The organism is Anaerolineae bacterium, from assembly GCA_013178015.1.
Taxonomy (GTDB): domain Bacteria; phylum Chloroflexota; class Anaerolineae; order DRVO01; family DRVO01; genus Ch71.
Map to the genome: position 1 here is coordinate 1 of JABLXR010000046.1, position 48,221 is coordinate 48,221.

The following is a 48,221-nucleotide window of genomic DNA, read 5'->3' on the forward strand; positions in this document are numbered from 1 at the left end:
ACTGCGTTCCTGAGGCAGCAGCCGGAGGAAGCCACTCCTTACAACGAGACGCTGTCCCGCCTCCGCTCCATCTTCGAGGACTGAGATGCCACCCTTTCGCTTCCGCCTGCAGCGGGTATTGGACTATAGGAGCAGACTGGTCGAGGCTCAAAGGATAGAGGTTTCGCGATGCGCTGCCCTGGTGGCCAGGGCCCGCCAAAGGCTGCGGGTGGTACGGCAACGTCGGCACCACGCTTTGGCATCCATCGAGCCCGGTTGCGGCTTGCGAGTGGACGTGGCGGGGCAGGAGGCCCTGTGGACCTACCTCGGCCAGCTGCGAGAGGAAGAACGACAGTGTCAGGAGGAGCTGACACAGGCATCCTCAGCCCTCTCGGGCGCTCGGGCCAGGCTGGCCCAGCTCAAGGTCGAGGAGCAGGTGATACAGAAGCTCAAGAAGCGCCAGCGGGAGCGCGCCGACGCCGAAGCCCGCCGCCATGAGGTGAAGCAGATGGACGATGTGACTACCAGCCGGCTTCCGCTGGACCGCTAGAGGGGAGGTGCAGGTGATCGTCCCCACTGCCATGACCGTGCTGCTCCGGGTGCAGCTACAGTTGCTCCGCGGGGCCCTGGCAGAGCTGATCCCCGGCTCGCAGGCGCTCGCCTTGCGCTCTACGCCGACCGACTTCGAGACCGTGATCGAACAAGCCTGCCAACGCTATGGAGTAGACCCTAGCCTGGTGAAGGGCCTGATCAAAGCCGAATCGGATTTCGACCCCCAAGCCGTAAGCCCCAAGGGGGCCAAGGGGCTGATGCAGCTTATGGATGCCACTGCTGCCGCCCTGGGTGTCGCCGACCCATTCGACCCGGTGCAGAACGTGGAGGCCGGCGTCCGGCTCCTCTCATCTCTGCTCGACCGCTACCACGACGAACGTCTGGCGCTGGCAGCCTACAACGCCGGGCCGAGAGCTGTAGACCAGTTCGGCGGCGTGCCGCCCTACCAGGAGACGCTCGAGTACGTCCCCCGGGTCCTTGCCTACCGCGACGCTTTCGCCAGCTCTAGCACCTGGGAGGCCTGAGCCAATGCCTGAGATAACCAACGACCCAGCCATCCGGGCGCTGCGCTACGCCCTGGACGGACTGTCCCTGCGGCAGCAAGCCGTGGCTCAGAACATTGCCAACCTCAATACCCCGGGCTACAAGGCCGCGCGCGTCTCTTTCGAGGAGGAGCTGCAGAGACGGCTCCGTGGCAGCGGGGATGCTGTAGACGTGAGCCTCACGCATCCCGCCCACGTGTTGCCCTCGGAGCGTCCGGGCGTCTCCATCACCCGAGACGCTAGCACCTCCATACGGCTCGACGGCAACAATGTGGACATAGACTGGGAGATGGCCCGCTTGGCCGAGACAGTGATCAACTACAACACCGTCACCGAGCTGATCTCCATGAAGCTGGCCATCCTCAAGACGGCTATCAAGGGTGGGTAGGGACCAGTGGCAATCGCTTGCCTGTGGCGAGCCCTGCGCTCGTACCCACAGCTGCTCCCGGCCTGCCGCCTATTCACGCGTGGCTTATGGCAAACTCACGGCTCCTTTACGGTCGGGCGCCAGCTCACGTGCTAGGTTCGCGCCAGAGCACACGGGCTCGGCGGCCTGTGACGTTCGCGATACGATCTGCTCGCTTCAGAGAGAGGAGGTGATGTGTCTGTGATCCTTTGTCCGCCCTCACCCGGGGCAGACCCGATACCAGACGGGTTCTGTTCCCTCGCGCGGATGGCCCGGGAGGGGCAAGACGACGCCTTCGACGCCCTACTGGTACTGCTCCTGGGAACGACCATCGGGCGAGGCGTGCCCGGAGGATCGGCGCCCGACATGGGCTCTGCGCCGGTCGACACTGGCCCCGCGCGGCGAGAGCCGGCGAGAAGCTACGCGGTCACGGAGGTTGCTCCCTGGCTGCCGTGCCAGCCGGCCGCGCAGGCGCCCGATCCCGGCGTGTGGCCGCAGCCACCGATCGAGTCCCACGATCCAGCCACCGCCGCGGCCACGACGGCACCGACAGCGGCGCTGGTGGCCGAAGCCGGCCGCGCCGCCGAATGCCTGTCGGTGTCACTCGGCCCCGGGAGAGCTTCGCCTAGCCCGCCATCCCTGCCGCCGGAACTCCAGAATCGCCTAGAGCCCAACGGCACTAGGGGAGCCGCCGTCGCCGTGCCCGAGCTCACAGCCTCGGATGCCCGGGCTCCTCTGGTAACCGAGCTGGTCGCACCCGCATCGAGCGTGTCCGCTGATGCCGCCCGGGGGGATGGCCCCGCCGATGTGGACTGGGCGGCACCCAGCCTGATGACTGATGGGCGATCCGGACCGGCTCCGAGCGCGCCGAACGGAGCCAGAGCAATCCTCGCGCCCCCGAATCCGCCCTCTCCGCCGGCAGACGGGGCTCTGCCCGTGCCGCGCCCAGTGGCTGTCGGCCAACCGGACGTAGTCGAGGAGGGCCGACAACCCGCCGCCGGACGACCCGCAGGGGCACTTCCGGACGCTGGCGCCAGCATAGACGTGGCGCCGGAGCCACCCGACCTAAGCGTCCCAATTCGTGTGGACCTGGCCACGGTATCGGCGAGCGCACCTGCCGGCGCGTCGGAAGCGGCGAGCGTGCCCCCGGACGCCCGCGTAGCCATACCGGTCGAGCGGATTCCTCGCCAGATCGTGGCCCACGTCCGACTGGCGCTCGAGGACGGGACCAGGCAGGTGGAGATGCAGCTCCATCCCCCACATCTAGGGCGGGTCGGCGTTACCGTCTCCGTGCAGGGGCACGACGTCAGCCTCAACTTGACTGCCGACAACCTGGCCGCCCAGCAACTGCTGACCGGGAGGCTGCCGGAGCTGGCCCTGGCGTTGTCGGAGGCCGGGATGTCGCTCCTACAGGCCAAAGTCTCGGTCAACGATCAGGGCAGGGGTCGACAGGGTGCGCCGCACGGCAGCAGCCGCATACCGATCGAGCGGGCAGAGGCGGCCCCCGTGGAGAGCTCTATGGCCCGCTGGCAGAGCTCGTCCCTGCACGCTCTGGACGTCTCAGCATAGGGGGCAAGTATGTACGTAGCAGCACTGGGCCCGACCACGCATCAGCAATTAGCTGAGACGGCGGCCGAGCGGCGCTTGGACCTGGGGCAGGATGCCTTCCTCAAGCTCCTGCTCACACAGCTCAAGTACCAGGACCCCATGGAAGCCATGGATGATCGTGAGTTCATGGCTCAACTGGCGCAGTTCACTTCGCTCTCGGAACTGCAGAAGCTGAACCAGGCCGTCAGCGAGCTGGCCTCGGTGCAGTCGCTGAACGGTGCCAGCGCCCTGATCGGCAAGCGCGTGTCGGCGCTCGACTCCTCGGGGCAGCCACTCTCCGGCACCGTGGAGGCCGCGCTCCTCCGAGAGGGCGAGGTCTACCTCCGCGTAGCCGGAACCGAAGTGGCCCTTAAGACTGTCAGAGAGGTGAACCTCGGTGGATCCTAAGACTCTGCCGATTGACCCTCTAACGGCCCGTCCGATCGCCGCGCCGAGCGGAGGTGCCCCGGCGCCGCATCCGGCCCGCCCGGAAGCGACGGGAGCCACGAGCTTCGAGCGCGTCCTACAGCGGGCGTCCGCCGAGACGGCGCCGCTACGCTTCTCGAAGCATGCCCAGGCTCGACTGGAACAGCGCGGTCTGACCCTGGACGCCCACGGCCTGGAGCGGCTCCAAGGAGCCGTCGAGCAGGCCGCAGCGAAAGGAGCGCGCGACTCCCTGGTTCTCATGGATGACCTGGCGCTTATCGTCAGCATCAAGAATCGCACCGTGGTGACGGCGGTGGACGCTGCCAGCCGCAGAGGCAACGTCTTCACCAACATAGACAGCGTCGTCCTAGCAGAATGAACATGGCAGGCTGGACCCCCTGGGGGAAGCCTGCGCCCATGGGCGCGGCCCGCATGCCGCTGCCCTGTGACTCTCAGGAGGTGTGTACCGATGATGCGTTCGCTTTCTTCCGCCATCGCAGCTCTGAAGAACCACCAGCTCTATCTGGACGTGATCGCAGCCAACATCTCTAACGTCAACACCACCGCCTACAAGAGCAGCAAGATATCCTTCCAGGAGCTCCTCAGTCAGACCATTCGCCCTGCTAGCGCGCCTCAGGGCGGCCTCGGCGGGCGCAACTCGGTGCAGGTCGGGCTGGGCATGGCGCTCGGGAGCGTAAGTACCGACTTCACCCAGGGCAGCCCCCAGGCCACCGGCAAGATGACCGACCTCGCCATTCAAGGGGACGGCTTCTTCGTAGTGCAGGGGCCCCTCGGGAACATGTACACCCGCGATGGCACGGTGGACATCGGGCTCGACGGCAGCCTGGTGAGCCTGGCGACTGGTATGCACTTGCTCGGCTGGCCTGCCGATGCGACCGGTGCGGTGAACACTACTGACGGGCTGGGGCCCATCGCCATCCCGTTTGGCCAGAGCATGGCCCGAGCCACCAGCGAGGTCCGCTTCAAGGGGAACCTGGCTGCCGAGGCCGAGGCGGGCGACACCGTCACTACCCAGTTCGGCGTCTACGACTCCCTCGGGGTCATCCACACCCTGGAGGTTGTGTTCACCCGCAACGCCGGAACTCCGGCTACGTGGACCCTGACGGCCAGCGAGCTCACCGTCGCGGCGGACGGAAGCGTTGTCCGTACCCCGGTGTCCTCCATATCCGACAACACAATCGAGTTCGACGAGTTCGGCCAGATCGTGGACGAGAACGCGGGCTCAGAGGGCACCGAGTCACCCACCCTCCAACTGGAGCTGGCCTACGACACCGGTGCCGTGACGCCCGCCCTCCTCACCGTCAATCTGGCCACAGTTACCGGTCTGTCGGGGAAGTCCGAGGTCAACCCCGTCAGCCAGGACGGGTTGGAGAGCGGATCGCTCGTGTCCTTCAGCGTGGACGTCTACGGACAGGTGGTGGGAGTCTTCAGCAACGGCCTCAACCGCACCCTGGGGCAGCTGGCCCTGGCCAAGTTCATCAACCCGGGCGGCCTCCTTCGCCAGGGCGAGAACCTCTACTCCGTGTCCACCAACTCAGGCACCCCCCAGCATGGCGAGCCCGGTCAGGACGGCCGCGGCCTGATCAGCGCCGGGTACCTGGAGGCATCGAACGTGGATCTGGCCCAGCAGTTCACCAACATGATCGTGGCTCAGAGAGGTTTCCAGGCCAATTCGCGCATCATCAGCACGTCCGATGAAATGCTGAACGAGTTGGTCAACCTCAAACGCTAGGTCCGGAATTCCGTCAGCTGCTCGCGGGCGGGCGTCTTCCGATGGGACGCCCGCCCGGTTGAGACGAGGCCACAGGATGTACTCCGAAGGTCTGCCGGTCGTAACTGAACTGGGACACCGGTGGGGAGCCACCCCTTCCCTGGTGCTGTTGCCTGGCCGGCTGTACTACGTGGCCGTCCTGGGACGGGAGGGAGATCGGGCCCTGGTCTCGCTGGGAGGTCATCGCTTCACCGCCCAGGTGGTAGGGGAGATCCCCGAGCAGGGGCGCATAGCCGTGACCGTGCTGGAAGCCAGCAGGGAGCGCGTGGTATTGGAGCGCGCCCCAGAGCCGCCGTCGCTGCCGGCCCGGGCCGGCAGCGACGACCCGGTAGTGGGCCTCCTGTCGCGCATGGGACTACCGCCCCGGCCGGAGTACCAGGAGATCCTGCCCCATCTGATCCGCCTGGGTCAGCCCTTGACGCCGGAGAACCTCCTGAGCTTGCACGAGGCATGGGGCCGCCTGGCCTCGCGCAACCCCGAGGCCCTGCCCCTCCTGGCCCGGATTCAGGCCGAGGGATTACCCCTGGTACCCGAGGCCCTGGAAGCCGCAAGCAAGCTGGCACCGACCCAGTCCCTCCTAACCGCCAGCACCCTCCTGCGGCTGACGCAGTCGCTAGTAGCGCTCGCCCGTGCACTGGAGAGCCAGCCGGCTCCACGCGGGCTCGACTCCCTTCCCGCCTTCGCCCGCGCCCTTGCCCGCTCCCTGGCGTCCCTCCCCCTCGCCAGCGCCGGGCACCCGGCGGTGGCGAGGCAGGTGTCATCCCTTCTGAACCGCCTGGCCACGCCCATCGAGGCCATGCTGGCCCGACTCGGCCCAGCCCCGTCGCCCTCACCCGGCCTACAGGCGGCACAGGACCCCATCTCCACTTCAGATCAATGGGAGGGCCTCCCGCAGCTGTCACCCGGCAACTCGGACCTCTCCCCCGAAGTCCTGATCCGAAACCCGGGCTCGGATCGCCCCCGCTTGCCGGCACTGGAGGACAGCATTCAGGTCCAGATTCGCAGACTGGACGCCGCCCTCGACCGTTTGATGGAGCAGCCGGACCGCTTCTCGGCCGAGAGCCGTCAGGCCCTCTTGCATTGTAAGGAGGCTGTGCAGAGCGTAATCGCTGACTTGGAGGCAGAGCAGATAGGCAACCTAAGACTCTCGCCCGACCATGGTGTCTCCCACTGCCTCTCCTTCAGCCTGCCCATCGCCTGGTCCGGCACCCAGGACCGGGCCTCCCTTCGGGTGTACTACCGTCCCAAGGGCGCCCGGGCTCTGGACCCGACCAACGCTCATCTGGCCTTCCTTCTCAGCGTCGAGCCTCTGGGAACGGTCGAGGTGGACCTGCGGCTGCTCAGAAGAAACGTCTCCTGCGACGTGCGTACCGAGGACCAAGAGACGAAGCGGCTGGCCGAGGAAGCCGCTCCCTACCTGCGCCAGGGCCTCCAGGGCCTGGGTTACCTGGTGAGCAGCATCCGCTGCTCCGCTGCCCCGAAGTGCAGCCCGGAAGCCCGGGAGCCGATGGAGCCCCTCTCGCTGGCGAGAGTCAACCTAGTGGACCTAGTAGGCTGAAGGCCGTGAGAAGCCCCGCAAAGCGGCGCGCTGTCGCCCTGCGCTACCAGCCCCGGGCCCACCATGCCCCCCAGATCGTGGCCGGGGGAGCCGGCCACCTCGCCGACCGCATCCTCCAGCTGGCCGACCTGTATGGGGTTCCGGTGCACCGTGATGGCGAGCTGGTGGCCCTGCTGGCACAGCTCGACGTGGGTAGCATCATCCCGCCCGAGCTCTACGCTGCCGTGGCGGAGGTGCTGGCTTTCGTCTATCGCATGAAGCTACTGGCAGAAGGCAAAGACGATCTTACCCATGGAACGTAGGCTCGCCCTGCTCATCCTGGCCGTCATCGTGCCCCTCGTGGTCGGGCCCCGGGTAGTCGGCGCCGACGGCGCTATGCCCCTGTCCGCCTACCCGCGCCCTCGGGGCGACAATGGGTGGGGCATTCACTGGTCCCCCACCCTCTTCGCTCAGCCAACCGACATGGTGGACCGGTTCGTAGCTGAGACCGAACGGATGGGCTGCACCTGGGTCAAATTGCTACAGGGAGACGCGCCCAAGCTCGAACACGAGCATCTCATCAAGCGCCTCACGGAGCGCGGGATCATGCCAGTGCTGCGCGTGTACCGGCCCTGGAACACACCCTACCTTCACCTGGGAGAACTGGTGCGCCTGGGCGTGCCGTTAGGCGTGCACTACTACGAGCTGTACAACGAGCCCAACCTGGCCGGGGAGGCTGGCGGCTGGCGTCCAGGCGAGTCCATCTCGGTGGAACACCTGGCGGACGTGTGGATCGAAGCGGCGGAGGAAGTCCTTGCCGCCGGTGGCTTGCCCAGCCTGCCGCCCCTTGCCCCCGGTGGAGACTACGACGACGTCCGATTCCTGCGCGATTTCCTCTCCGAGCTTCGGCAGCGCGGACGACTTGACTTGCTCCACCGGGCCTGGCTTCCTCTGCACAACTACTTCCTCAACCACCCCCTGGATTACCCCTACGACGCAGTGAACCGGGAGAGCACGCCGCTGTCCCAGGACGAAGCGGCGAGGCGGGGCCTGTCCCCGGAGGAAGCCTCGCGTATCAACCACTTCCGTGCCATCTCCCACCTGCCCCGGGACCAGGGCGGCTACTACGTCGGCGACACCGTCTACCAGGACTCCAACGGGTTCCTGAAGTTCCAGGCCTACGCCCGCATCATGCAGGAAGAGGCCGGCTTCGTGGTTCCCATCATCACCACCGAAGGAGGAGCTATCATCGGATCGGCCGAGGATCCGCGCTACCCTCCCGTCACTGAGGCCGATCTGGTAGAGCTCACCCTGGCTGCCCGCGATTACATGGCGCAGCAGGCCCCAGAGTACTACTTCGCCTTCATGCCCTGGCTGCTGGCAAACCGGGCGGGCAACAGCCTGTCGGCCAACTGGGAAAGCGCAGCCTGGCTCAAGGACGATGGCTCGTCACTGGCGGTGGTGGCGGCGCTGCAGGACCGCAGCTTCGGTGCCAGCCCCACCTCCGGCCCGGCAGCGGGCGTGGAGGCAGCGGGGCGACCTGAAGGGGGGCCTCGGACGGAAGGTCCCTCGCGCAGGGTGGAGCTCCTTCAGCGCCGGTTCCAGGTGCCAGACGTGAACGCAGTGGCCGAGGCCTCCTCGCCTGCCCACCCCAGGTACCCTCTCCCAGTGGTACCTGAAGGCGTGCAACCGCCCGAAGTGGAGAGGACCCTAGATGTGGTGGTGTTAAGGAACGCAGGGGCCGAGGCCTGGCTGCTCCCGGAGCTGGGCGCCCGGCTGGTGCGGCTGGCGCCAGCATCCGGGCCCGAGCTATTGCCCCTGGTGGAGCGATTCTCTTTCCACCGGCACGACAGCGTCGCCCATCATCTGGAAGGCGGCGTGCGCTGGCTCTACCCCTCTCCCCCCCTCTCCATAGCCGAAGGAATGCCCTGGAGCGTGGAGGCCACCGGCTCCGACCCTGAGCCCCACGTGACCCTCTCCTGCACCGAGCCCCGCTCCCGCACCGAGCTCACCCTCAGGCTGACCCTGGCGTCGGATGGCTCCCTTGCTGCCGACCTCGCCGCCCACAACGTCAGCGCCCAGACTAGAGTTGTCTCGCTGGGTGCATCTTCCTCAGCCCCTTCGCTAGCGGTAACAGTGACCGGCCCGGCGGAGGTTAGCCTATCGCCCGGATCCGTCCACCGGTGGCGCATCCTGATCGCGGCCGCCTCCGATGCTTTGCAGGGGGTCGCCGCTCCCGAGTCCTCGCCGACAGCCTCGGCGGCGCAGCCAGCCTCGCCCGCGGCAGCCCGCCGTCCGGTGGCTCTGGTTACGCCTGTGCCGGCCGTCGTTCCCCCTCTGCCTTCCCTCTCTCACGAGGCGCCGCGGGCCCCTGCCACGCCTTCAGTTCCCGACCCTGCTACTCCGGCGCCGCCGTCGGCGGCTCGTGCTCGCTCGTGGGACCCTCGCCTGGACGCGCTGGGCGTCAGTCTAGAGCGAGCGGCCACAGGGCGCTGGGAGTTGGTGGAGGCCAGCTTCGAGGACGAGCGCGAGTCGGGGGGAAACCATCACATCTACATTCGCCTGCTGGGGGCCGACTCCCTTGCAGCCAACGACGCACCCTGGGTGGCCTGGCCTGACGGGCGCGAGACCCTCGAACCTCGACGCGAAGGGTCGGAATGGGTCGCCGACTTCCCCATGTACGGCCCCCTGGGGGCCTACTCCGTCGGCGTAGGGCCTTCAGGCGATAGAGTCACCGGCCTTGGCCTGCCGGCCAGGCACCACGTAAACTTCAGGCTGACATTCCGGCGCCGAGACTGAGAGGAACAGATCAGGCATGCAACGGTTGGCCCTGGTCACGATCTTCGCCTTGCTTCTCTTTCCTCTGTTGGCCTGCTCGGTGGTCTTCAGCAGCCAGCCACCCACTAGCGACACCGACGTTCACGATGCTTCTGTAGCCCCCGAGCCAACGGATTACGCTACTTCGCTACCCACCTACACCGCTACCATCTCCCCGCCGCCGCCGAAGACTCCCGCGCCTAGGCCATCGGCGACGCCTTCGCCCACTGCCACAGCGGAACCGCCCCCGCCAGTTCCCACGCCCACCGAGGAGTCTTGGCCCAGATACGTCGTGGTCAGAGGGGATACCCTATCCGAGATCGCGGCCCGCTTCGGCACCTCAGTGGATGCCATCGCCCGTGCCAACGGACTGGCGGATCCGGACCGGCTCTCGATAGGCCAAGAGCTCATCATACCCGATAGCGCCCTGGCAGCGGTGCCGACACACCCTACGATCGCGGAGCCCAGCCCGCTTCCGGCATCTACTGATGCCGTGGAGCAGGCGTCAACGCCTGCCCCTGAGCCCACCGCTGTGCCGACCGCGCAGCCCGCCTCCATCCGTGAGAGTACGGTTACCCTCAACCTCGCCGACTACCAGGGCGCTCTGGTCCCCCTCCAGCCGGAGCAGGTAGGCTACCCCTACGACGGCCTCGATCACAGCCGCACTGGCCCACCCGCCGCGAGGCAATTCCGCGCCTTGGTCCTCGAGAACGCCTTCCTGGAAGTAACTATCGTGCCGGATCTCGGAGGCCGCATCTATCAGATCACGGACAAGGTGCATGGGCTCCCTCTCCTCTACAACAACCCCGCTACCATCGCCTCCACCTGGGGCATGCGCGGCTGGTGGCTGGCTGTTGGAGGCATCGAGTGGGCCTTGCCCACCGAGGAACACGGCCTGGCCGAGTACCTCCCCTGGCAGGCCACGGTGGAACAGGCGGGAAGCACCGCCAGCGTTGTCCTCTCTTTCGAGGAACGGCTGACCGGCGTGACCTGCCGCGTCCGAGTCAGTCTGGACGAGCACGCTTATGTCAAGATCGAGCCCACACTGGCTAATGACACCGGCGCCGAGCAGCGGCTCCAGTTCTGGATCAACGCCGCTTATTCGCCCGGTGGCCGCCAGGTCCCGGCGGACACTCGGGTATTGCTTCCAGCGCGGCAGGTGCGCGTCCACGATACCAGCGACCCCGGCCTTCCCGGTCCGGGGCAGGTCATGCCCTGGCCCTACTACGGGCCCAGAGACATGTCGCTCCTGAGTCAGTGGCAGGGCTACCTGGGCGCCTTCGCCCATCCGGGAGCTGTCGCCGGCTGGATGGGCGCTCAGAGCCCCGGGCTAGGCGGGCTCATACGAGTGTTCCCGCCCGAATCTGTTCCAGGCGCCAAGTTCTTCGGCTTGGGCGACATCCCCTATTCCCGCTACAGCCTGGAGCCAAGCGCCTACCTGGAGCTCTGGGGAGGTTGGAGCCCCACCTTCTGGGACTACCGTGCTCTGGGTTCTGGCGAGAGCGTGACCTGGGAAGAGTACTGGTATCCCCTGCCGGAAATGGGGCCGGTGGCGGCAGCCACCCGCGACCTGGCACTGTCGGTGGGCGACACAGTGGTGGAGTTGGCCGCGACCGCTCCTGCTCAGCTCGAGGTGGAGGCTTACGACTCGGCGGGCGTTGCCCTGGGGAGGTGGCGCGCCGAGATCCAGCCAGGCCTAACCTGGCGCTCCCCCAGCCTAACGGCTCGGCCTGGTGCGGTTCAGGTGCGGGATCCAGCAGCGGCAGAGGTGATACTGGCCTGGCGGGGATAGCATGGGTGGCCCCGCCCCGCTGCGTGTCGCCGAGGATTGGCGACCGGTGGAAGTACAAAGGGGTCGACCTCTGGCCGACCCCTGTCGGTGCCAGTCGCAGTGGCCGAGAGGGCCACGGCCAACCGAGGGGGATCTCAGCTCGCTGAATGGCTCTCTAGATACGTCACAGCCTCGCCCACCGTGCGGATCTTCTCCGCCTCTTCGTCCGAGATCTCCCCTCCGAATTCCTCCTCGAACGCCATGATGAGCTCGACCAGGTCCAGCGAATCGGCCTCAAGATCGTCCCGGAAGCTGGCCTCCATGGTCACCCGCTCGGGCTCCACTCCCAGCTGATCCACGATTATCTTGCGGACCCTTTCGAACGTGTCCATGAAGAACCCTCCTGCCGTGTCTCGGTCCCTGCAGCGATGCGAGCCCGCATTCTAGTAGTTCCTGCCGTCCAAGTCAACGCTTGCCAACGGCCGCCTTCGGGCCTATGATCGCTCCGTTCTACCGGTCAGAAACACTCCCACGAGGTCCGGGTTGCGGCATACAGGGATATCCGAACGGAAGACCGACCACATCCGAATCTGTCGCCAGGAACCGGTGCAGAGCCGCATCACCACCGGGCTGGAGGCCTGGCGCCTGGTTCACCAGGCCCTTCCCGAGCTCGACTCCGACGACCTGACCACCGAGGTCACCGTCCTGGGCAAGACCTTACGCGCCCCCTTCTTCATCTCGGCCATGACCGGCGGAACCACCGAGGCCGCCGACATCAACCGCAACCTGGCCCTGGCGGCGCAGAAGCTGGGCCTGGCCATGGTCTTGGGCTCCCAGAGGCCGGCCATCGAGGATCCAGCCCTGGCCCACACCTATTGCGTTCGAGAATGGGCCCCCGACGTACTCCTATTCGCCAACCTGGGGGCGGTTCAACTCAACCAGGGGTACGGCCTTCAGGAGTGCCTGCAGGCAGTGGAGATGGTCGGTGCCGACGGCCTCGCCTTGCACCTGAACCCCCTTCAGGAGATGCTTCAGCCTGAAGGCGACAGGAGCTTCCGGGGCTTGGCCGCCAAGATCGCCTATGTCGTCAAGAACCTAGGGTTGCCGGTGCTGGTGAAGGAAGTGGGCTGGGGCCTATCGGAGCGGGTGGCGCGCGCCCTGTGGGAGGCAGGCGTCCGCCTTCTGGATGTAGCCGGCGCCGGTGGCACCTCCTGGAGCGAGGTCGAGAGCCTCAGGGCCAACGATGAGAGCACGCGCCGCGTGGCTTCAGCCTTCGCCGACTGGGGCATTCCCACGGCCGACTCCATCCAGCAGACGCGCGCGGCCGCTCCCGATGCCTTCGTCATTGCCTCCGGAGGCATTCGCACTGGTGTGGAAGCGGCCAAGGCCATCGCCCTGGGAGCCGACGCCGTCGGCTTCGCCTTACCACTCCTCGAGCCCGCCTGCCGGTCGGCCGAGGAAGTGATCCGTTACCTCCAGGACGTCACCGAGCAGCTCCGACTGGCCATGCTGTGCAGTGGAAGCCAATCGCTGGCCGACCTGCGCCATGCCCTCCGGCCGGCCTCCTCAAGCATTACCTGACGTCCGCTCTTCGCGTTTCTCCACCTCGTCGAACTCCCTGACGTCCACCACTACGGCGCGTCCGTCGCTCAGCCGGTCCACCAGGTCTTGGGCGCCGACCCCTTGCACCCGGGCAACCAAGTACCCGTGCCTAGGGTCAGCACCCCTGAAGAGCGACAGAGCGGCGATATTGCCGCCCATTTCTTTGACCCGGTTCGACACTTCGGCCACCGCTCCCGGCTCATCGGGGAGTTCCACCGTGATCCGCACTCCCGGCTCGAAGGCGCCCAGCACTTCACTGAATCCGAGCAGCAGGTCGGTCTCAGTGATCATGCCGATCAGCTTACCCTCGCGCATGACCGGCAGACCCCCAAGGTGCCTCTGAGCCATGATGCGGGCTGCCTCCTCCAGCGGCGTGTCCTCGCGCACGGTTACCACCTCGCGGGTCATGATGTCGCCCACGGTGAGCCGGTGGAGGAGGTACGAGACCTCGAAGATGCTGAGCGTGGTGGCAGGCGACGGCGAAGCCCGCAGCACGTCCTTCTCCGACACTATGCCGACCAACCTGCCCCGCCCATCCACCACGGGCAGCCGCCGCACGTCCTTCTCTTCCATCAAGTGCAAGGCGTCCATGACGGGCAGGCTTGGGTCCACCGTTATGGCGGGAGAGCTCATACGATGGTGAACGAACATCTGGCCACCCCCATCATCTCGCGGCTTCAGACAGGCCTCGCGAACGCCTGGCCGCGGAGCTCGCAGCGTTGCGTGCGCCTGATGCCAGCAGTATATGCCTACCGTGCCGGGGTTCTCAACCGCCCCGGTTTCTGGTCACCGCGCGTTCCGCCCCTTTCTCGCCTCCGATAGATAGCGTACTCGCTGCCGCAGTTCCCCCAGCCAGTCATGGCTCGGCCTCTCCTCCGCCTCCGCTCGCTCGAACCCGGTGGCGATGGGGAAGGGGTCGAGATCGAGCAGCTTGGCATAGACGTAGCCGATCAGAACCCTGGCCGAAGCCAGGACGGGCGCAGCCAGGAAGATGCCCAGGATGCCCGCCATCCGCGCCCCGGCGATCGCCCCCACCAGCACCACCAGCGGGTGTAGCCTGACGCTCCCTCCTATGATGCGGGGCACCAGGTAATTGTTCTCCACCTGCTGAATGAGCACGTAGATGCCCGCCACCAGCAGCGCAAACCAGAGTGGTGGCAGAGGAAGCCACGAGGAGCCCTGAAGCAGAGCCAGCAGCACTGCCGGTGTGGCCGCTATGACGGGCCCCACATTGGGCACCACCTCCAGCAGCCCTGCCAGCAGCCCCAGCACCAGCGCGTTCGGTACCCCCACCAGGGCCATGCACGCGGCCACGACGGTTCCCACTACCACGCTTAGGATCACTTGCCCCCGGAAGAACGCGTGCCAGATACGCCCGATCTCGGCCGTGAGGCTAGCATAATCCGCGGCGTACCCGGGCGGCACCACACTCCGCAAGTAGGCCGTGACGCGATGCCAATCGCGCATAAGGTAGAAGGACACCACGAACACGAATATGGCCCATAGCAGGCCGGTGGCCACATCCAGGAGGAAGAAGACACTCTCCGAGATGAGCGGTTGGAGCAACCCTTCGAGCGAAGCCTGACTGCGTGCCAGCACCTCATCTACGTCAAGCCGGCCCCCGAGTATGGCGTTCAGCCCGCTGGCCAGGTCCTCCACCAGGTTCTCCATCACGGCATCGAAGTCCACATCTAGCTGGCTGGCCTGCGATATCAGCGTAGGAGCAGCTAGCGCCGGGATGATGGCCAGCACCGCCAACGCCAGCAGGTCCACGAGGAGCACATTGAGCCCACGGTGCACGCGCGTCCGCCGCTCCAAGGCATCCACGATTGGAGTCAGGATATACGCGATCACTATGGCAATGGTGAGGGGTGGGATGATGGCGCGAATCTGGTACAACGCCAGGGCCAGCAGCAACGCCATCCCAGTTGCCACTGTCCGCTTGGTGCTGTCGCTCCAGGGTCTGGACACCGCGCGCCTCAGAATGCCGAAGAAGAACGGGGGTAGCCGGCGGCTACCCCCTGAGGTGATCTAGCGCCGGTCTCGGCGCCCCTGCGGCCGGCCACCTCCACCGTCGCCACCCCGGCGGGGGCGTCCGCCCTGCGGCCGGGAGATGGCGCGGTCTCGCTCCCGCGCTTCCTCGGTGGTCCAGCCTTCGAGAACCGCTTGCCGAGATAGGCGAATGCGGCCGGTGCCTGGCTCTATGTCGGTCACCATGACCATGATCTCGTCTCCCACGTGCACCACGTCCTCGACCTTCTCGGCCCGGTAGTCGGCCAGCTGAGAGATGTGGACCAGCCCGTCGGTGCCGGGCAGGATCTCGACGAAAGCTCCGAAGTCGGTGGTACGGACCACCTTGCCGGTGTAGATGCGCCCGATCTGGGCCTCCTCCACCAGCGCCTCGACACGACGTCGGGCCAGCTCGGCCGCGGCCGCATCGTCGGAGGCGATCAGCACAGTGCCATCGTCCTCGATGTCTATCTTCACCCCCGTCTCCTCGATGATACCCCGAACCGTCTTGCCTCCGGGGCCGATCACCGTTCCGATCTTGGAGACGTCTATCTTGAGCATGGTGATCCTGGGAGCATGCGGCGACAACTGAGGACGCGGCTCGGCGATAGCCTCCGCCATCTTGTCCAGGATGAATAGCCGCCCTACGCGTGCTTGCTCCAGGGCCCGGGCCAGGATCTCGTCCGATAGCCCTTTGACCTTGATGTCCATCTGGAGCGCCGTCACGCCGTCCCGGGTGCCAGCCACCTTGAAGTCCATGTCGCCCAGGTGATCCTCCATGCCCTGAATGTCGCTGAGCACGGCGTACCGGTCGCCCTCCTTAACCAGCCCCATGGCTATCCCCGCCACCGGCCGCGATATTGGCACCCCAGCGTCCATCAAGGCCAGGGAGCTGCCACAGACGCTGGCCATCGAGGTCGAGCCGTTGGAGGAGAGCACTTCGCTCACCACACGCATGGTGTAGGGGAACTGCTCCTCAGAGGGCACGACGGGCAGGAGAGCCCGCTCAGCCAGCGCCCCGTGCCCTATCTCGCGGCGGCCGGGTCCGCGAAGCGGACGGGCCTCACCGACGCTGAAGGGCGGGAAGTTGTAGTGGTGCATGTAGCGCTTGCTTTCCTCGGCGCTGAGCGTGTCGAGCATCTGCTCGTCGCTCGCAGTCCCTAGCGTCACCACGCTCAGGACCTGGGTCTCTCCCCGAGTGAACAACCCCGAGCCGTGAGCTCGGGGCAGAAGCCCCACCTCGGCGCTGATCGGACGTATCTCTTCCCAGTCCCTTCCGTCCGGCCGCCGGTGCTCCAGGATCTCGCTGCGCACCACCTTCTGGAAGACGCTCTCGAAGGCGTCGGCCAAGCTACGAGCACGTTCCTGATCGTCCTCGGTGCCCGCCAGAAGCTCGTCGCGAAGCGCATCCAGGGCCTGCGAGCGCTCTTCCTTAGACGCGGTCGTTCGCACGGCCTCGGCGATGCGGTCCTGAAAGCGCGCGGTCACGTCGCTCAAGAGCTCCGGGTCGGGTGAGCGCGTTATCATCTCCCGCTTCGGTTTGCCAATCTCCTCGGCCATGCGTCTCTGCACCACGATGCTATCCTGGATGGCAGCGTGGCCCTCGCGCAGGGCGCGAACCAGTAGTTCCTCAGGGACTTCCTGTGCTCCCGCTTCCACCATCAGGATGGCGTCCTCGGTGCCGGCCAGCCGCAGATCTAGGGTGCTCGCCTCCATCTGCGACACAGTGGGGTTGAACACGAACTGACCATCCACATACCCCACTCGCACCGCTCCTACCGGACCGCCGAAGGGGATGTCGGAGATCATTAGGGCGGCCGAGGCGCCCAGAATGGCGAGCACGTCCATGAGCACTTCCGGATCCGCCGACAAGGCGGTAATGATCACCTGTATGTCGTTGCGGATGCTCTTGTCGAACAGGGGGCGCAGCGGGCGATCTACCAGGCGACCCGTGAGGATGGCTTCCTCGCTGGGACGGCCCTCGCGCTTGATGTATCCTCCTGGAATGCGGCCGGCAGCGTAGAGGCGCTCCTCGAAGTCCACCATGAGGGGCAGGAAGTCTATACCCTCACGGGGCTCATCGGAGGCTGTGACCGTCACCAGGAGTACCATATCTCCACAGTGAACCGTCACTGCCCCGTCGGCGAGACCGGCCAGCCGCCCGGTCTCTAGCGTTACCTCTTGTTGGCCAACACGAGTGGTGTAGTTGCGTAACATCGCCTTTCCTCCATCGGGCGAGGGGGCCGGGAGGATAGGCACTGGCGTCTGCCCACCACGTCCGTGAGTGGCAGACGCCAATCCCTATACCTCCTGGCGCGCTCGCTCCTAGTAGCTAACCTGTCGCCGCTTCAAACGAGAAGCGAGTAGCCGTCCCTGGGGCCGCCTACTCGCTTCTCGAAATGCTGAATCCGCTCGGCTTACCTGCGTAGGCCGAGCCGCTCGATGATAGTACGGTACCGCTCGGGATCGGTGCGCCTGAGATAGGCTAGATGCCGACGCCTCTGACCCACCAGTTTCAGCAGACCCCGTCGTGAGTGCTCGTCGTGCTTGTGCTCCTGCAAGTGAGACACCAGGCTGTTGATTCGAGTGGTCAGCAGGGCTATCTGCACCTCGGGCGAACCGGTGTCGGATTCGTGGGTGTGGTATACCTGTATTATCTCAGACTTCTGATCCCTAGTCAGTGCCACGCATAGCTCCTTTCACTACCTGTCCGCGACTCAGCCCGCCAAGCATGGTTTCCCTGGTTGGCAACCATTATAGGCTCCAGACCACTTCTCCGCAAAAGGCTGGCCGGCCGCTGCCGCGCTGCCCAAGCCGAGCTGTGCACTGTCCTCGACGCCGACAGATCGGAGCGCCTCCGATCTCGCCCGACACCGGGGGGCTCAGCCCAAGGTGTCCTCAGCCTCAGCTTGACAGTGGCACCCTACGCACCATGCCGCTAGCCCCGCCTGAAACGGCAACCGGACCCGCCAGCGAGCGAACGGGCCCGGTCGACAGGCGCTTCGGACGATAGCCCGAACGCACCGAGTCGCGATCGGCTCAGGGATAGATCTGATTCCCCTCGTCGTCGGACAGAATGATGCAGTCCACCGGACAGCTCTCGGCTGCTTCCCGGATGGTATCCTCGTCGGCGCCGGCGGGGTTCACGACAGTCGAGATCCCCTCGTCGTCCAGCTCGAACACGTCCGGTGCGATGTCAGTGCAGTTGCCGCAGCCGATGCACTCGTCACGCTCGATGGCTATCTTCATTGCAGCCTCCACGGAGTATGGCGGCAGTCCTGCGACTGCCCTGGGTATGACCGCCGCAATACTAGGCCAGGTACCGCCTCCGCATCAAGTTTCGGCTTCTCAAGCAGCGCACCAGGCCGGCCCGATACCCCGGTGCGCCCCGTTGCCAGACAGGGCGGCCGTCCGCACAGCATGCACGTAGGTGTGTTCGTAGGCATCCCCTGGAGTCGCCGCAAACCCGGCGTGGCGCCCGGGAATCCTGGCGCACCCTTGAGACCTCAGCGGCCAAGTGCCACAATTGGTCGGTCATTACAGTAACGCGGAAGTGCCACAATTCGTCGGTCACTCACGGAAGTGTCTCCGGGGCAGTTGGTAGGGCAACTCCCTCAGGAGAGGCTGCGTCTGCGGGGCTCGGCGGCGCAGGGCATAGAAGCGGATCACACCTTCGTCGAGGTGTACCTGGCAGCGCACTAGCCGCTGAGTCCAGTGGGCATCAACGGGGAAGGTGTGACCGAGCAAGGAGACCTGGCCGTAGTCATTGCTGCGACGGAGGTAGATCATCTGGCCAGTGGGATGAGCCTGCAGGTCGAGCTGGAAGTCATGGGGGAAGGGACGCCTTTGGGGAGCGCCTTCCCGGCGATGGGCGGTGCGAGCCTGATGCCTGGTGAGGTAGAGGTCGGACTGGCCCACCAGCCCGGTCAAGGACTCGTGCTGGAAGCGGTGCCAGACGTGGGTCTGCCAGTCGCCATTGAAGTGCTCGATGGGACCTTGAAAGCCCAGCTCGCCCGGGGGCACAAACACGGGCACGACGCCCAGGCACAGGCAAAGGCGGCTGACGGAGCCGATGGTGTCGGCATGCTGGTGCGGTCCCTGAAAGAGGGTGTCATTGTCAAACTGAGCGTAGCCAGGAAGGCCCCACCTATGCCAGTGCTCAAGCAGGCCTTGGCGCACCAAGACAGCGGTGAGGTTCTCCTTGGGAAAGGAGCCGGCCAGACGGCCATGAAGAGAGATGACGTTGAGCACCTCAACCTCAGGCCCGCCCTTTATCACCAGGCCCTCGATCCTATCCCAAAGGTCCAGCTCCAAGCGCCCCTCTGCCACCTCAGGCAGGTACCAGCCGCGAGGAGGGGCGAGGAAACGCTGGCGGCGGGTGCCATCGAAGGCGCCGCGGCGTTCGAGGATGCGGTTGATGGTGCGCTCACTGGGCGGCTTCAGGCCAAGCTCAAGCAGGTAGCCCCTGATGGCCAGAGCGCCGTGGTAGCCAAGGGCATCCTCCTCTTTGAGGTAGCGGCGTGCCTCAAGCACCATGTCCTCAAGCTCCTGGCTGCAGCGGCTAGGTGGGTGCTTTGGCCCGGGACTGTGGCTTGTCCAGTCCACCAGCTCCACTGGCTTACCCTCCGCCCGCTTCACCCAATACTGCAGCGTGCTCAGTGCCACCCCAAAGCCTCTCGCCACCGAGCGCAGCGACTGGCCCTGGCGCACGGCCTCCACCACTGCTGCCGCCTGCGCTCGTGGGTCCCCTTTTGGCCATGCTATTGCCTCCTGCCCTGGATGTCACTAGCATAACTGACCGGGCAAATGTGGCACTTCGGTGACCGAGAGATTCTGGCACTCGGCCCCTCAGCCGACACCCTTCCTGCAGACGCCTTCGGCGCCAGATCGTCCGCGCCGCGGCCCGAACACAGGCGCACTAGCTCTTGAACCATTCCGGCATTGTGCTATAGTATTTGCAGCGTTTCGCTGGCTCGCCCGACTGGAGAGGTCACGGAGCAGGAGGTGGGACGATGGCCGCAGCCCAGCGCGAGGTCGTTATCGACGCAACGCCGAGTAAAGTGTGGTCTCTATTGGGAGACGTAACGACCTGGCCTTCCTGGAACCCCAGGATCACCCAGGGCAGGATGCTGGATGGCGAGGAGTTCTTCCCCGGCGCTACGTTCCAGTACGTGTGCGACGGCAAGCCGGCAGTGGGCACCATCACCCAGGTTGAGAGGCTGAAGACCCTTGCCTGGCGGACGGGGAACAGCCGCCAGTCGTTCCGTCTGCAGGCAGACGGCGACAAGACGCGGGTGACGGGAGCCGCCGAGATCACCGGCTTCATGGCCTCGCTGCGCAAGTCCAAGAGCGAACAGGAGGCAGCGAACATCTGCGAGACTTGGCTAGGGGGGCTCAAGCAGGGCGCCGAAGGCAAAGGCGCCTGATCCACAGTCCGTGCGCATAACCAGGAGGGATGGTCTACCCTGGGCGGCCCCCGCGCCTCGACTGGCCGGGGGTGCGCCTGCAGGCCGTGTCTTTTTGCCTCTAATCAGAGCACTTCCACTACATGCCGAGGAGGAGAACCGGTGCCTTACGGATACGCGGGCCGCATACTGCACGTCAACTTGAGCGAAGGCAGCCTGACCATCGAAGAGCCCGATGAGCGCTTCTATCGCACATACATGGGTGGCAGCGCCCTGGCTATGCACTACATACTGAGGGATGTGCCGGCTGGAGCCGACCCCCTGGGGCCCGAGAATGTGCTCGTGGTTTCCGTGGGCGTCCTGACCGGAGCGCCCATCAGCGGTCAGAGCCGGGTCATGGTCAACGCTAAGAGCCCGCTCACCGGGGCCATCGGCGACGCTCAGGGCGGAGGCTTCTGGCCTGCCGAACTCAAGCGAGCAGGCTTTGACGCCATCGTCGTGCGCGGCCAGTCGCCCAAGCCGGTCTACCTCTGGCTGCACGACGGGCAGGCCGAGCTCCGCGACGCCTCGCACTTGTGGGGCAAGATCACCGGCGAGGCCGAGCAGGCCATCCGCGAGGAGCTGGGCGATCCCAAGGTGGAAGTGCTGCAGATCGGACCTGCCGGGGAGAAACTGGTCCGCTATGCCGCGGTGATGAACATGAGCAACCGCGCTGCCGGCCGCACCGGCATGGGCGCCGTCATGGGTTCCAAGAAGCTCAAGGCCATCGCCGTGCGCGGCACAGGCCGGCCCGAGATCCACGACCGCCAGGCCCTTAGCCAGTTGGCCCGCTGGGGTGCCGAGAACGTGGACATCATCGGCAATACCGCCCTGCACGGCACCGCCTTCGGCGTGCCGGACCAGCAGGAGGCGGGCGGCCTTCCCACGCGGAACTGGTCCAGTGGAGTCTTCGAGCATTACGAGGCTCTCAGCGGCGAGACCATGTCCAGGACCATCCTCAAGGAGCGGGACACCTGCTACGGCTGCGCCGTGCGCTGCAAACGAGTGGTGGAAGTGCACGAAGACCGCTGGGACGTGGATCCTCACTATGGCGGTCCCGAGTACGAGACCATCGCCACCCTTGGCAGCTACTGCGGCATCGGCGACCTGTCTGCCGTGGCGAAGGGCAATGAGCTCTGCAATAAGTACGGGCTGGACACCATCTCCGCCGGGGCCACCATCGCTTTTGCCATGGACTGCTTCGAGAACGGCATCCTGACGACGGCGGACACGGGTGGCATCGAGCTGCGCTTCGGCAACGCGGAGGCCATGGTCCAGTTGCTGGAGATGATCGGCAAGCGCGAGGGCATTGGTGACCTCTTGGCAGAGGGAAGCGCCCGCGCCGCGGAGAAGCTGGGGCGAGGAGCTGAGCGATACGTCGTCGCGGTGAAGAAGCAGGAGCTGCCCGCCCACATGCCCGAGGTGAAGCGCTCCCTGGCTACCATCTACTCCGTCAACCCCTTCGGCGCTGATCATATGTCTCACGAGCACGACCCCTCGTACGAGCCTTCGGCCGCGCCCATGAAGCTCGAGCGGCTTGCCAGTCTCGACCTTCTCACGCCCGAGGACGCCCTTGTCCTGGACCAGGGAAAGGTGCGCTTCGCCTATTACACCGAGTGCTTCTACAGCCTCCTGGATACGGTGGGCACCTGCCAGTTCGTGTGGGGGCCCGGGTGGCAGATCTATGGGCCATCGCAATTGGTGGAGGCCATGCGCGCTGTCACCGGCTGGGACGTGACCCTCTTCGAGCTGATGAAAGTGGGCGAGAGAAGGCTGCACATGATGAGAGCCTTCAATACCCGCGAGGGGCTGACGCGCAAGGACGATTGGCTACCCCGACGCTGCTTTGAGCCCAAGAAGGGTGGGGCATCGGATGGCTACGCCATCACCCAAGAGGAGCTGAGTCGTTCGCTGGACTGGTACTACCAGATGGCTGGCCTGGACGAGGAGGGCCGCAGCACCCGAGCCAAGTTGATGGAACTGGACCTGGAGTGGGTGGCCGACATCCTTCCATAGGAGCGGCCGACCCCTTGCCCCGGAGGCGGGACGCTCGTCCCGCCTCTCTCTCGTCCCCTCAGCCCCTCGCCGGGCGAAGGTGATAGGGACCAGCGGGGTCGAGTCGTACCTGAACCGCGTCGGCCAAGAGGTTGGCGGCCAGGACGGTTGCGGCGATGGCGGCCCCTGGGGCCACTCCCAGCCATGGCGCCTGCCGCAGATACGACCGGGACTCCGCTAGCATGAGCCCCCACTCCGGCTGAGGCGGGCGGGCGCCCACGCCCAAGAACGATATGGCGGAGACGTGGAGGATGGCCCATCCCAGGTCCAGCACTGCCACGGATATGAGCTGAGAGGCGGCGTTGGGCAGAATGTGACGTAGTAGTATTCGACCCTCCCGGGCCCCGACCGCCTGAGCCGCTCGCACGTACGCCGCCCTCCGCAGTTGGCGCACACGAGCCCGGGCCAGCCTGATGTAGACGGGAACGCCGGCGACCGCTACCCCTAGCGCCGCGTTCTCGATCCCTCGCCCCAGAAGCCACGTGAGCACCAGCGCCAACAGCAGCCCGGGGAAGGCCAGCAGCACATTGGCTCCGGCGGAGATTAGCTCATCCAGTAACCCGCCCCGGTAGCCGGCCACGATGCCCAGAAACGAGCCCGCCACGAGGGCCACCAGGACGGCGGCCACGCCCGCACCCAGGGATAGCCTGCCGCCGTGGAGCAGCCTGCTCAGCACGTCCCTGCCGAACATGTCAGTCCCCAGAGGGTAGGCCGACTGAGGCGGACGGAGGGCCGCCTCCACCTGGACTGCCTCGGGGCTCCGCCCCACCACCGCCGGCCCCACCACCACCGCCGCAGCGATGAGAATCAGAAGTGCCATTCCGGCCCGGGCTACAGGCAGGTCCAGAAGCGATGGGCGCCGGATGGGTGGATGGCGCCGCGGGTAATGGCGGGTGGGTATGGGGAACCGGCGCGCCGGCACGCTCACGGTTCGCGGACCCTCGGATCCAACCAGGCCGCGGCGACGTCACTGATCGCGTTCGCCAGCGTGTACGTGAGGGCGGCGAACATGATGCACCCCTGAGCCAGGGGGTAGTCCTTGGTCACGACGGCCTGCACCAGCAGCCGGCCGACCCCCCGGCGGGAGAAGACTGTCTCGGTGATGGCAGTGCCAGCGAGAAGGAAACCGGCTTGTAGGCCCAGGAGTGTGACCACTGTGGGGGCAGCGTTGCGCAGCACGTGTCGCACCAACAGAAGCCCATCGGGAAGCCCCTTGGACCGCGCCACCTGAACGTGAGGTGACGATGCTGCCTCCAGCACCGCTACTCGCGTCACCCGAGCCACTACCCCTGCCGAGGCGAGCCCGAGGGTCAACGCAGGCAGCACTAAGTGCCGCCACGAGCCCTCGCCGCTGGCGGGAAACCATCGCAGGCCAGCGCTGAAGGCCATGACCGCCAGTATGCCCGTCCAGTAGGTGGGCAGCGACACACTACCCACCGCCAGCAGGCGCGACAGCCAGTCCAGTGGCGTGCCACGACCCAAAGCTCCGGCCATACCCAGGCTCCCCCCCAGCACCAGAGCCACCGCGAAGGCAGCCAGTGACAGAGCCGCAGTACTGGGGAACTGCTCCCCGATGAGCGTCGTCACTGGGCGCCGATACAGTATGGACTCGCCCAGGTCGCCCCGCGCTAGCGATCCGAGGTAGAGCACGTACTGGATAGCGAGGGAACGGTCCAGACCATACCGGCGTCGCCATAGCTGGACCTGCTCTGGGGGTGCCCCTGCCTCCGCCAACATGGCCTCCACCGGATCGCCCGGTAGGGCCCGCATCATGAGGAAGACGGCCGTCACCACCGCCAGCAAGGACAGCGACAGGCCAGCCAGGCGCCTGGGAATCTGAGCCGGGCGCACCGCTATGGGGCGTCCCGGCAGGTACTAGCGGCAGGACCCGGAAAGCCGGAGATCATGGAGGACGGGGAACCATCCCCTGCTGTCGAAGCGCAGATCGCTCACGCACCGACGAACTCCGTTGAGGTTGACGTAGTCACGGATGGGTAGGATGAGAGCTTCCTCCATGATGAGGGTCTGAGCACGGCCGTACAGCTCGGCTCGCCTCTGAGGGTCTCCCTCCGCCCGGGCTTGATCGAGCAAAGCATCCAACTCGGGCGACGAGACGCGGCTCCAGTTCCGGACGCCGATGCTTTCGGTGTGGAAGAAAGATCGCAGCAGATCGCCGTCAGTTCCCGGCTCAGACCAGAAGATAAGGTTGTGGCGGTTCTCCGCCACCGCCGCTAAGGCGGCAGTGAACGTGACTTCGTTGAGCACCAAGTCCACCCCCAGGGCACGCCACTGCGCCTGCAGCAGCTCCGCCACCTCCGGGACTAGGCCCCAGGTCATCACATACGCCTGCAACTGCAGCGGTTGTCCATCCCGGTACCTTAGGCCGTCATCAGCCATCGTCCACCCGGCTTCCTCCAGAAGCGCTGCCGCCTGCTGCACATCCGCCTCAGGGTACAGAGCCTCGACCGCAGAACTGTAGTGAGTGTGGTTGTGGGACAAGGGACCCACCGCTACCGGGGAGTAGTCTCCGAAGACCGTCCGCACCAGCTGAGTCCGGTCGGCCCCAAGGACAAGAGCCCGCCTGACGTCGAGGTCGTCGGTAGGGAACGCGGTTGTATTCAAGAATCCGACGAGCGGTAGCCCGGGGATTCGGGTGGGCACGAGGTACAGGTCCTCGCTGGTCTCGATCCTGGCAGCATCCTGAGGCGGTATCTCCCCTACTACATCCGCGTCGCCGGCCTCCAGAGCCAGCAATCGGATGGCCGGTTCCACCAGGAACCTGAACTCGACTTCCCCGGCCTCAGGCAGCCCCTCGTGCCGGAAGATCCCGGGCGGCGGAACATAGGCGGGGTTGCGCACGAGCGTCAGATGATCATTGGGGGCGTAGTCCCTCATCATATACGGACCGGTGCCGACCTGGTGGAACTGGTACTCATCCCCCCACCGATCCAGCGCCGCTGGCGAGGCCGGCGCCAGATAAACCTGGCTGAACGAATCGAGCAAAGGAGCGAAGGGTTCGCGAAGGTACACAGCCAAAGTGTACTGGTCCAGAACCCGGCATCCCTCGTATGGCCCCAGCAGCACCACCGCTTTGCGGGATCCGGTGTTCGGGTCGGCGACGCGATCCAGGGTGCGCTTTACCGCGGCAGCGTCGAAGTCAGTTCCGTCGTGGAATCGGATGCCGCGCCGCAGACGGAAGGTGTAGACGGTGCCGTCCTCAGACACGTCCCAGGACTCGGCCAGCATGGGGAGAAACTCCCCCTCCTCCGATCGGTAGACGAGCGTATCGTAGACACTGCTCAGCGGGATGCCGAGCTCAGAGGAGACATCAATATGCGGGTCTATACCGGAAGGAGCGAGAGTCAGGCCGTACACGAGCCTTGACCCGGCTGGAGACGGGCTGGTGCCAGGAGCGGCGCACCCAACCGCCGCCAAGGCTAGAACCACCAGCAAGAGCGGAGTACGCCAACCTCTTTCCACCGATGCCGCCTCCCGAACGCCGCGCCATACTAGAATGCGCCCCCGTCACGATGGGCGGGGCCGCAATTTACCGTATGCACGAACCTGACCGACCTCACGCTGCGAAGCCGGTGCGCATTATACATGCGACGCCCCGGCGAAGCACGAGTCAAGCCCCTCTGTGGCCTGCCGAACCCCCAACAAACTGAAAGGCCCAGCCGCAGGTCATGCGTCCAGGCCTCCAGGATCTATCCGCTGATGGGCGAGATAGGATTCGAACCTACGACCTCACGGATGTGAACCGTGCGCTCTAACCAGCTGAGCTACTCGCCCCGAAGCACCAGTGTCTACAAGGAGTATAGCCATCCCGACCACTAGCGGCAAGTCCCCAGGCGGCAGCTCTCATCGGCCAACAGCATCCCGTCGCCCGCCGCACTCAGGGCCCTAGAGCAAGCCCTGAGTGCACTGCAGGAGCTCCGTGCTACGAGGGGCGCGAGCAGCCGCGCGCCCGCTGCGCCTGATGCACCTTGGGCTGAGCACCGCGCCCCCACGCACGCCCCTCCTCCCACCACCCCCGGTACGCGGACTCCTCAAGGGTAACGTGAGAACCATCGCGTCGCCCTTCTATGGGCCGGAGAACCTGGCCTGCCGGCCTGCCAAGCAGCCACCTAGCCGGGTCTGCAACCGGCGACTGCGGGCGGGGCACACCCCTCCCCTCGATCCCGAGCTCTTGCGTAGAAGAGCACACGGGTACTTCCGTACCTGCGATCATCCTCGAGCGTCAAGTAGGCAAGATCGAGCGAGCGATACTCCTTGGGGTGAATCTGTACCACCACCAAGTCCCTCGCGGCAGACACCTCCCGGTCCAGTGCCCTTAGAGCCTTCTCCCACAGCCCCTGATATTGGGGTGGCGCCACATAGACGATGTCGAAGCAGTCGGGGCTGCGTTCGAGGTACCGGAACGAGTCCTCGCGTACCACCCGGGCTCGCTGAGCTAGCCCGGTTAGGCGCAAGTTCTCTTGCACCGTCGCCACCGCCCGAGCGCTCCGGTCCACGAAGGTGGCCTGGGCGGCCCCTCTGCTCAGAGCCTCGATGCCCACGGCCCCCGTGCCGGCAAAGAGGTCCAGGAAGGTGGCCCCCGTGATCTCGGGCTGAAGTATGTCGAAGACCGCTTCCTTGACCCGGTCCGTCACCGGCCTAGTGGTATCGCCCGGTACCGACTTCAGGCGCCGGCCCTTGGCCTCACCCGCAATCACCCGCACCGCCTTCCTTACCTCCGGCCCACAGTGATCTGTCCCTTCTTCGTGACCGCGCTAGTAGTTCTTGTAGCGCACCGTCTCCCCAGTCGCAAGGCTCCGATGAGCACTGCACGCGGCCTGACGTCCTGCGACAGACGTCATGTGCAGTCAGACCCGGCAACCGGACACGATGGATGGCCTTTCGGGGCCTTCATCGCGTCGCCCTAGGCACGACGTCTGTCTTGGCGAGCGCCCGGTGCCTCGGCCCTACTCGCCAGGAGTCAGCATCTGACCGGCCTAACCAGAAGCAACTGCCCTAGTCTCGAGGCGTCTACCCTGCCGCAGAGGCCTTGACAGAAGGAACTGCCTTCAGTAGCCTTGCTGCAGTCCTATCGTGAAGACTCTGGCCACCCAACGACTGCCGCACGGAATGGGCTCCACTGCCCACACCGTGCTTGAAGGCCGCACATGCCCTAGGCGCAACCAGAGCCTGCCTAGAGCCATGTCACCCCACAAGGGCAAGGAGGATGCCGATGTCACGCCAGAAACCGACCAGACGGGCTGTGCTCCGTGGAGCCATGGCCACAGGGGTTGTCGCCGCTCTCTCGGCCTGTGGCGCAACGCCGGCTCCCAGCGCTGAGCGTGCCGCCACGGAGGCTACCGCTAGCGCCCCCGCTGAGGGAGCACCGGCCGCGGCCGAGGAGCAGTTTTCCATCGAGATCCTGGTAGACTTTTCCGACGAGTACATGCAGTACGCCAACGATGTTGTCCATGTCGCCGCCAAGGAGAAGTACCCCGGAATCACGATCAACATTGTGCCCATGGACTGGGGCACGCTCGAGGAGAAGCTTCTTACCTCCAAGGCTGCTGGGGCCATGCCGGACATCTTCCGCGAGAGCTCGGACACCGTTCCCGTGCTCGTGGTAAACGATCTGGCCCGCCCTCTGGACGACTACCTAGACGACTGGGGCACTCGGGATGACTTCTTCCCCAGCGCCCTGTCAGATACCTCGTGGCTGGGCAAAGTCTGGGCCTTGCCGCAGCTCACCAGCCCCCGTCATTACTGCTACCGCAAGGACATCGCCGACGAGGCCGGTGTGGAGATATCCGACGACTGGACTTTCGACGACTTCCTCGACGCCGCCTCCGCACTGACTCTCCTCGAGGGAGGCAAGGTCATTCGGATGGGTGCCTCCTCCCAGAACAGCACCGAGGAGTTCTTCCTGGTGGTGGAGGCCGCCGGGCAGGCCATGATCCAGAACTGCATGCCCGCCTTCATAAACGAGAAGGGCTTCTGGGCTCTGGACTGGATCGGCAAGCGGAACAACGCGGCCGCTCCCCAAGCGGCCTCACCTCTGCCCGACTCCCCCATCCCCTACATCGCCACGGGCCAAGTGGTGATTCAGTATGGCCACCCGGGTTACTGGTACACCGTCATGCAGCAGAATGCCCCTGATAAGGCGGAGTACCTTGTCGTTCCCAACCCGCCCCTCAAGGAGAAGCGCGTAGCCACCACCAACACCGACTTCCTGGCCGTCTCTACCACTACGAAGTACCCTGATGCTGTCTGGGAGGTGCTCAAGAGCCACATGGAGCCGGAGGCCCTGGCCACCTTCAACCAGCAGTGGGGCTACGTGCCGCCGCGCATCAGCGCCGCGGAGCAGGCCGAGTACATGCAGAGCCCGGTGATGCAAGCTGTGAGCGAGCACCTGGCTGAGTACGGGACGGCCTGGCCTCGGTTGCCGGGCTGGGCCCCCTTCAACGGCCTGGTCCAGCCGGCCATAGAGGCCGTCACTCTGGGCATGCAGACGGCTGAGCAGGCCCTCACCGATATCGAGGCGGAACTCAACGAGCTGTTTACTACTTTCGACTGGCCTGAAGGGGCTTGCTCCTGACATAATAGAGGGCCGGGCACACACAGGTTCTCTGGGTGTGCCCGGCCGCTTGACGCGGCAGCTCGGATTGCCTTTCGCCGGTGTGGAGGACGCGCGGTGACCGTCTCCAGCAGAAGCCCTGGCCTGAGTCGCCCTCGGTGGTGGGGCCGTGTGGCCTGGGGGTATGGCATGGCCAGCCCCTGGATCATAGGTTTCCTCGTTTTCACCCTGGGGCCCATGATTGCCTCAGTCTACTTCAGCCTGAGCGAATACTCGGTGCTCAAGCCCGCCCGGTTCATTGGAGTCGAGAACTTTGCCAGGATGTTCTCCAACGACCCGCGGTACTGGATCAGCATCTACAACACAGCCTACTACACCGTCCTGCAGGTTCCCCTCGGCATCGTCGTCGCGTTGGCCATAGCCATCCTGCTCAATCAGGGCCTTAAGGGCGAGAACCTCTTCCGCACCGCCTACTACATGCCCTCTGTCGTCTCCGGCGTGGCCGTGTCCATGCTCTGGCTCTGGCTGTTCGATCCAACCCTTGGCCTCGTCAACGATGTCCTGGCTCGCCTGGGAATCAGCGGTCCGCGGTGGCTTCAGGATCCGGCGTGGTCCAAGCCAGCATTAGTGCTTATGAGCGTGTTCGGAATTGGCGGCACCATGGTGATCTTCCTGGCCGGCTTGCAGGGCATTCCTGAGTCGCTCTACGAGGCTGCCATGGTGGATGGGGCCAACTGGTGGCAGAAGACCCGTAACATCACCATCCCCATGATCACCCCCACCATCTTCTTCAACCTGGTGATGGGGTTCATTGGGTCGTTCCAGGTCTTTACCCAGGCCTACGTCATGACCAACGGGGGCCCGGTGAACTCGACCCTCTTCTACGTCCTCTATCTCTACCAGAACGCCTTCCGCTTCTTCAAGATGGGCTACGCTTCCGCCATGGCCTGGGTCCTCTTCTTCATCGTGCTGGCTCTGACACTGGTGCAGTTCCGCTTGGCGGGCCGGTGGGTGTACTACGAGGCAGCAGCGCCCACGGCCGGTCGCTAGCCCATGACGAGGCCGGTGCCTCACGGAGCGACCTCATGGTAACTAAGGCGAGTGACCCGGCCGCTGCGCACTCGCTCGACTTCTCTGTGATAGCCGCGCGAGCCAGCCGCCGGAGAAGGCAGCAGCTGCGCCTTGTGCGCGACGCCAGCCTATACATGGTGATGTCGGCGGGTAGCATAGCCTTCGTCATGCCCTTTGTGTGGATGCTGTCCACCTCTCTCAAAGCGGCAGAGCAAGTGTGGCAACAGCCTCCTGTCTGGATACCCTCCCCTGTAGTGTTTCAGAACTACGTCGACGCCGTGACGTCTGTTCCCACTCTCACGTACCTCAAGAACTCAGTGCTGATTGCGGCGCTCAGCATAGTCGGACTGGTCTTCTCTTCCTCGCTCGTGGCCTTCGCCTTCTCCAGGATCGAGTGGCCCGGCCGAGATGCCTGGTTCGGCATTCTGCTCTCGACCATGATGCTGCCCAGCCAGGTCACCATGATCCCCGTCTTCGTGCTCTTCTTCAGGCTAGGATGGGTCAACACACTCAAGCCCCTGATCGTCCCCTCGTTCTTCGGGAGCGCCTTCTACATCTTCCTGCTTCGCCAGTTCTTCATGGGCATTCCTCGAGAACTTGACGAGTCAGCCATCATTGACGGAGCCAATCCCCTAGTGATCTGGGGACGCATCATACTTCCCCTTTCGGGGCCGGCTCTGGCGGCCGTAGCCATCTTTTCGTTTGTGGGCAACTGGAACGATTTCATGGGCCCACTCATCTATCTGAACCGTACTGACAAGTGGACTCTACCTCTCGGATTGTTGGCTTTCCGTAACAAGTATGGAACTGAGTGGGCACAACTCATGGCTTACTCCACTCTGGTCATGCTACCTTGTCTACTGGTCTTCTTCTTCTTCCAGCGGTACTTCATCCAGGGCATCACTCTTACCGGCATAAAGGGATAGGAGCCCAGTCATTCACCACCTCCCTCAGGGCACCGAGCCCCCTCCCCGTGAGCCTGGGCGCTGCTCGGCCGGGCCTGCGCACTACATTGCGGTGGCAAGTGCACCCCTGGGTGCAGACACCGAGTCAGGGCCTCTTGCCACCAACCTCCACCCGCTCGCCGCGCCGGAGCCTGCTGGCGCGCCGGCCGCCCACGGCGGGGCTGCCGGTGGAGCGGTCGGCGACACGAGCGAAAACCTTGCCTCACCCCTGGGTGGGTCCTCCCCCAGCGCTACAGGCAACGCGCGTCAGTCGATGTATCACTGACTGCTCCTGCGCTCCCCAGGGTGCCCCGAGCGGCTACTGCCCGGATTCCTTCTGGCGACCCCCGAGGGCCCAGGTAGATCACACACTGCGGGCTCGTGATGCGGTGGGCGGGCGTGAGCCAAGTCCCCCTTCCGAGTTGGCGAAGCCTCTCAGTTGGCCCAGAGCATGCGCCCAGCGAAGCGAACGGGTGGGCCGCGCCTCCTCCCATCCCCCGGCGTGTGATGGCTCCCGAGGGGTTGTCTCGCCCACGCGCCAGACGCCACTGACACCAAGCTCCTGCGCATCAGGACGGCCGCTGCCGCACAGGACTCCTCGAGCCAGTGCCAGTCCCTGAGCGGGCCCTGTAGTCCCGTTCGGGGGCGGTCCTGCAGGCTACGGCACGGGCTTTGGCCTGGTGCACCATAGTGTAGGAGGATTCTCCCTCTAGACTCTGGGGCTACGGGTGCATGTCGCTGCCGCGATACATGTACTGCGGGGATGGCAACGCACGGGCGCCCAAGAAGCGACGGACTGGGGCCAGGGACCTGCGGTGATACCGGCAAGGGGCGATGCACAGCGGTAAGCCGTTGCCCCCGCCGGCCTCGGACTTGCCCAAGATTGGGGTACGCCGCGGACATCGGCAGCGGTTGTCAGATATGCGTACCGGTGGTATACTGGGTATGATATGGGACCTTTCCGCCCAGTCGGGCAGGTGAACGGCAGGCTGTAGCCGTTTACACCGTCCGGCCGAACTTGACCGGTATCACTAAGTTATGGAACACCGGGCGGGGGGTTATCGCCTATCTGACCACCAGGCTGCGGTTCGGGTCGTGAGCCCGCCCATCCTCACCACCCGGCAGCCCGTCCACGACGAAGTGGCTTCCACCGCAGAACCCCATCGCCCGGACACGAGCAGAGGCAGTTAGGCCAACGACAGGCCACCACGGCAGCGGAGCCGGCCGCCAACGAGGCTGTGTTCTGTCTCACCTTTGACACAAGCTTTGCTGGTCCGCGGTCTGGCAAGATCTGACCAGACCTGACAATCAGTTAGGTAATCGTTTGGGAGGATCGCTACATGGAACCGAAAACCATATCAGAGCTCACCATGAGCTCAGCGCTGCACAGCCCCTATGTAGTGACAGTCGGTACCTACCCGCCGCGGGAGTGCGGCATCGCCACTTTCACCCAAGACACGGTCATGAGCCTGCGCCAGTGGCCAGACCTCGTCGGCAAGTGCACCGTGTGTGCGGTGAACGACTGGCCCGCCTCGTATCGCTACGGTCCAGAGGTCCAGTTCACCATCGAGGACGCCCAGCGTCCCAGCTACCGAAACACAGCACGGCGCATCAACGCCTCCGGGGCCGATCTCGTATCCATCCAGCACGAGTATGGCATCTTCCGGGGCGACGATGGTGAGTACCTGCTGGACTTCGTGGACGCGCTCCGGGCACCGCTAGTAACCACCCTTCACACGGTACTCTCCCGCCCTGAAGGGCACTTCAAAGAGGTCACCAAGGCCATCATCAACTCCAGCGACGCCATCGTAGTCCTGGCTCAGAACGCGCGGCAGCTACTCGTGCGCACCTGCGGCGCTCCACCGAGCAAGATTCACTACATTCCCCACGGCATCCCCGATGTGGCGTGGTCGCCCCAGATTCTCCAGTTGCGCCAGGCAGAGATGGGGCTCTCAGGCCGGCTGGTAGTCTCCACGTTCGGGCTCATTGGTCCAGGCAAGGGAATCGAATATGCCCTGGACGCAGTCGCGTCGGTGGTCAGTGACCACCCCCAGCTTCTGTACTTGATCATCGGGCGCACCCATCCCACCATCGTGCGCAAGGAAGGAGAGGCCTACAGGCAGAAGCTTCTACAGCGATGCCACGAGCTCGGCATCGAGCACAACGTCGTCTTCGTCAATCGATATCTGACGCTCAGAGAACTCATCCTGTACCTGCAGGCTACCGATATCTATCTGATGCCCTACTTGGACCCGGAGCAGATCGTGAGTGGCACAATGGCGTACGCTGTGGGCGCCGGCAAGCCCACCATCGCTACTCCGTTTGCCTACGCTAGGGAGGTCTTGGCGGATGGGCGTGGCGTTGTGGTGCCTTTCCGCGACTCAGAGGCCATCGCCGAGGCTCTGACGGCGTTGGCTCAGGATGAGGATCACCGCCTGGACATGGCCGCTCGCGCCTATGCCTACACTCGCTCTTGGGTGTGGCGCGAAGTGGGCCGGCAATACGGCATGCTTTTCTCCAGCGTGCTGGAACGGACGGAGCTGGCTCCTCTGGCAGTCTCTAGAGCCACAGCCTAAGCCGGGGCCACCTGGCCCCGGCGGAAGGGGTACGCCGATCAATGTCCCAGCACGAACTGGCACGTAGCGGGCTCCCGGCCCTGCGACTTGACCATCTCCAGCGCATGACCGACACCACCGGCATGCTCCAGCACGCCTTCTATACTTCACCCGATCCGCTGCACGGCTACACCACCGACGACAACGCCCGCGCACTCATCGTAGCCCTGCAGTATTCCCTGGCGACCGGCTCAGAGGAAAGCCACGACCTGGTGTGGCGCTATCTTTCCTTCCTGCGCTACGCTCAGCGGCCCGACGGGCTGTTCCACAACTTCATGGCCTACGACCGGACCTGGATGGACGAGGTCGGCTCAGATGACTGCCAAGGCCGGGCGGTCTGGGCTCTGGGTTACGCTTTGGCAACCTCTCCCCAGAGCGGCATGAGCCGTTCGGCCGAGCTCCTCCTTGAGTGTGCCCTCCCTGGGCTAGATCGCGTGAGATCACCGAGGGGCCAGGCGCTGTGCCTCTTGGGCCTAAGCTGGGCCTGCCAAGTAGGCTACCAAGAGGGCCGCGTGCGAGATCTCATGGCCCGCTTTGCCGACAACCTGGTTCGCCTCTGGGAGGTCACCGCCGAGCCCGATTGGCTCTGGTTCGAGAACATCCTGGCCTACGACAACCCCAAACTCTGCGAAGGCCTACTCAACGCCTATGTCAGCCTGGGTGAGAACCGCTATTTCGAGATTGCACTGGAGAGTCTGGCATTCCTTCTCGGTGTGTACTTCGAGGGCGATATGCTGGATGTCATCGGGCAGGATGGTTGGTACCCCCGGGGCGGCCCCCGTGCCGTCTTCGACCAGCAACCGATAGAGGCACAAGCGATGGTGCAGGCCTGCGTCTCGGCCCATCAGGTCACCGGCGACGACATCTACCTGGAACATGGCTTCAACGCCTTCAGTTGGTTCCTCGGCGCCAACCGTCTCGGTCGCCCTCTCTACGACCCCACCAGCGGAGGCTGTTTCGACGGCCTCCATCCTGACCGAGTCAACGGCAATCAGGGAGCCGAGTCCACTCTGGCTTACCTTCTGTCGCGACTGGCCTTTGAGGTCCCGCTCGTCCCGCGCGCGTGTCGGTGGCAGCCGACCACCGAGGGCGTTCCCGTGCCACGGGGTAGCTCCGTTTTCTTGTGAACCTGGGCTAATACGTTTACAATGAACATACACGGGGGAAGGGGCCTCGCGGAGAGGCCCCTCTTCTTTGCAGTGTCACCGACCATGAGGAGGATAGCGACGGGCAAAGCGGACCTGCACGTCCACACCAACGCCAGTGATGGTGTGTCGACCGTGCGAGACGTGTTGGAAGCGGCCAGCATCGCTGGGCTGGACGTGGTCGCCGTTACCGACCATAACCGCGTGGATAGCGCACTACGTGCCGTTGAACTCGCCCCGCAGTTCGGTCTGGGCGTCATAGTGGGCGAGGAGGTGTCTACTCATCACGGACATCTTCTGGCCCTGTTTCTGAAGGAGCGCATCGCCCCGGGGAGGGGCCTGGCTGAGACCATCGCAGCGGTCCACGATCAGGGCGGCATCGCCGTCCTGGCGCATCCCTACGACCCCATATCGTTCGGAGCTTTGAATCCGTGGCGGAAGAGACTGACTGAAGAGCAGGTGATCGCGCTCGACTACGACGCAATGGAGGTATTCAACGCCTGCCTGCCGCGTCCCAGCGCCAACCTTCGCGCCCAGCAGCTTGTCACCCGCACCAGCGCCGCCAAGGTGGCCGGCAGCGATTCACACAGTGCCAACACCATTGGCTTGGGCGTCACTCTGTTCCCTGGCCATACCCCAGAAGACCTGCGCCAGGCCATCCTGGAACGCACCACGGTGCCGGTTGGCCAGCCCTGGTCTCTGCGTCAGTATGCTGAGCTCTTCGGAAGGCGGGAGCTAAGGTACGCCGGGGTGGCAGCTACGTACGCCCTTGGGCTCTGCGGCGCTGCGGTAGGCGTTGTGGCCCTCGCGGCCAGAAGCGGCGTCTCCCGGTTCCTCTAGCCGGGGGCCAGACCGCGATATCGCTGGGGCGCTCTCACGAGCGCCCCACCTGCACCTTGGCCTGCAGCCCCGCTTCCTCGCCGTAGGCTCCCGCATCCACCGCCCGGCGGATGCGGGCCGCCAGAGCGGTGAACTCCGGCGAGTATCGCGCTTGGCTCAGCCGAGGCCGCTCGAACGGCACTGGGAATACCCCCTTCACTCGCCCAGGACGATGGGAGAGAACGACCACCCGATCGGAGAGGAACACCGCCTCCTCAATGCTGTGAGTCACCATGATGACGGTAGTGGCGCTGGCTAGCCAGATCCTCTGCAGCTCGTCATTCATGCGCTCCCGAGAGAAGGCATCCAGGGCGACAAAGGGTTCATCCAGCAAAAGCAGGGCCGGCTGACTTACCAAGGCGCGGGCCAGCGCCACCCTCTGCTGCATCCCACCCGACAGCTCTCTCGGGTACGCTGACTCAAAGCCGCCGAGGCCGACAAGCTCGATCATCCGGTCTACCTGTCTGTGGCTCTCCTCGCTCCCCAGCCCTGCCAGCTCCAAGGGCAGACGGATGTTCCCTCTCACGGTGCGCCAGGGCATCAGAGCACCGCTCTGAAACACGAAGCCGATCCCCGCATGCCCGTCCGCCGGTATTTCAATGATGCCACCTGTCGGACGTGCTAGGCCTGCCACCAACCGCAACAGGGTGGTCTTTCCACAGCCCGACGGACCGACCAAGGTCACAAACTCACCAGACGCCACATCGAGGTCCACCCCGATCAGCGCTTCCAGCGGCCGCTCGCCCGGGCTGTAGGTGTAGGTAACGTTTCTCAGCCTGAGTGCCAGCTGGGGCAACTACTGCCCTCCTGGCACGAACCGGTTAGTGCACGCCTGCGCTGACTCCACCGGGGAGTCAATGAGCCCGGCGCGCAGCATAATGGCACTTGCCTCGTCCCAAGACTGCTGGTCCGATATGCCCGGCTCGTCGGTCCGCCACAGCTCCAGAGCGGCATCCAATACCGCTCGCTGGATCTCGCGGTTACCGCTGATCTCCGGAACCGCCCTCTCGGCGATGGCGAAGGCTTCGTCCGGATGGTCCAACGTGTAGCGCAGTCCCCTATCGAAGGCTCGCAGCAGCCGTTCCACCAGATCGGGTCGCTCGGCGATGGTAGCCTCGTTGGTGAGTATCCCGTTGGATGGCAAAGACGCGGCGTAGTCGGCTACCAGTATCTGATTCACCTCGACGCCGCTCTGCTCCAACTGCACCGGCTCATTCATGTAGTAGCAGACGGCGGCATCCACCTGGCCCGAGGTCAGCGCCGCCACCTGCGTGTAGCCGATGGCGACCAGGGTAACGTCCGTCTCGGCCAACCCAGCTGCCTCGGCCAGGGCCCGCCAGCCCACGTAGGACGCCCCGTGGAGGTGCGAGATGCCGATCGTCTTGCCCCGAAGATCCTCGGGCTTCTCAATTCCCTTCTCCTTGAGGGACACCACGGATACCGGGAAGCGGTTGTACCAGTCGTAGACGTACACCACAGGCACTCCGCGCGATCGGGCCAGTATCACCTGGTCGCCGCTCCCGATGGCAAACTGCAGCTCCCCTGCGCCCAACAGGCCGATGATGTCGGCTTCCATTCCGTAGTCCAGCTCCACCACCAGCTTTTCCTCCGAGAAGTATCCCTTCTCCAGAGCGACGTACATGGGTGTGAACTGGACGTTCGGGATGAACCCCATGGCGATCTTGACCCTCTCTTCCTGGACCTCCGCCTCCTCACTCACCGGCACGGGGGCCGACTGAGTGGAGGGAACGCACCCCCCCATCAGGACCAGCGCCGCTAGACCCAGCAGCAGTGCCACAGCCAACCTTCTCATGCCCTTAGTACCTCCATCTAAGCAGCTTACGCTCTAGCGCCAACACGGCCACGTACAGCGTCATCGCCATGGCCATGAGCACCATCAGAGCCACGAACATGAGCGGCGTGTCGAACAAGCCCTTTCCCGCGTTGACCAGGAAGCCCAGGCCGCGATCGGCACCAACGAACTCCCCCACCACGGCGCCCACCACCGCCAGAGTGACCGCCATCCGCAGCCCTCCCAGGAGGACCGGCAACGCCGCCGGCACTTCTAGCTTCAGGAAGACCTGCCAGCGATTGGCCCTCAGCACCGCCATCAGATCGCGCAGATCCTCCGGCACCGAGCGCAGCCCGACCATTGTGGACACCATCATGGGGAAGAACACCACCATGGCGCACACGGCGATCTTGCTGGTCACTCCGAATCCGAACCAAATCACCAGCAGAGGGGCCAAGGCCACCGTAGGGACCGATTGGGCTGCCACAATGTAGGGGCTAAGCACGCGCTCACACCACTCCCATGTGCCCAAGAGGTAACCCACCACCAGCGCGGCCGACACTCCCAGAGCCAACCCTGCTAGAACTTCCTGTGTTGTGACCCAGACGTGCAGCCAGAGACTGCCGTTGGCCACCACCAGTATGGCCTTCCGGAGCACCTCGGCCGGCCGTGGGACGATGTAAGAAGGATAGTCACCTAGGACCACCACGCCCTGCCAGGCAGCCAGAAGCCCGATGGCCACTGCTATCGTGGCCGCGCTCTGGGCCACCGCCACCCTCCTGCCGTTCCCGTTCACATCTGACTCCCACAAGCGCCAAAGAATACAGCCCCGCCTAACCAGCGGGGCTGCGCGTGAGCCGGGTGCGACGTTGCCTGTCGCACATCGCCCGACCTTCTCCCATCCGGACTGTACCGTCGGCTCTGGACTAGGCTCTCTATGAGCACGGCCGGGCCGCGCCCCTGTGGAACCGCACCAGATCAGCAATCGCTCGCGGGCTTGGCGCCTTAGCGCCTCACCGCCGGTCGGGAATCGGCGGACACTCCGCCTCACCCTGCCCCGAAGGTCATGCCCCCAGTATAGGAAGCCGCTGCAGCGCTGTCAACGTCGCGTCATCTGACATAAGGATTTCCCAGAGTTCTGTGGCAGGCCACCAGAGATGACTACCGGAGCCAGGCTGGGCGCTATCGGACACGGCGTCGCCTGTGTTGCATGCCTGCTGGCTGGCCGGTGGTGGTTCCTGGCCCGCGCCAGGTGGCAGCTCGCCCAACGCTGGCTCGGCTCTGACGTAGACCTACATCTGACAGGCTGTCAGAAGGCAACAGCTCAACACCGGGGACACCGATTTCGACCGGCAAGGCGCTCGGGGCCGCCGCTGTTCTCACACCAGAAAGGCCAGCGCCCACCCAATCCCCTTGCGGCTCTGGTCGGGTGCTGCCCGCGCCCACGTGTCCGCCACGCCTGGGAGCGCTGGCTCCCCAAGTGGGACTTGAGTGTCATCCCTTTCCCCCGCACCTGTTCGGAGAGCCGGCGAAGAAGCCACCTGCGTCCCTCCACCCAGTGCGACTGCCCCCTGAGCACACTCAGCGTCCCGATGGTGAACTCCTGCGTCAGTGAAGGAAGGCTTGTGCCGCGGCTCGCGGATGTCCCAGCGGCGATGACTTGCCGCCGTGCGCTCCTACGGTTCGACCCAAGCGCGGCCAGGGAACTGCCTTTTCTCCCCTGCTCGACTTGCCCGAGCTATCCCTTGCTGGTAAACTAGTGCAGATGAACGCAACCAATCGCGCGCTAAGTACGCATTCGGCGGGGGTTTCTCTCTAAGTGGAAGCACAAACGTCCAGAAGCCACGACGTAGCGCCCATTGATCTTGAGACATTACAGCCAGGTGATGAAGTAGCTGGCAGGATTGTCAAGATCAGCAAGATCGGGGCCATCCTCAACGTCGGTGGGTATCCTGCTCTCCTGCACATCTCCGAGATCACCGGCCCCAAGGCAGCGCGGGGGCCCAGGCTCCAGGAAGGTGACGAGGTCACCGTGTGGCTGAGTGAAGTTGATCGCGAGCGGAAGCGCTTGCTCGTCACCCGCACCAAGCCGCCCACCAACCCCATTGCCTCCCTTGAGCCCGGCAGCATGATCACGGGCAAGATCGTTCGCCTCACTAAGTTCGGTGCCTTCGTGGACATCGGTGCCGAAAAGGATGGCCTCATCCACATCAGTGAGCTCGCTCACACTCGCGTCGAGGACCCTGCGGACGTAGTTCAGGTCGGCGAGGAGGTGGAGGTCAAGATCCTAGCGGTAGACCGGGAGAAGGGCCAGGTGAGCCTGAGCCTCAAGGCCGCCACTCCCGAACCGGTGACTCGGTTCCAGAGCGCCCGCGATGACCGGCCCCTTCTCACCCCGATGGAGGCTGCCTGGAAGGAGGCCTTCTCGGAGGACGACGGAGGGCGGCGGAGCCGACCCCCCAAGCGCAAGCGCCGTCAGCGCGAGCGAGGCATGCCCAAGGGTGAGGAGCGGGACGACCTCTTCCTCCGTACCCTGCGCTACCGCAGATAGGCAGCCCCAGCAGCGGTTCGACAGACAGTGTGGCGGCGCTCTATGCCGAGCGCCGCTCTGGCTTTACTTCACCCCCGCCGGCGGCTCAACCCCTCTTGACCTGTATGTCTGCCATGGCCCGCGCCAGTTCGTCGGCGCCGAATGGCTTCGGCAACACCGGTTGACCGGCGCTGCGAAGAAACTCGCTGGTGTCAACGCTGGCCATGTCTCCGGTGACAAAGATCACCTTCGAAGCCTGCTCAGGCCGCTCGGTGCGCAGCTGTTCCCACAGAGCGATGCCGCTCATGCCGGGCATCCTGATGTCTGAGATGATCACGTCGTAGCGGCCCGACTCCAGCCGCTGCAGAGCCTCCACCGCGCTCCCCACTGATTCCACCTGACATCCCTTCTTGGTGAGCAATCGGTGGAGAACGGCGGCCACCGCCACCTCGTCCTCCACCACCAGCACCCGCGTGCCGGCGTAGATCTCGGGCGGGGGCTCCGCCGGCTTATCCACCGAGGCGACAACCTTCTGCACCGGAAGCTCGATTATGAAGGTGGCTCCGCCACCCGGGGGGCTGTCCACCCAGATGCGTCCCCCGTGCCCACTGACGATGCCGTAGCAGATGGACAGCCCCAGACCCGTGCCGACGCCGACCTCTTTCGTGGTGAAGAAGGGATCGAATATCCGCCCGGCGATCTCTGGTGCCACGCCCGGACCATCGTCCTCTATGGATATCCGGATCACATCGGGCCGAGCTAGCCGACTGGTGACCGTGATCTTGCCTCGATCCCTGATGCTCCTGATGGCTTGGTGCGCGTTCATGATCACGTTCAAGAACACTTGCTGGAGCTGAGAGCTATCCGCTGCCGTGAAGGGCAGATCGGGCTCGAGCTGCGTCTCTACCGTGATGTTGTCCACCCGAAGCTGGTAAGCCTGTATCTCGATGGTCTGGCGGATGATCTCGTTCACATCCACCATGCGCCTCTCAGTGCGCTGCCTTCTAGCGAACGTGAGCAGGTTGCGCACGATGCGGCGGGAGCGCTCGGCCGAGCGCAGTATGTTCTCCACGTCCTTGCGCGTCTGCTCATCGGCGAGCTCGGAGCGCAGAAGCTCAGCGTAGCCGATGACCGCAGTCAGAGGGTTGTTCAGTTCATGCGCCACACCACTCACCAACTCGCCCACCGCCGACAGCTTCTCGGCTTGGACTAGCTGGTCCTGCATCTCCTGAAGCTTGCGCATCTCTGCCCGCAGATGGTCGTAGAGGTCGGCATTCTCCATGCTGACCCCTATCTGCCCCGCCAGCGTGGCAGCGATCTCCAGATCCTCTCGGCTGAAGAGGGCATCCTTGAGCTTCTGGCCCAGCACGACAACGCCTCGCAGGGCCCCCTTGACCACCACCGGAGCCCAGAGGGCTAGACGCTCGTCGTCAAGTAGCTGCCGCTCCACCGGATCAAGAGCCACGCCTTGCAGTCTTTGCTGCAGCCCTTCTCTCCTCTGAGGCGAGCCATGGTCCACCAGGCTCCGAGCCAGGGCTCCATCCATGTCCAGCCCGGCGCCAGCATCCAGCACTGGGTTGGCCCAGCCTGCGCTCGCCTCCAGTGCCAGGTGCCCGCCATCCTTGCGAGTGCTCAGAAGCATGGCTCCTGCCAGGTTCATCCGCCGACACAGAGTCTGGACCACCACCGCGCCCAACTCGTCCCGGCCCACCGCCTGGGTCAGGTCGCGCGACATCTCCGACACCACGGACTGGAAGTCATATGCCTGGCCATAGAAGGCGTGATGCACCAGACGCCGGGACCCACTGATGACGGGTACGTTCATCACCGCCAGCAGCACTGCTCCCAGCACCATACCCCCCATGATGGCGCTCTCCCCACCGCCCGGCCAGGCCAGCCGGGTCACCCACACGCAGCATAGCATAGTGGAGACGAACACCAGACCGCTGATGACGGCGGCCGACACCGGTGGGAGGACCGTCTCTAACCCGTAGAAGCGACGCCGAGTGATGGCGAAGCCGTGGTACAACGGCAACACGGTGAGAAACAGGAGAGAGATCTCGGCCGACACAACCGCCCGGCCCATGAGGAACCGGGGGATCAAGTAGAGACCAAAGAGAGGCAGAACTGATACGACCAACCCGAGTAGTGAGATTCGAGTGGCGGATCTTGCGCTTGCGTCAACGGTGCGCCGGAAGGACTGCCAGACGATGCACACGCCCAAGGCCGCCGACCCCAGAAGCACCAGGAGACTGACCTGATAGGCGAGGTACCCATATCCCGAGCCGAGCAGATCCGGAGTCGGCAGGAGCAGCACCGGCACTAGCAGGATCGCCGCCACGCCGACGGAGGCCCACCGCACTGCTCTGACCCAGAACTCATCCCGGAATAGGGGGAAGCTGGAGGAGATGAACAAGACGCTCGGCACCAGAAGGACCAGACAAGCCTCGAAGCCTCGAATGGCCCATCCCAGCTGGGCCCCGGACAGGGACCCACAAGCAATGGCCCCCGCCAAGAGTTGGTAGAAGAGCGTGAACGAGAGCCCGGCCCGGGAACGCCGCTCGCCCACTGAGAAGGCCAGGCTCAAGACTGAGAAGAGCAGGGCTGTGCCTAGGTTGCTGAGCTTGAGGACGAGATCGCCCGCCGGGCGGGCGCCCAGCAGCATGGTCATCGTGGTGACCTCGCCCTGCCGTCGAACCGTTACCTCAACTGGATCCCCCACTTCCTCTGGGTAGAGGGGGAAGCGTTGCTCGGGCGGCACACCATTGAGCTCGAGGACCTCGTCTCCTATACGGATGCCGGCGCTGTGGGCAGGGCCGCCTTCGACGACTCGTACCACGGCAAACTGCGGCCCCATCCACTGCATGCCATCCCAAGGGGACTCGATCTGGTGCTGCAGACCAAGCGCCACCACTGCCAGCACCGGCAGCGCACCCAGGATACCCAGCCAGTCCAGTGTTCTGGGTACCACACCCCGAGTGAGCCTGAGGACGTATCCCCACATGGCGAGCCGGGTCAGGCGCAGAGGGTGTCGCCCCCGGCCGGGTCGAGCCGGTCAAGCACTCCGGCCAGCGCCCGCACTCCGGGCGACGATGACAGCAGCACAGAAGAGGAAAGCAGACTGCGAGCGCGCAGTGCCCCGGCCGAGGCCCGAATGGACAGATACCTCATGGCGCCCATGCCTTCCAGAAGCAGACACAGGGACTCAGCGGCTTCGGAGTCACCATTGCCGGCCGCAGCGGCCAGAGAGGTAAGAGACTGCACCTCTTCCTCGTTGCCCACGGAGAGACCGTAGGCCAGCGGGAGCGCCACCGAGCGAATGTCGCCCACGTCCCGTGCTCGTAGCCCCAGTGCATCATCCATCAATTGCACCGTCTCGCCGATGCACTGACCCAGCTCCGTCAGGACCTCCACTGCCTCCGCGCTCGCGCCCCCAGAGATCGCGCCAGCGCGACAGGCAAGAGCGAAGGGACGGGCGCCTTTCTTCTGCAGCACTTCCCACGCCCAGGGCAGCACCTTCTCGCCCTCTGGCGGGGGCTGCATCCCCAACTCCTGCCCTGCGGCTACCTCGAGGCTGTATCGGTAGAACTCGGCCGCCAGAGAGACCCTAGTGGAGGACTGGCCATCAGCGCCAGAGCCAGCCAGGCACCCCTGGGCGGCGAACACCAGGCTGGTCGCCGTGTTCAGGATGCTGGGGGTAGAGACAGCGGAACCCAGGATGCTGGGATCGCCGTCCTGGAGGTCATCCAACAGCTTGGCTGCTAGGTAGAGGCCACACCAAGCAGCAGCGACATCAAGGGTAAGGCGACTTGCGCCGCCGACAGCCTCGGCCGCCCAGACGGGCAGCAACACCGGGAAGTCACGGGTAATGGCTCGCCCCCACGCCCGCCTGACCAACTGACCGAGGCGGCCCCGGGGAAGTGGAGAGACGGGCTCGATCGCCTCTTGGAGGCGGTCGCACACCTCCTGCCTCGTCAATGCGGCCTCCTCCTTGATCACTCGGCCGGTCACACAGGAGCATCCGTCGGCCAGAACCGGCGTCCCGCTGCTCGCCCCCTGCTCACCGAATACAGAGTGATACAGGCCGGCAGATCAGCCCGTCTTCTCACCGGCCGCCACCGGCCCTGGTGTTGCCTTCTGGGCTACTCCACTGGGGCAGTCTCTTCCGCGGGAGAGGCGCCGTTACTGCCCACCAGCCCTTTCCACTCTCCGTGTAAGCCTTCCTCGGTGACGCCGTAATAGTAGTGAGTCGCCCCCGATTCGTCCAGCTGAGTCAGGTTGTACTTGGTCCGGTTACCGCGCTTGTACGACTTCCACAGCCCCAGATCGCCCTCCCACTTTACGGGCGGCTGCTGCCGGGACGCCTTCTCATGCTCCTTGATGGCATAGCGCCACAGGCGTCGAGCGGACTCCTTGGTCACGTCGCGCACCACGCTACGATTGCGCAAGTCTCGCAGAGCGTGATACCGGATCCCCTTGCGCTCCTCCGTGCTCACCACCTCCACGCCAGTACGCGGAGGGGCCACTCGGAACGACGCCGCCTCGCGCGCGCCCGAACCATTGCCGCTGTCATCGCCGCCCTGGGCCTCACCTGACTGACGGGAGATGATCTGCACGATCTCGTCCCGTACAGCCAGGCTGGTCTCCGTCTCCTGCCGCACGTAGATCTTGCTCCCCTCCAGCGTGTACGGCTTGGACGGCCCGTTGGGCACCGACACTCGAAGCACGGTCTTGCCCTTCGTCTTCATGGGCGTGATGGCCACCTCCAGCGACGGCGTTATCCGGCGCTGGATGTCGGCCTTCAGCGTGGCCATCGCCTCCTCGACCCGGTCCACCCCTTTCACTGGAGCAGAAGGACGGCCCGAGACGCCCACGTAGGTGGTGCCGCCGTTCGTGTTGGCGAAGGCCACCACGTCGCGGAGGATGGCATGCAGCCTCCCCCCGCGTCGGCTCATGCTCTCGTGGAACGATTGCACGATGCTGGGGCCGGCCTCACGAGCAGCCTGCACGTAGTCGAAGGGCTCGCGCGCGGCCCGGTAGGGCCGCATGCGGGCGAAGTCCTCGCTCTCGAACACCTGCTTCAGTGCCTCGAAACTCACTTCAGGCAGGAGCACCTCCATGGCCCGCCCACCGACTCCAAACTGCGACCGGTCGGTAGGGTCGTCGTCCAACCGATGCGCGTCGGACCCCTGCACTATGTGCATGCGCCTGGGATACTCAGGACGCGAGCCATCGAAGAACTCGGCAGTGCGGTGACGACGGCCGCTCTCGAGATCCGTAACCTCAAGCGCATGCAAGTTCCGATCCTGGGTGAAGGCAATCTTCGTCTGGCCGCCGAAGTTCAGCCCCTGCAGCGCCACCCCATGCGTGGAGTTCGCATGCGCGGCAATGACGATGCCGCCAGCCTCCCTCAGCATCCGGTAGGCGGTGAGCACGTCTACCGTCGCGCCCACCTCTCCGGTGCCCTCATCCAACCGGGCGGAGGGCACGCCCATGTTCAGCAACAGGTGCTCCAGGTCCCGGACCGTGGTCTCTCTAGAGAAGATCCCCAGAATGTGGAACCCAAAGGTAGCCGTGAACTCCACCCCCGGAAGCACCAGAATCTTGCGCATTAGGCGTCGGTACTCCTGGAGGTGGTCCCTCTCCGGGCCCTGGAGCCGGTCCAGGCTTTCCAGCAGCTCCAGGTCCCGGATCTCGCTTAGCAATTCCGCGTAGCCACGCACGGTGTTGTGATCCGCGATGGCCAGTATGTCGAGCCTCTTCTCCTCTGCTTTCCTCAGGATATCGAGGTAGCTCACCTCGGCCTGTCGGTAGCATTCCGAGGCCGGGGTGTGCACGTGCAAATCAAACCTATACCAATCCATTCTCTCCTTCTTCAAACCTCACCGAAGACCCTTCCGCCACGGTGGTGCCGGCTGGCTCTTCCTCGGTCTCAACCTCAAGTGAGAGCGCCGTTCGTAGTGCGTCTTCCACCCGGTCTACCAGGACGAAGCGCATGTCGTCACGTACGCTCTCGGGAATGTCATCTAAGTCTCTCTCATTGCGCGCCGGCAGCACCACCGTGCTCAGCCCGGCTCTGTGTGCCGCCAGCACCTTCTGCTTGATGCCGCCCACCGGCAGCACCTGCCCCCGTAGGGTCACCTCTCCGGTCATCGCCACGTCGCTGCTGACTGGCTTGCCCGTAAACAAGGAGACCAGGGCGGCCGTCATGGTGATCCCCGCAGACGGACCGTCTTTCGGTACGGCGCCAGCCGGCACATGTATGTGAATGTCGCTCTGGCGCAGGGAGTCCTGGTCTATCCCCAGGTCGCGAGCTCGCGACCGGACGTAAGTCAGCGCCGCTTGCGCCGACTCGCGCATCACTTCCCCCAACTGACCCGTGAGCGTCAATCGCCCCTCGCCAGGCATGCGCGCCGCCTCGATAAAGGTTATGTCACCTCCGGCCGCGGTGATCACCAGCCCCGTGGCCACGCCGGGGATCTGCGTGCGCTCTGCTACCTCCTGGTAGTACACTGGCTTGCCGAGATACTCGGGGACGTCCTCTGCCTCGATCAGCACCTGCCCGGTTAGCTCTCCGGCGCCTGCGCGCACTGCTACCCGCCGGGCGATGGCGCCGATCCTTCGCTCCAGCTCACGCACCCCTGCCTCACGCGTATACTGCCGCACGATGCGCCGCAGAGCAGCCTCAGTGAAGTCCAGCTCTTCGGGCCGAAGCCCATTCTCAGCGATCTGCCGCCTTACCAGATACTGGCGCGCGATCTGGATCTTCTCCTCCTCCGTGTACCCATCGAGCTCCAGGATCTCCATCCGGTCTCGCAGCGGCTCCGGGATCGGCTCCAACAGGTTGGCGGTGGTGATGAACAGGACCTGCGACAGATCGAAAGGCACGTCCAAGTAGTTGTCCCGGAACTCTACGTTCTGCTCCGGGTCCAGCACTTCCAGCAGCGCCGAGGCCGGGTCGCCCCGGAAATCGCGCCCTAGCTTGTCCACCTCATCCAACATCATGACCGGGTTCCGGGTGCCCACCCGCCGTATGGCTTGGATGATGCGCCCCGGCATCGCCCCAATGTACGTGCGCCGATGACCGCGAATCTCCGCTTCGTCGTGCAGCCCACCCAGAGAGGTACGGGTGAACTGGCGCCCCATGGCTCGAGCGATGGAACGCCCCAGCGATGTCTTGCCCACCCCAGGGGGTCCCACGAAGCACAGTATGGCGCCCTCACGTTCCCGCCTGATGTAGTCTCGTCTCTCCTCTTCTGCCTCTCCCTCCCGCCGACGCTCCGCCCGTAGCTTGCGGACCGCTAGGTACTCGATGATCCGCTCCTTGATCTTGTCCAGATCGTAGTGATCCTCGTCCAGCACAGTCCGGGCATGCTCCAGGTCCAGCCGGTCTTCGGTAACCACCGACCAGGGCAAACTAGCCAGCCATTCCAGGTAGGTGCGGATGACACCGTACTCGGCTGCTGCCGGTGGCAGAGTCGCTAGACGCCCGAGCTCTCTCTCCGCTTCCCGCCTTGCCTCCTCTGGCAGGCCTGCCCTCTCAATCTGCTCCCGCAGACGAGCAACCTCCGCCGTCTGCTCGTCCGTCTCCCCCAGTTCGCGCTGAATGGCCTTCAGCTGCTGCCGCAGGAAGTACTCCCGCTGGGTCTTCTCCATCTCCGACATGGCCTCGGACTGGATCTTGCGGCCTAGCTCAAGGACCTCCAGCTCGCTACTAAGCACCTCGGTCAGGCGGCGAAGTTTCTCCTTGACACTGTCCATCTCCAGGATAGCCTGGGCCTCGGCTGGCTGCATCTGGGTGCTTGTGGCCACCAGGTAGGCCAGCTGCCGATTATCATCCAGGTTCATGGCCGCGACCGACAGCTCGTCGGGCAAGTACGGCACCATAGACACCAAGCGCTGGAACTGAGAGACGATGTTGCGGGCCAGAGCCCTCGTCTCCACATCGTCCTCTACCTGTTCGGGCAATGCCTCGACCCGGGCCCTCGGGTACGGTTCCAGGCTCAAGAACTCGACGATCCGGAATCGCTCCAACGCCTGAACCATCAGCCGCAGGCTGCCATCTGGCTGACGCACCATCCGATGCACCACGATGGTCGTTCCCACGCGATACAGGTCGTTCTCGGCCAGCCCCCTCTCTTCATCCCCCTCCCC

Annotated in this window: 39 protein-coding genes, 1 tRNA gene and 1 riboswitch; of the genes, 21 read left to right on the forward strand and 19 right to left on the reverse strand. The window is 65.0% G+C overall.

Annotated elements, in window-relative coordinates:
* The first annotated feature begins 85 nt into the window (after positions 1-85).
* The 11 genes from fliJ (at position 86) to HPY83_15760 (ending at position 11,430) form a co-directional block, all read left to right on the forward strand.
* Positions 86-529: a flagellar export protein FliJ gene (gene fliJ / locus HPY83_15710; protein NPV09392.1), complete on the forward strand. Its 444-nt coding sequence runs from the start codon at positions 86-88 to the stop codon at positions 527-529.
* A 31-nt stretch (positions 530-560) separates the two neighbouring features.
* The gene (locus HPY83_15715; GenBank protein NPV09393.1) at positions 561-1,055 is read left to right on the forward strand and encodes a lytic transglycosylase domain-containing protein; all 495 of its coding nucleotides are present in this window, start codon (positions 561-563) and stop codon (positions 1,053-1,055) included.
* 4 nt (positions 1,056-1,059) lie between these two features.
* Positions 1,060-1,461 carry a flagellar basal body rod protein FlgB gene (gene flgB, locus HPY83_15720; GenBank protein NPV09394.1) on the forward strand — a complete coding sequence of 134 codons (402 nt, stop codon included), beginning with the start codon at positions 1,060-1,062 and terminating at the stop codon, positions 1,459-1,461.
* Positions 1,462-2,415: 954 nt separating this feature from the next.
* The gene (locus HPY83_15725) at positions 2,416-3,048 is read left to right on the forward strand and encodes a hypothetical protein (GenBank protein NPV09395.1); all 633 of its coding nucleotides are present in this window, start codon (positions 2,416-2,418) and stop codon (positions 3,046-3,048) included.
* Positions 3,049-3,057: 9 nt separating this feature from the next.
* Entirely contained in the window at positions 3,058-3,474 is a 417-nt protein-coding gene (locus HPY83_15730; GenBank protein NPV09396.1) for a flagellar hook capping protein, read from the forward strand.
* A 34-nt stretch (positions 3,475-3,508) separates the two neighbouring features.
* Positions 3,509-3,871: a flagellar protein gene (locus tag HPY83_15735; GenBank protein NPV09397.1), complete on the forward strand. Its 363-nt coding sequence runs from the start codon at positions 3,509-3,511 to the stop codon at positions 3,869-3,871.
* A gap of 90 nt (positions 3,872-3,961) precedes the next feature.
* Positions 3,962-5,245, forward strand: coding sequence for a flagellar hook protein FlgE (locus HPY83_15740; GenBank protein ID NPV09398.1), 1,284 nt, complete (start codon positions 3,962-3,964; stop codon positions 5,243-5,245).
* 76 nt (positions 5,246-5,321) lie between these two features.
* Entirely contained in the window at positions 5,322-6,842 is a 1,521-nt protein-coding gene (locus HPY83_15745) for a hypothetical protein (protein ID NPV09399.1), read from the forward strand.
* Positions 6,839-7,144, forward strand: a complete 306-nt coding sequence (locus tag HPY83_15750; protein NPV09400.1) for an FhlB domain-containing protein — start codon at positions 6,839-6,841, stop codon at positions 7,142-7,144. The genes HPY83_15745 and HPY83_15750 overlap by 4 nt, the downstream gene beginning before the upstream one ends.
* Positions 7,134-9,620: a hypothetical protein gene (locus HPY83_15755; GenBank protein NPV09401.1), complete on the forward strand. Its 2,487-nt coding sequence runs from the start codon at positions 7,134-7,136 to the stop codon at positions 9,618-9,620. The genes HPY83_15750 and HPY83_15755 overlap by 11 nt, the downstream gene beginning before the upstream one ends.
* A 16-nt stretch (positions 9,621-9,636) precedes the next feature.
* Positions 9,637-11,430 (forward strand): DUF5107 domain-containing protein, encoded by a 1,794-nt coding sequence (locus HPY83_15760; GenBank protein NPV09402.1) that lies wholly within the window; start codon positions 9,637-9,639, stop codon positions 11,428-11,430.
* Between the two features lie 134 nt (positions 11,431-11,564).
* On the opposite strand, the gene HPY83_15765 is transcribed toward HPY83_15760, so the two are convergent.
* Complete coding sequence (locus HPY83_15765; GenBank protein ID NPV09403.1) at positions 11,565-11,801, reverse strand: acyl carrier protein; 237 nt, start codon at positions 11,799-11,801, stop codon at positions 11,565-11,567.
* A 151-nt stretch (positions 11,802-11,952) separates the two neighbouring features.
* Between HPY83_15765 and HPY83_15770 the strand changes: the two genes are divergently transcribed.
* Positions 11,953-12,990, forward strand: a complete 1,038-nt coding sequence (locus tag HPY83_15770) for a type 2 isopentenyl-diphosphate Delta-isomerase (protein ID NPV09404.1) — start codon at positions 11,953-11,955, stop codon at positions 12,988-12,990.
* On the opposite strand, the gene HPY83_15775 is transcribed toward HPY83_15770, so the two are convergent.
* The 6 genes from HPY83_15775 to HPY83_15800 form a co-directional block, all read right to left on the reverse strand.
* Entirely contained in the window at positions 12,976-13,662 is a 687-nt protein-coding gene (locus tag HPY83_15775) for a CBS domain-containing protein (GenBank protein NPV09405.1), read from the reverse strand. The two genes, HPY83_15770 and HPY83_15775, sit on opposite strands and share 15 nt — an antisense overlap.
* Positions 13,663-13,797: 135 nt before the next feature.
* A complete protein-coding gene (locus HPY83_15780) occupies positions 13,798-14,982 on the reverse strand; it encodes an AI-2E family transporter (protein NPV09406.1) in 1,185 nt (394 codons plus the stop codon).
* A 60-nt stretch (positions 14,983-15,042) separates the two neighbouring features.
* On the reverse strand, positions 15,043-17,238 hold the full coding sequence (locus tag HPY83_15785; GenBank protein ID NPV09407.1) for a polyribonucleotide nucleotidyltransferase: 2,196 nt from the start codon (positions 17,236-17,238) through the stop codon (positions 15,043-15,045).
* 200 nt (positions 17,239-17,438) lie between these two features.
* Positions 17,439-17,708, reverse strand: coding sequence for a 30S ribosomal protein S15 (gene rpsO / locus HPY83_15790; protein ID NPV09408.1), 270 nt, complete (start codon positions 17,706-17,708; stop codon positions 17,439-17,441).
* Positions 17,709-18,060: 352 nt separating this feature from the next.
* Positions 18,061-18,270, reverse strand: coding sequence for a ferredoxin (locus HPY83_15795; GenBank protein NPV09409.1), 210 nt, complete (start codon positions 18,268-18,270; stop codon positions 18,061-18,063).
* Positions 18,271-18,591: 321 nt separating this feature from the next.
* Positions 18,592-19,743 carry a hypothetical protein gene (locus HPY83_15800; protein NPV09410.1) on the reverse strand — a complete coding sequence of 384 codons (1,152 nt, stop codon included), beginning with the start codon at positions 19,741-19,743 and terminating at the stop codon, positions 18,592-18,594.
* A gap of 290 nt (positions 19,744-20,033) precedes the next feature.
* Here HPY83_15800 and HPY83_15805 point away from each other — a divergent pair, with 290 nt between their 5' ends.
* The gene (locus HPY83_15805; GenBank protein NPV09411.1) at positions 20,034-20,447 is read left to right on the forward strand and encodes a hypothetical protein; all 414 of its coding nucleotides are present in this window, start codon (positions 20,034-20,036) and stop codon (positions 20,445-20,447) included.
* A gap of 141 nt (positions 20,448-20,588) precedes the next feature.
* Positions 20,589-22,481, forward strand: a complete 1,893-nt coding sequence (locus HPY83_15810) for an aldehyde ferredoxin oxidoreductase family protein (protein ID NPV09412.1) — start codon at positions 20,589-20,591, stop codon at positions 22,479-22,481.
* Positions 22,482-22,539: 58 nt separating this feature from the next.
* Here HPY83_15810 and HPY83_15815 read toward each other — a convergent pair whose 3' ends face one another.
* From HPY83_15815 to rsmD, 5 genes are all read right to left on the reverse strand, one after another.
* Positions 22,540-23,448, reverse strand: coding sequence for an ABC transporter permease (locus HPY83_15815; protein NPV09413.1), 909 nt, complete (start codon positions 23,446-23,448; stop codon positions 22,540-22,542).
* Positions 23,445-24,371 carry an ABC transporter permease gene (locus HPY83_15820; GenBank protein NPV09414.1) on the reverse strand — a complete coding sequence of 309 codons (927 nt, stop codon included), beginning with the start codon at positions 24,369-24,371 and terminating at the stop codon, positions 23,445-23,447. The genes HPY83_15815 and HPY83_15820 overlap by 4 nt, the downstream gene beginning before the upstream one ends.
* Before the next feature lie 24 nt (positions 24,372-24,395).
* Positions 24,396-26,000, reverse strand: a complete 1,605-nt coding sequence (locus HPY83_15825) for a hypothetical protein (GenBank protein ID NPV09415.1) — start codon at positions 25,998-26,000, stop codon at positions 24,396-24,398.
* 238 nt (positions 26,001-26,238) lie between these two features.
* Positions 26,239-26,312 (reverse strand) — tRNA-Val (locus HPY83_15830).
* Positions 26,313-26,647: 335 nt separating this feature from the next.
* Entirely contained in the window at positions 26,648-27,241 is a 594-nt protein-coding gene (rsmD, locus tag HPY83_15835; GenBank protein ID NPV09416.1) for a 16S rRNA (guanine(966)-N(2))-methyltransferase RsmD, read from the reverse strand.
* A 509-nt stretch (positions 27,242-27,750) separates the two neighbouring features.
* On the opposite strand from rsmD, the gene HPY83_15840 reads away from it, so the two are divergent.
* From HPY83_15840 to HPY83_15865, 6 genes are all read left to right on the forward strand, one after another.
* Positions 27,751-29,112: an extracellular solute-binding protein gene (locus tag HPY83_15840; protein ID NPV09417.1), complete on the forward strand. Its 1,362-nt coding sequence runs from the start codon at positions 27,751-27,753 to the stop codon at positions 29,110-29,112.
* Between the two features lie 168 nt (positions 29,113-29,280).
* The gene (locus tag HPY83_15845; GenBank protein ID NPV09418.1) at positions 29,281-30,141 is read left to right on the forward strand and encodes a sugar ABC transporter permease; all 861 of its coding nucleotides are present in this window, start codon (positions 29,281-29,283) and stop codon (positions 30,139-30,141) included.
* A 35-nt stretch (positions 30,142-30,176) separates the two neighbouring features.
* Positions 30,177-31,088 (forward strand): carbohydrate ABC transporter permease, encoded by a 912-nt coding sequence (locus tag HPY83_15850; GenBank protein ID NPV09419.1) that lies wholly within the window; start codon positions 30,177-30,179, stop codon positions 31,086-31,088.
* A 1,358-nt stretch (positions 31,089-32,446) separates the two neighbouring features.
* Positions 32,447-33,682: a glycosyltransferase gene (locus HPY83_15855; protein NPV09420.1), complete on the forward strand. Its 1,236-nt coding sequence runs from the start codon at positions 32,447-32,449 to the stop codon at positions 33,680-33,682.
* A gap of 41 nt (positions 33,683-33,723) precedes the next feature.
* Entirely contained in the window at positions 33,724-34,848 is a 1,125-nt protein-coding gene (locus HPY83_15860) for a hypothetical protein (GenBank protein NPV09421.1), read from the forward strand.
* Between the two features lie 84 nt (positions 34,849-34,932).
* Positions 34,933-35,706 carry a CehA/McbA family metallohydrolase gene (locus tag HPY83_15865; protein ID NPV09422.1) on the forward strand — a complete coding sequence of 258 codons (774 nt, stop codon included), beginning with the start codon at positions 34,933-34,935 and terminating at the stop codon, positions 35,704-35,706.
* Positions 35,707-35,740: 34 nt separating this feature from the next.
* Here the strand turns inward: HPY83_15865 and HPY83_15870 are convergent, their stop codons facing one another.
* From HPY83_15870 to HPY83_15880, 3 genes are read right to left on the reverse strand one after another with little or no spacing between them, the layout of a single operon-like run.
* Positions 35,741-36,541, reverse strand: coding sequence for an ABC transporter ATP-binding protein (locus HPY83_15870; GenBank protein ID NPV09423.1), 801 nt, complete (start codon positions 36,539-36,541; stop codon positions 35,741-35,743).
* Complete coding sequence (locus HPY83_15875) at positions 36,542-37,558, reverse strand: ABC transporter substrate-binding protein (protein ID NPV09424.1); 1,017 nt, start codon at positions 37,556-37,558, stop codon at positions 36,542-36,544.
* A 4-nt stretch (positions 37,559-37,562) separates the two neighbouring features.
* On the reverse strand, positions 37,563-38,306 hold the full coding sequence (locus HPY83_15880; protein NPV09425.1) for an ABC transporter permease: 744 nt from the start codon (positions 38,304-38,306) through the stop codon (positions 37,563-37,565).
* 117 nt (positions 38,307-38,423) lie between these two features.
* Positions 38,424-38,606: riboswitch (FMN riboswitch) on the reverse strand.
* A 750-nt stretch (positions 38,607-39,356) separates the two neighbouring features.
* On the opposite strand from HPY83_15880, the gene HPY83_15885 reads away from it, so the two are divergent.
* On the forward strand, positions 39,357-40,088 hold the full coding sequence (locus HPY83_15885) for a S1 RNA-binding domain-containing protein (GenBank protein ID NPV09426.1): 732 nt from the start codon (positions 39,357-39,359) through the stop codon (positions 40,086-40,088).
* A gap of 85 nt (positions 40,089-40,173) precedes the next feature.
* Here HPY83_15885 and HPY83_15890 read toward each other — a convergent pair whose 3' ends face one another.
* The 4 genes from HPY83_15890 to lon all read right to left on the reverse strand — a co-directional run.
* Positions 40,174-43,038: a response regulator gene (locus HPY83_15890; GenBank protein ID NPV09427.1), complete on the reverse strand. Its 2,865-nt coding sequence runs from the start codon at positions 43,036-43,038 to the stop codon at positions 40,174-40,176.
* Between the two features lie 44 nt (positions 43,039-43,082).
* A complete protein-coding gene (locus HPY83_15895; protein ID NPV09428.1) occupies positions 43,083-44,045 on the reverse strand; it encodes a hypothetical protein in 963 nt (320 codons plus the stop codon).
* Between the two features lie 164 nt (positions 44,046-44,209).
* Positions 44,210-45,931, reverse strand: a complete 1,722-nt coding sequence (locus tag HPY83_15900) for a transcriptional regulator (GenBank protein NPV09429.1) — start codon at positions 45,929-45,931, stop codon at positions 44,210-44,212.
* Positions 45,918-48,221, reverse strand: a 2,304-nt coding sequence (gene lon / locus HPY83_15905) for an endopeptidase La (GenBank protein NPV09430.1), incomplete at its 5' end; no start/stop codon positions are given. The genes HPY83_15900 and lon, both read right to left, overlap by 14 nt.

Coding starts and splice junctions, on each gene's coding strand:
- fliJ (NPV09392.1), top strand. CDS start 86: ATGCCACCCTTTCGCTTCCGCCTGCAGCGGGTATTGGACTATAGGAGC.
- HPY83_15755 (NPV09401.1), top strand. CDS start 7,134: ATGGAACGTAGGCTCGCCCTGCTCATCCTGGCCGTCATCGTGCCCCTC.
- HPY83_15875 (NPV09424.1), bottom strand. CDS start 37,558: ATGAGAAGGTTGGCTGTGGCACTGCTGCTGGGTCTAGCGGCGCTGGTC.
- HPY83_15740 (NPV09398.1), top strand. CDS start 3,962: ATGATGCGTTCGCTTTCTTCCGCCATCGCAGCTCTGAAGAACCACCAG.
- HPY83_15845 (NPV09418.1), top strand. CDS start 29,281: ATGGCCAGCCCCTGGATCATAGGTTTCCTCGTTTTCACCCTGGGGCCC.
- HPY83_15775 (NPV09405.1), bottom strand. CDS start 13,662: ATGTTCGTTCACCATCGTATGAGCTCTCCCGCCATAACGGTGGACCCA.
- HPY83_15785 (NPV09407.1), bottom strand. CDS start 17,238: ATGTTACGCAACTACACCACTCGTGTTGGCCAACAAGAGGTAACGCTA.
- HPY83_15855 (NPV09420.1), top strand. CDS start 32,447: ATGGAACCGAAAACCATATCAGAGCTCACCATGAGCTCAGCGCTGCAC.
- HPY83_15805 (NPV09411.1), top strand. CDS start 20,034: ATGGCCGCAGCCCAGCGCGAGGTCGTTATCGACGCAACGCCGAGTAAA.
- flgB (NPV09394.1), top strand. CDS start 1,060: ATGCCTGAGATAACCAACGACCCAGCCATCCGGGCGCTGCGCTACGCC.
- HPY83_15840 (NPV09417.1), top strand. CDS start 27,751: ATGTCACGCCAGAAACCGACCAGACGGGCTGTGCTCCGTGGAGCCATG.
- HPY83_15865 (NPV09422.1), top strand. CDS start 34,933: ATGAGGAGGATAGCGACGGGCAAAGCGGACCTGCACGTCCACACCAAC.
- HPY83_15715 (NPV09393.1), top strand. CDS start 561: ATGACCGTGCTGCTCCGGGTGCAGCTACAGTTGCTCCGCGGGGCCCTG.
- HPY83_15765 (NPV09403.1), bottom strand. CDS start 11,801: ATGGACACGTTCGAAAGGGTCCGCAAGATAATCGTGGATCAGCTGGGA.
- HPY83_15900 (NPV09429.1), bottom strand. CDS start 45,931: ATGGATTGGTATAGGTTTGATTTGCACGTGCACACCCCGGCCTCGGAA.
- HPY83_15850 (NPV09419.1), top strand. CDS start 30,177: ATGGTAACTAAGGCGAGTGACCCGGCCGCTGCGCACTCGCTCGACTTC.
- HPY83_15730 (NPV09396.1), top strand. CDS start 3,058: ATGTACGTAGCAGCACTGGGCCCGACCACGCATCAGCAATTAGCTGAG.
- HPY83_15795 (NPV09409.1), bottom strand. CDS start 18,270: ATGAAGATAGCCATCGAGCGTGACGAGTGCATCGGCTGCGGCAACTGC.
- HPY83_15760 (NPV09402.1), top strand. CDS start 9,637: ATGCAACGGTTGGCCCTGGTCACGATCTTCGCCTTGCTTCTCTTTCCT.
- HPY83_15860 (NPV09421.1), top strand. CDS start 33,724: ATGTCCCAGCACGAACTGGCACGTAGCGGGCTCCCGGCCCTGCGACTT.
- HPY83_15745 (NPV09399.1), top strand. CDS start 5,322: ATGTACTCCGAAGGTCTGCCGGTCGTAACTGAACTGGGACACCGGTGG.